Genomic DNA, 57671 nt, shown 5'->3' on the forward strand with positions numbered 1-57671 from the left:
TAGTTGATTTGAATAGTGTTTAAATTTTGTTCCCTTTAATGGCATAATAAAATCCCCCAATAGTAGACTGCCCATCCATTTTATCAGATGGGCTTTTTTTCGTGTCTACTATAAGGGGATAATATCAGCAGCGCGGAAGGTCTTTTTCTTAGTTAGCTTTCAATTTTTCTAGTTCTAATAAGAACTTATCATTTAAAACTTTAATATACGTACCCTTCATACCAAGAGAACGAGATTCGATAACGCCTGCACTTTCAAGTTTTCGAAGAGCATTAACGATAACAGAACGTGTAATACCAACGCGATCTGCAATTTTACTTGCTACAAGCAAGCCTTCGTTACCATTCAACTCTTCAAAAATATGTTCAATAGCCTCTAATTCACTATATGATAGTGAACTGATAGCCATTTGCACAACAGCTTTGCTTCTCGCCTCTTCTTCAATTTGCTCCGCTTTTTCACGTAAAATTTCCATACCAACTACTGTTGCTCCGTATTCAGCCAAAATCAAATCATCATTTAAGAACGGTTGCGTTAAACGTGCCAATACAAGTGTACCTAAACGCTCTCCACTTCCAAGAATCGGCACAACTGTTGTTAAACCTTCTTGAAACAGCTCTTTATTTTCCACTGGAAAAGCAGTGTACTCACTGTTGATATCCAAGTTTGGTGATGTTTCCGTTATATGGAATAAACTTTTTGTATATTCTTCCGGAAACTGACGCTCTGCCAACATTTTTTTCATTCTATCGTTTTCGATTTGCTGATGCACTGCATATCCTAATAATTTTCCACGGCGGCTCACTACGAATACATTCGCTTCGATTACTTTACATAATGTTTCTGCCATTTCTCTAAAGTTTACCGGTCTGCCTGCCGCTTGCTGAAGCAAAGCATTAATTTGTCTTGTTTTGTCTAGTAATTCCATTATAAAATCCTCCTACAATTTTAAACATTGCTTTTACCACTTGGAAACTTAAGTGAGCCACTTTTACAACCCTGTCAAGAATCAATATTTGATTCTATAAAATGAATTGGCTAACATCCTTGTTTCGTGCAATAGTTGATAATTTTTCCTCTACATACTGAGGAGTGATTGTGATTTTTTCCAATGTAATTTCAGATGCCTCAAAAGATAAGTCTTCGAGCAACTTTTCCATAATGGTGTGAAGTCGCCTTGCACCAATATTGTCCGTATCTTGATTAACTTGAAAGGCAATCTGTGCAATTTTGTTAATAGCTTCGTCAGAAAATTCAATTTCTATACCTTCAGTCTCTAATAATGCGCGATATTGCTTAATTAGCGCATTATCAGGCTCTACCAGTATCTTCACAAAATCTTCCACCGCAAGCTTTTTCAATTCCACCCGAATCGGAAAGCGCCCTTGCAACTCCGGAATTAAATCTGACGGTTTAGACATATGAAACGCTCCTGCTGCAACAAACAAAATATGATCCGTCTTTACCGGTCCATACTTTGTCGTAACTGTGGACCCTTCCACGATAGGTAGAATATCACGTTGCACTCCTTCTCTCGACACATCAACAGTGCCAGAGCTTTTTCCAGCGATTTTGTCGATTTCATCTATAAAGATAATACCGAGCTGCTCGGCACGATATACAGCTTCCTGTGAAACTTCATCCATATCAATCAAGCGCTGCGCCTCTTCATTGGTAAGTACTACACGAGCTTCCTTGACCGTCAGCTTGCGTCGTTTTGTTTTCTTTGGCATAAAACTGCCGAGTGCGTCCTGAAAATTCGTCCCCATTTGCTCCATGCCTGTTCCTTGAAATATATCAAACATAGACGCAGCTTGTTCTTCTACTTCGACGGTGATTTGTTCATTTTCTAATTCACCTGCAGCCAGCTTTCTCTCTACTTCTTTTCGCTTTTGTTCAATATCTTTTTCGTCATGCGCAGATGTCGCTTGCGCATCATCATTGTTTTGATAGCCTCCAAATAACATTTCCAAAGGGTTTTTAAAACCGGTTTGTTTTTGCTTACTTGGAACGAGCACTTGCACAATTCTTTGATTTGCTTGTTCTTCAGCTTTATCTTTGACACGTGCCATTTTTTCTTCTCTTACAATCCGTACAGATGTTTCCACTAAATCGCGAACCATAGATTCCACATCGCGGCCAACATACCCTACCTCTGTAAATTTAGTTGCCTCCACTTTAATAAAAGGAGCACCAACAAGTTTCGCTAGCCTGCGTGCAATTTCTGTTTTTCCGACTCCAGTTGGTCCCATCATTAAAATATTTTTGGGAGCGATTTCATCTCGGATTGATGCATCAAGCAAACTGCGGCGGTATCGATTCCGCAAAGCGACCGCTACAGCTTTTTTGGCATCTTTTTGTCCAATAATGTACTGATCAAGCTTATCAACGATTTGACGTGGAGTAAAATGTATGTTCATCTCTATACCCCCTACAGCTCTTCTACAATGATATTTCCGTTTGTATACACACAAATTTCGCTGGCAATTTCGAGACTGGCTTTGGCAATTTCTCTTGCTGTCATATGGTCGCCTGAATAGTTTTTCAATGCTCTACCTGCTGACAATGCATAATTGCCACCCGATCCGATAGCTAAAATGCCATCATCCGGTTCAATAACCTCTCCTGATCCGCTCACAAGAAGCAAGCCGTTTGCATCCATTACGATTAAAAGTGCTTCTAACTGTCGCAGCACCTTATCACTTCTCCATTTTTTCGCTAGTTCGACTGCCGCTCTTTGCAAATTCCCATTATACTCTTCTAGCTTGCCTTCAAACATTTCAAACAATGTAAAAGCATCTGCGACAGAGCCTGCAAAACCAGCGACTACCTTTCCATGAAACAGCCTTCTTACTTTCCGAGCGGTATTCTTCATGACAACGGTATTTCCCATCGTAACTTGCCCATCTCCTGCCATTGCGCACTTTCCTTTATGTTGAATGGCAAAGATTGTGGTAGCATGGAAATTTCCCATTCGAAAAACTCCTTTTCTAAGATTCTTATACTACTTTAATTACAATGCACTATCTTATATATATTGGCATGAAATGCTTTATATGTAGATTCTGATATGTTATTCACTATGCACGTGGATGATGTGACATATATACCGAACGCAATCTATCTTTTGATACGTGCGTATATATTTGAGTAGTCGACAAATGCTCATGCCCGAGCAACTCTTGAACCGTACGTAAATCCGCTCCTTCATTTAGCATATGAGTAGCGAATGTATGCCTAAGCGTATGAGGACTAATATGAACGGATGACGATGCCGACTGAATCATTCGATTTAGTATATATCGAATGCCTCGTTCGGTCAAAGGCATTCCTCTCGCATTTAAAAACACGTGCTGTGATTCATTCTTTCCCTTCTGGAGTTGCTGCCGCCCATCATTTAAGTATGTATGTAATGCATCTTGCGCAAAACTTCCGAATGGAACATAACGCTGCTTATTTCCTTTTCCATTTAAAAGGACTGTTCCAACGTTCATATCAACATCACCTAGCTGCAGTTTACAGCACTCACTGACGCGCATTCCTGTTGCATACAGCATTTCCAATAACGCTTGGTCCCGCTGTCCAGTAGGCGTTATATCAGACACATGAAACAGTTTTTGTAATTCTTCATCGTATAAAAATTGTGGAATTGAAATTTCTTTTTTAGGCAAGGATGCAAGCGCAAATGGATTTTCTACACAATATCCTTCTCGCATCATAAAACGATACAAACTCCGCAAGCTGGAAATTTTCCTTGCCACTGATCTTCTCGAAAGTTGTGCTTGATGAAGCGTTGTTAAATACAGACGAACATCTGTATAGGTAACAGTATCAATAGACGAAATACTCTCTTGCCTTATAAAGGTAAAAAACTGTTCTAAGTCATTCACATAACTCGCAATAGTATATTGTGAATAATTCTTTTCAATTTGTAAATATCTGACGAACATTTGTAACAATTTATTCACATTCATCTATTCACCCCCTTAAAAAGGCTACTAAATCATATCATAATTTAGTAGCCTTAGCAAGGCATTTGACTAAATATTTATAAAATTCCGAATTGTTTCTAACGCTCTGTTTGCATATGCTTCATAGCGTTCTTGTTTCTTCTTAATCTTTGTTTCTAACGGAGCAAACAGCCCAAAGTTTGCATTCATCGGCTGGAACGTTTTCGCATTGGTGGTCGTAATATAGTGTGCCATGCTTCCCATTGCAGTTTCCGGCGGTAAAGTGACTAATTCTTCGCCAAGCACCAGTCTAGCAGCATTAATTCCAGCAAGCAACCCAGAAGCTGCCGACTCTACGTATCCTTCTACTCCAGTCATCTGTCCTGCGAAAAATAAATCATCACGTTCTTTATATTGATAGGTTGCACGCAAAAGCTTCGGTGAATTTATAAATGTATTACGATGCATTACGCCGTATCGAACAATTTCTGCATTTTCCAATCCTGGAATAAGCTGAAGCACTTCTTTCTGCGGTCCCCACTTTAAATGAGTTTGGAAACCTACAATATTATATAGTGTACCTGCTGCATCATCTTGACGAAGCTGTACTACAGCATAAGGTCTTTTTCCGGTTTTCGGGTCTTCTAATCCTACTGGCTTCATCGGTCCAAATAATAATGTTTTCTTCCCCCGCGCTGCCATAACTTCTACTGGCATACAGCCTTCGAAAAAGATTTCCTTTTCAAACTCTTTTAATGGCACAGTTTCTGCCGCTATAAGCGCATCATAAAAGCGATCGAATTCTTCTTCAGTCATCGGGCAATTTAAGTAAGCTGCCTCTCCTTTATCGTATCGAGACTTTAAGTACGCCTTATTCATATCGATACTGTCTTTTTCAATGATAGGTGCAGCAGCATCATAAAAGTAAAAATACTCTTCTCCAGTTAAAGCCTTTAATTGCTCAGATAAAACCTTCGATGTCAATGGTCCCGTTGCAATTACAGTAGGATTGTGCGGTATTTCAGTCATCTCTTCAGTTATAACCGTAACGTTGGGATGGTTCTTTACATAATCCGTCACTTTAGCAGCAAATTCATGGCGGTCTACAGCTAATGCTCCTCCTGCAGGAACAGAGCATTCATCTGCTGCTCGAATAATAACCGAATCTAGCATGCGCATCTCTTCCTTTATCACGCCAACAGCATTTGTCAGTCCGTTAGCACGTAACGAATTGCTGCACACTAGCTCTGCAAATTTATCTGTATGATGAGCGGGCGTTTGTTTCACCGGACGCATTTCATATAAATTGACTTTCACACCGCGTTTCGCTATTTGGTAGGCTGCCTCACTTCCGGCTAAACCAGCTCCAATTACATTCACTATTTTTTCCATTCCTATCACCTTTCCAGTATAATTACAGGTATATGCTCAACTTACATTACTCCCGAAAAAAATGTGAGCTTTCCGCTCACATTTGCTGTTCCTCTTCATAATCACAGGATACACATTGGACTTGCACACCTTTTTTGAGCTTCTTCTCCACAAGCATATTTTCACACTTCGGACATTTTCTTCCGATTGGTTTATCCCAAGATAAGAAATCACATTCAGGAAATTGATCGCAACCATAAAAAATACGTTTCTTTTTATTGCTTTTACGTTCAATAATTTGTCCTTTTTCACACTTCGGACACTGTACCCCGATTTCTTTTACAATAGCCTTTGTATTACGACAATCCGGGAAGTTTGAGCAGGCCATAAACTTTCCATATCTACCCATTTTAAAGACCATCGGATGCCCGCATTCTTCACAATCCTCACCTGCCGGCTCATCCTTAATTTCCACTTCCCTCATTTCTTTCTCTGCTTTTTCCAAATGCCGTTCAAAGCCGATGTAAAATTCATCTATTATTTCTACCCATCTAGCATTTCCATCTTCAACTTTATCTAAATTGTTCTCCATATTGGCAGTAAATTCGATATTAATTATATCCGGGAAAAATTCCAATATTAATTCGATTACAATTTCTCCTAATTCTGTCGGAACAAACCTTTTATTATCAAGGGTAACATACCCTCTTTTTTGAATGGTTTCCAAAGTCGGAACATATGTAGATGGTCTGCCTATACCAAGCTCTTCTAGCGTCCTCACAAGACGCGCTTCAGTGTAACGCGGAGGCGGCTGTGTAAAATGCTGCTTCGGTGTGATATCTTTTGAATACACCGTTTCCCCTACCTCCATATCCGGCAACACCCGATCTCTTTCTTCTGTTTCATCATCTGTTGTTTCCACATACACCTTCATAAAACCAGGAAATTTTACAACTGAGCCGTTCGCACGAAATGTAACAGCATCACACTCAAGGTTTACCGCCACAGTGTCCATTACAGCAGGCGCCATTAGACTAGCGATAAAGCGTTCCCAAATAAGTTTGTAGAGACGATATTGATCACGGTTTAAATATGCTTTTAGATCGTCTGGTTTACGTAAAGCCGATGTCGGTCGAATAGCTTCATGCGCATCTTGAGCATTGTTTTTCTTTCCTTCTTTTTTCTTTTCAGAGGACACATAGCCCTTACCGAACTTCTCTTCAATATATCCATGCGCTTCTTTTTCAGCTGTTTCTGAAATTCGGGTAGAGTCCGTTCTCATATATGTAATTAAACCGACCGTTCCTTCTTTACCAATATCGATTCCTTCGTAAAGCTGCTGAGCCAGGGACATTGTTTTTTTTGCTCTCATGTTTAACTTACGAGCAGCTTCTTGTTGAAGAGAAGATGTAGTAAACGGCAAAGCAGGATTTCGCTTTCGTTCCTTTTTCTTTACAGATTGGATCTTAAAGAGGTTGCTCTCTAATTTTTTTAGAATGTCCATTACCTGTTCTTCGTTTGTTAACTCTGTTTTTTCACCATTCAATCCATAAAAAGAAGCTTCAAACCCTTCTTTGCCTTTGATAAAGTCCCCTTTAATTGTCCAAAACTCTTCCGGTTCAAAAGCTTGAATCTCACGTTCTCGTTCCATAATCAAACGAACAGCGACAGATTGCACTCGTCCGGCACTCAATCCTTTTTTCACTTTCTTCCATAATAACGGGCTGATATTGTACCCTACCAGTCTATCCAGTACACGGCGAGCTTGCTGAGCATCTACTAAATTCATATCGATCGGACGCGGCTTTTTGAAAGACTCTTTTATAGCGTCCTTTGTAATCTCGTTAAACACTACACGACAATCAGATGTTGTATCCACATTCAACGTATTTGCCAAATGCCAAGCAATCGCTTCCCCTTCACGATCCGGGTCAGCTGCAAGGTATACTTTTTTTACTTTTTTCGCAGCTGTTTTTAAGTCCTTTAAAACCGGACCTTTGCCGCGGATAGTAATATACTTTGGCGTATAGTTATTTTTCACTTCAATGCCCATCTGACTTTTTGGCAAATCACGCACGTGTCCCATGGATGCAATAACTTTATATTTTTTTCCTAAATATTTTTCTATCGTTTTCGCTTTTGAAGGCGACTCTACGATTACTAAGTAATCTGCCATTCAATTAGCCTCCTTAAGAGGTGAGATAAAGTATTCACTATTATTATTTATACATATACTATTTGTCAATCAAGAATGAATATAAAATAACATACATAGCAAGGGAGTTGTCAACAACTCTTTTAAAATATAAGGGAAAAAATAGTCTTTTAAGACTATTTTTTCAGCTCTTCTTCTATATCTCCTGCACATAATACAAGCTTTGCTCCTTGCTGAATCAACCTGTTTGTACCGACAGAAAGAAGAGAGGTAATAGGACCAGGAACCGCAAAAACTTCTCTATTTTGATCAATTGCACAGTCTGCTGTAATAAGCGAACCACTTCTTTCTTTCCCTTCTACAACCAATACACCTAAGGACAGACCGCTGATAATCCTGTTTCGTTTTGGGAAATACCACTTTTGAGAACGGTAATGAGGAGGATATTCTGTAAGAAGCAAGTGTTCATTTTTCAAAGTTTGCGCTAGATATTCGTTTTCCTTTGGGTAAATATAATCAAACCCTCCCCCAAGCACAGCAATCGTTTTTCCTTTGTATTGTATAGCAGCTTCGTGCGCTGTTGTATCAATGCCTTTCGCTAAACCGCTGACAATAATCCAATTCTGCTGCAGAAGCTCCTGCAATAGCACATGTACACTTGTATTTCCATACGCGGTAGGATTTCTTGCTCCTACAACTGCAAGCTTACGAGACTCTTTTAATAATGATCGTTCCCCTTTTCCGTATAATACAAACGGCGGATCAGCAATTTCTTTCAACAACGCTGGATAATCTTCATCAAAAATAGTAACGTAGAATACATTTTTCCTTTGCAGTTCTTGTAGTATAAAAGAAATAGAGACTGTGCGAAGGTGAGTAAATAATCGCAGCGCTTTAGAGGGGGTTAAATGCAATAAGGTTTCGAAATCTGAAGGCTGATAGGAATATAGATTCACGAGGCTTGGATCTATTTGCAAAAGACGAAGCAGTGTCTTCCAGTGATTTGCAAATAGATAGTGGACATGCAACAATCGTTCACTTGGTTTAATCATTCCGATCTCCTTTACCATAATATTAATTATGTAAACACGAAAAAGAAGGATGCCCTCAAAGAGAGCCTCCTTCTTTCATTTATATTAATGAGTTTTGCAAGTTTCAAGCAATCCCTTTTCTTTTAAAACAGAAATTAACGTTTCACCCATAACTGATGGCGTTTCTGCTACTTTAATTCCGCACTCTTCCATTGTTCTGATTTTTTCCGCAGCTGTACCTTTACCGCCAGAAATAATCGCCCCAGCATGGCCCATGCGTTTTCCAGGAGGTGCTGTTTGACCACCAATGAAGCCTACTACTGGCTTCTTCATGTTTGCTTTTACCCACTCAGCAGCCTCTTCTTCTGCTGTTCCACCGATTTCTCCAATCATAATAACAGCATGTGTTTCTTCATCTTCGTTAAACGCATTTAGCACGTCAATGAAGTTTGTACCGTTAACAGGATCTCCACCGATACCTACTGCAGTAGATTGACCGATACCTGCTTGTGTCAACTGATGAACAGCTTCGTATGTTAACGTACCAGAACGAGAAACAATACCCACATGGCCTTTCATATGAATATAACCCGGCATAATACCGATTTTACATTCTTCTGGAGTAATAACGCCAGGGCAGTTCGGTCCTACAAGGCGTGTTTTCTTACCTTCCATGTACTTTTTCACTTTTACCATGTCTAGTACAGGAATACCTTCTGTAATACATACTACTAACTCTAATTCCGCATCTACCGCTTCCATGATAGAGTCTGCAGCGAATGCAGGCGGCACGTAGATAACCGATGCGTTAGCACCTGTAGCCTTCACCGCTTCTTCTACTGTATTAAATACAGGTACACCTGCAATTTCTGTACCGCCCTTACCAGGAGATGTACCGCCAACGATTTTTGTTCCGTATTCCAGCATTTGTGTTGCATGGAATAGACCTTGTTTACCTGTAATACCTTGAACGATTACTTTTGTATCTTTATTGATAAATACGCTCATCCTTGTCCCCTACCTTCCGTTAGCCTACAAGAGAAACGATTTTTTGTGCACCGTCTGCCATGGATTCTGCAGCAGTGATATTTAAACCGGACTCATTTAAGATTTTCTTTCCAAGCTCAACGTTTGTACCTTCTAAACGAACTACAAGCGGAAGTTCTAAACCTACTTGTTTTGTCGCTTCTATTACACCATTTGCGATAACGTCACACTTCATGATGCCACCGAAGATATTTACGAAAATTCCCTTTACATTTTGGTCAGAAAGAATGATTTTGAACGCTTCCGTTACTTTTTCAGCCGTAGCACCGCCACCAACATCCAGGAAGTTTGCAGGGTCTCCGCCGTAATGTTTAATGATATCCATAGTCGCCATCGCTAGTCCCGCACCGTTAACCATGCAGCCGATGTTACCGTCTAAGGAAATGTAGTTTAAATCATATTTAGAAGCTTCGATTTCCTTTACATCTTCTTCATCAAGATCGCGAAGCGCTTGAATGTCAGAATGACGATATAGTGCATTGGAATCAAAGTTTAATTTTGCATCTAACGCCATAACTTTTCCATCACCTGTTACTACAAGCGGGTTAATTTCTGCGATAGAACAATCTTTCTCTACAAACGCAGCGTAAAGACTCATCATAAACTTAACTGCTTGTCCAACTAATTCTTTCGGAATATTGATATTAAATGCAATACGTCGCGCTTGGAACGCTTGTAAGCCAACTGCAGGATCGATATATTCTTTAAAGATTTTTTCAGGTGTGTGTTCTGCTACCTCTTCAATCTCTGTACCGCCTTCTTCAGACGCCATTAATACAACTTGAGAAGTTGCACGGTCTAGTACAAGACCTACGTAATATTCTTTTTTAATATCGCAGCCCTCTTCGATAAGTAAGCGCTTAACTTCCTTACCTTCCGGTCCTGTTTGATGGGTTACAAGCGTGCTTCCTAAGATTGTTTCTGCATATGTACGGACTTCGTCCAGACTTTTCGCAACCTTAACGCCGCCAGCTTTCCCGCGTCCGCCCGCATGGATTTGTGCCTTAACTACGCATACTTGAGTTCCTAATTCTTTTGCCGCCTCAACAGCTTCTTCTACTGTGAAAGCAACTTTTCCGTTAGGAACGCTTACACCATAGGTTCTAAGGATTTCTTTTCCTTGATACTCATGGATATTCATGACCCATCCTCCCTAATTTGACAAAAAGTAAAAACACTTCGTTTACATTGTATAAAAAGTAAGCAACCCTGTCTACAATAAAGTGTGGATGATATACAATATTCAAAAAATAAAAATGCGCTTCCCCCTTTATTCATAAGGAAAGCGCTTTATTTTTTATTTTTTTTATTATATTACTGTAGTACCTCCGTCTACTGCCAAAACTTGACCTGTTACATATTTCGATGCATCTGACGCGAAAAATACCGCTGCCCCTTTTAAATCGTCTTCTCCTCCTAAACGACCAAGAGGCACTCCATCAACAATTTGTTTCCTTGCTTTTTCAATAACGGTACTTGCCATTTTAGACGGAAAAAATCCTGGTGCCAGCGCATTGACTGTAATCCCATATCGTCCCCATTTGGCAGCCAAATCCCTCGTTAATGAAATAACTGCTCCCTTGCTCGCAGTATATCCTACTGCATCCAAAACACGCGGATCTTGACCGACCAAACCTGCCACTGAAGCAATATTTATAATCCGGCCGTATCGTTGCTCCTTCATCTCTCTTCCTGCCGCTTGTGTCATCATAAATAGTCCCGCGACATTAACTTGCATCACTTGATTGAATCGTTCAATCGGATACTCCTCTACTGGGGCTCCCCAAGAAATACCTGAGTTATTAACCAAAATATCTACTTTTCCAAATTTCTTTTTCGTTCTCTCTACTACCTGTAAAACTTCATCTTGATTTGTAATATCACAAGCGAGAGCCAATGTGTCGGCCCCGAGCTGTTCAAGGCGATGTGCCGATTCTTCACACGCTTCAAGTTTTCTAGAGCAGATGACTACGTTTGCTCCGCTTTCTGCGAGACCAATAGCAATTTGCTCGCCTAATCCTCTTCCACCTCCTGTAACGATGGCGGTTTTTCCTTCCAAACTAAACAATCGAGTTACATCCACATTTTTTCTCCCCTTTATCTTCATCAGATATCCCTTGAAAAGGGGAATATAACGAGTATTTACCTGTACTCATTATATTCGTCTCCAATTTTCCTACTAATAAAAACACAATCCTATCGCCCTTGAAATTGCGGCTTCCGTTTTTCTAGAAACGCTTGCACTCCTTCTTTAATATCCTCTGTTTGAAACACTTCTTCAAATAATTCCGCTTCTCTTTCAATAGCTTGCGAGAAAGGAAGATTCATCCCTTCATCTACCGCTTTTTTAATACGAGATAAAGCTGTAATAGAGTATGCACTAATTTTTTCTGCTAGTTCGGCTGCTGCTTGCAGCCCCTCACCAGACGGCACTACTTTATTTACAAGACCGATAGCTTCTGCGTCATAGGCTGAAATCGGTTCTCCTGTATACATCATTTCTTTCGCTTTCGCTTCTCCTATTAAACGAGGCAGGCGTTGTGTACCGCCGCCGCCTGGAAATAATCCAAGCTTAACTTCGGGAAGCCCGAGAAGAGCATGCTCTTCCACAATGCGAAGATCACAAGTTAACGCCAGTTCACATCCGCCACCGAACGCAATACCGTTAACAACAGCAATAGTTGGTTTTTGACAATCATCTATTAAATTTAAGACTTCGTGGGTATTCATAAATTGCTGTTTTAAATTTTCTTTCCCTATCCAATCTGGAAATTCCTTGATATCAGCTCCTGCCATAAAAGCCTTTTTCCCTGCTCCTGTTAAAATGATGGTTACTACACTGCTATCGGTTGATAAATCCATAAATATATCCTTCAATTCCTCTACTACTTGCTTGCACATCACGTTTAACGGCGGGTTATCAATTGTTACAGTTGCAATTTTGTTTTGCTTTTGAACAGAAACGAGTTCCATTAGTTCTTCACCCCTTCTAATTGTTTATACATATACCAGCCTTCTCCCGTTTTTCTTCCTAGTTTCCCTGCTTTTACTTTCTCTTCCAAACAAGCATTCGGTTTATCGGATGGATCGCCGGTTTCTGCATAGCGTTGCTGCTTCACATAGTAGACAACATCTATACCAGATAAATCCATCAATGCAAACGGCCCAATAGGATGGTTGAGTGCTTTTGTACAGATAAGATCGATATCCTTAACATCTGCTATTCCCTGTTCATATAAGTGTAATGCCTCATCCATGAGCGCACCTAAGATTCGATTAGCTACAAAACCGGAAATTTCCTTACGAAGCAGCACGGCAGTACGGTTGATTCGCTCACATACATCCATCGCAAGCTGAGCTGTCTCTTCAGAAGTTTGTTCACTCATGACCACCTCCACACAGTCCATCACAAGAGGCGGGAAGAAGAAGTGCACGTTACATACTTTGTCTGGACGATTTGTTGCATCAGCAATCAGAGAACTCACAATGGTAGAGCTATTTGTTGCTAAAATCGCATGTTTTGGTGCGATACGATCTAACTTAGTAAATACTTCGCGTTTCACATCCAACTTTTCTACTACAGCTTCAATTACAAAATCTGCTGCTGAAGCCGCCTCTTGCAAGCTGATTGTATAGGATAATCGACTAAATGCAGCATCTTTTTCCTCCGCTGTAATTTTCTTTTTTGCTACCCATTTATGTAAAATATCTTGCAGCTTTGTTTCTGCCTCTTTTAAGACTTGTTCATTTATATCTTGCAGCACTGTGTTATACCCGCCCAATGCACACAGCATAGCAATTTGATGCCCCATAGAGCCTGCACCTACAACACAAATAGTTTTTATCATAATCATTCCTCCTTTTATACTTGTGGCAATTCTTCACGAATTGCTCTTCGTAACACCTTTCCAACATTTGTTTTTGGCAGAGATGTTCGAAACTCTATTATTCTCGGAATTTTATACGTAGCCATTAACGGACGGCAGTATTCCACAATGTCATCTTCTGTTGCGGTCATACCTTCTTTTAACACTATTACTGCCTTTACCGTCTCGCCGCGATATGCATCTGGTACGCCTACTACAACAGCTTCCTGAATGGCAAAGTGTTCGTACAGTACCTCCTCTACATCTCTTGGATATACATTAAAACCACTTGCCAAAATCATATCTTTTTTACGATCTACAATATAGATATAGCCATCCTCATCCATTTTCGCTATATCTCCCGTGTATAACCAACCATCACGGAGTGTATTGGATGTTTCTTCCGGCATATTCCAATACCCCTTCATCACTTGCGGACCCCGAATAATCAACTCGCCACGCTCACCAAATGGCACTTGCATTGTTCCTGTTGCCAAATCGACCACTTTATATTCTGTTGATGGAATACCGATGCCGATGCTTCCCGGTTTTCGTACACCAAAAGGAGGATTGACGTGAGTGATTGGAGCGGATTCACTTAATCCATATCCTTCTAAGATTTGTGCTTTTGTTTTTCTCTCAAACTCCTTCATCACTTCTAAGGGCATCGGCGCGCTTCCGCTGTTGCAAATGCGAATGCTATCAATTCCATATTTTTCAGCATCCGGATGATTAGTAATAGCAATATACATTGTTGGCACACCTGGAAAAACGGTCGGCTGCTCCCGTTTAATTGTCTCAAGCACCTCTTCTAGCTGAAAACGAGGAAGAAGTATATTTTTTCCTCCAGTATAAATGGGAAGATTCATACCCGATGTCATACCAAATACATGGAACAAGGGAATAACTGTTAAATAGCGCTCATTGCCAAACATAATTTCTTCTTTGAAAAACTCATAGGCTTGTACAAGATTTGCCACAATATTGAAGTGTGTTAACATTACCCCTTTAGAGCGTCCAGTTGTCCCTCCAGTATACTGAAGAACAGCTATATCTTCTTTCGGGTCAATGTCAATCGGCAAAAGTAAAGCAGATTCCTGCAAACAAACTTCAAATGGCAGCGAAAGTGCCCTTGTGTCCTCTGTCGGCATAAGACACACTGTTATAATTGATTCAATATCCGTCTTATTTTGCACAGCTTGCACTCTTTCGTGCAAAATGTCGTAAACGACAATCACTTTTGAACCGGAATCCTGTAAAATATGCTCTAGTTCACGCTCCACGAGCATAGGATTGACTTGTGTTACAACAGCTCCTGCAAGCAAAATACCATAATAAGCTACTACATATTGAGGACAATTCGGAAGCATAATGGCAACTCGATCTCCTTTTTGAATACCGTTTTGCTGTAATGACGCTGCAAAACGATTTGCCATACTATACAGTTGCCTATATGTATATGTGTGGCCATAGAACGAGAGTGCTTCATGACTTTCATATTTCTCTGTCGTTTGCTCTAATACACGGTAAACTGGAATACAGGGGACCTCTATTTCTGCCTTAATTCGATCAGCATATTGCTCTAGCCATTTCATGCGTAATGTTCCTCCCTAAAATTAAAGTGAAGTTGCACCACCATCAATACATATCCCTTAATACATAAAGCAAAAACAGCTTGATTTCCGTCAATTTTCCATTCCCCATGCCTTCTACATAACTGGCAGCACACAGCATGTGTCATGACGTTTACTTTAATACTCGAACTTCTTCCTGCAGTCTGTCATGTCCCCTGCAAAGTAACAATTCCTTCTCTCACTCTCCCTTCTTAACATATATATTTTTGTGCATCCAGCATCGCTTGAGCGATTTCACGCTTGCGGATAATCGTATTGGTATAACTGAAGCGTCCGCATTCTGCTCCGATAAGCTTCAAATATTGTTGCTGAGTCTCCCCTTCACAAAGAGAATGAATAAGTTTTTTAGCTAAAATTTCCACTTCTAAATAAGCATCCTCCAAGTAAGTGATTGCAAGATGTTGTTTCAGTATATCTGCTGAATCTTTTGTAGCACGCAATACCGCTGATTCAGCTGCATATAGCTTAATAGCTATGTCTGCAAGCTTTAACAATGTTTCCTGTTCTTCTTCGAGCTTTAGCCCATGTACTTGCAATATAAGCCCAGTAAGAGCAAGAAACAATCGGCGTATGCTATTGATCATTTCTTGTTCACGAACTAAAGACTGACCAGATTGTACAAGTTCTCCTCCATGTTCCAATTCTGATACAGCCTGTTCAACAGCTTTGTGAAGTCCCAAAACTTGCGCTTTTCGAATTATAAAAGTCGGAATAATCAGACGATTTATTTCGTTTGTTCCTTCAAAAATTCGATTGATTCTAGAATCACGATACGCTCGCTCAATGGGATATTCTTGAATATATCCAGCTCCACCATGAAGTTGGACACCTTCATCTACTACAAAATCGAGTGTTTCAGATCCGAATACTTTACAAATTGCGCATTCAATCGCATATTCTGCCATTCGTTTTACAATTAAAGCATGATCATTTTCTTCATACAAATCGCCTAGTGCGTCTTCCAAAAGCCCTGCGGTACGATATTGTAAGGATTCCGATGCATAGATATTACAAGCCATCATCGCAATCTTTTCCTGTGTAGCCGTAAATGCTGCGATAGGCCGGCCAAATTGCTGACGTGCCAGCGTATAATTCATCGTCACCTTCAATGCCTGTTTCGCTCCCCCCATACAGGCAGAGCCCAGATTGAACCGACCAAGATTCAGCACATTAAATGCAATATGATGCCCTTTTCCAATTTTCCCAATCACATTTTCGATTGGCACCTCACAATCCTCCAATATAACGGGACAAGTAGAAGATCCTTTAATCCCCATTTTCCTCTCTTCCGGTCCGATTGAAAGGCCAGAAAAATCCTTTTCTACCAAAAACGCGGTAAATTTATCCCCGTCTACCTTTGCATATACGATAAAGGTATCGGAAAACGCTGCATTTGTGATGTACAGCTTTGTACCGTTTAAGATATAGTGAGTACCGGCAGCGTTTAATTTTGCAGTTGTTTTCGCTGCTAGCGCATCTGAACCGGAACTAGGCTCTGTCAGACAGTACGCCCCAATATATTCACCAGAAGCAAGCTTCGGTAGATATTTTTCTTTTTGCTCTGACGTACCAAAATACGTAATTGGAAGTGTTGCGATACATGTATGATTAGAGTGGGCAACACCGTATGCACCTGCACGGCCAACACATTCGCCTACAATACTTTTCGTAATTTTATCAAGACCCAATCCTCCATATACTTCTGGTACGCTATGGGCAAGAAGTCCAAGTTCGCCAGCTTTTTGCATAAGCTGAACAACTGTTTCAAAATTCTGCGTATCAATTTCCTCCGCATGGGGATATACATCTTTCTCCACAAACTTTTCAGCGGTTTGGAAAATAAGCTGATGCTCTTTTGTGAAATCTTCCGGTGCAAACACATCATGTGCTCCTATTACTAAAAAACTGCCCCCATTATACTTCAGCTTTGTTTGTGACATATCTTTTTTCCTCCATTCGAATTGCATTTCCATCAAATTTAGCAATGAGTGAATAGCTCCCGCACTGAGCTGCATATTTTACTTCTCGTTCATATCCCTCTCTGTACAATGCTCTTCCTACTCGTGAAGCAGAAAGCACTTGTGTGGATTCCTTGCGCTTTCCTTCATAATAGGATAGTGCCGCCAAAGCAACATCTGTAAGTTGCCATTCGTTTTGCTGCACGATATGATACAACATATAACCAGCACCATAAAAATCCTCAAGCGAGAATGTTCCATCAGAGCCAGAGCAAATAATCAGTACAGTTTCCTCTTTATGATGATCGTTAATAGCTTCAGCAACAGCTTCTCCGTTAAGGAGTGAGGCAATATACAGCTCTTTTGCTCTTGCAGCTTTCGAAATAGCGACCGTTCCATTTGTTGTCGACAATATCATCGTTTTTCCTGCTGCCTGCTCCTTCAGCTCGGTTGGATTTGGCATAAGAAAGCCTTCTATGGCCTGACCTTGATATTCACCTACAATAAGAATTTCATCCGTATGGTATTCCCTAGCCTTCAACCAAGCTTCTTCTTTATCTCGTACCGGAATCACTTGCTTCGCCCCGTATTGCAGTCCCACCGTAATTACGGAAGTAGCAATCAACACATCGAGTACCACTGCAATTTTCCCTTCTGTTTTTTCACTATCAATTTCTTCTTTTTTTACAATCACATGCAGTTTCCCCACCTATTACACCTCTTTTGTGCGGGATTGCTCGAATGCATGCTGGACAAGACCGTATACAAACTTATCCATATTTGCAAAGCGCGGATCTTGAGTTTGTCCTTTTTTATACCGGTAGAAAATTTGCTGGACAATAACCGCCAGCTTAAAATAGGCAAATGTCACATAAAAATGAATATGAGACAAATCTCGTCCGCTTTTTTTCGCATACATCTCAATAAGCGCATTTCTAGTCATAAATCCTTTTTGCACTGTTATAGGTGGCTTTCCAAGACCATATTGCAGAAACTCCGGATCATCCCTCTGTACCCAATAGCTCATTGCAGCACCTACATCAGCAAGCGGATCTCCTATCGTTGACATTTCCCAATCAAATACACCGACTACCTTCGTCAAATCATTTTTGGCAAACATCATATTGTTGCATTTAAAATCATAATGAATAATGGTCGGCTCTTGAGATTGCGGAACGTTGGAACTCAGCCATTCTGTTAGCTCCTCAACTTCCCGGATCTCATTCGTTTTCGCTCTTTCATAGCGCCGTATCCATCCGTTTACCTGTCTCTCCATAAAACCATCAGGATGACCGATTTGTTCTAATGCAGTGCCTTTGTAATTTGCCTCATGCAGCTGTACAAGTGTATCTACAAAAGATTCAGAAATAGAGTGGCAAACCTTCTCAGTCGGCGCCGTCCCTTCTGGAAAAGAGGTATCAAGAACTACTCCATGACGTCTCTCCATAATAAAAAATGGGCTGCCGATTACCTCTGAACCATCGTGAAACAAATACGGCTTAGGTGCCAGTGAAAACAGTTCATGCAATACACTCAAAAGCTTAGATTCCCGCGCCATGTCATGAGCTTTCGGAGCAATCGGACCAAGAGGCGGCCTTCTTAGTACTGCCTCCCAATCACCAATCTTCAATGCATACGTTAAATTGGAATGTCCTGCAGAAAACTGCTGAACCTTAAGTTTTCCATCCGGCAAATCATTAAGGGTCCTTCTTAAAAAATCATCCAACTCTTGTATCGGCAGTTCTTCCCCTGTTCGCACAGGAATTGTATCCAACATGTTCCTCACTCCTTTGCCACACCGTTTAAAATCATATCAATAAAAATATTCGCAAGCTCCTCTGCATTTACAGACCCGTTTGGATCAAACCACATATAGGTCCAATTACACATCCCTAATACTCCTAAAGCAACCATTTCCGAATGCAGTTCCTGCCGAAATTCTCCTTTTGCAATTCCCTTTTGTACAAGATCTTTAATTTCATCACGGAATTGATCACGTTTTTTCAAAAGTTCCGGCAAGTTTTCCTTTGTCAAATTTTGCAGCTCTCGAAAAAAGACCCGAGCGCTCGCACCATTATTCTCAATGTTTTGCAGCAGCATTGTCACGACTTGATGAAGCTTTTCACTGTATGATGTTTCTAAATCCTTCATGATGCTTGTCTGCTGTTGCAAAATCCTGTCTATGAAGCGGTGATGAATTCCTAAAAGAAGCTCTTCTTTAGAAGTAAAATGATAATAAAATGCACCTTTTGTTACCCCAACAGAGTCCACAATGTGCTGAATGGATGTTTCTGCAAATCCTTGTTTTTCAAATAGCTCAATGCTTGCTTGGATAATTTTCTGCTTCATATGTGCACCTACTTGCTCAATTTGGCGTATTCTTTTTCTTTGTGATATGGGGCGAGCTCCATTTTCGCAATAGCTGCCTTATGAACTTCATCCGGGCCGTCAGCTAAACGCAGCGTTCTGGCATTTGCCCAATGTGCCGCAAGTGGGAAATCTTCACTTACTCCAGCTCCTCCTAAAGACTGAATCGCTCGATCTAATACTTTCAGAGCGACATTAGGAGCTACGACTTTAATCATTGCAATCTCCTTACGCGCTACTTTGTTGCCGACTGTATCCATCATATATGCAGCCTTTAATGTTAAAAGCCGTGCCTGTTCAATCTCTATTCGCGCTTCTGCAATCCAGTCCTGTACTACACCTTGTTCTGCAATCATTTTGCCGAATGCGAAACGATTTACAACACGTTCACACATAATATCAAGAGCTCTCTCTGCAGCTCCAATCAAACGCATACAATGGTGGATACGTCCAGGTCCTAGGCGTCCTTGTGCAATCGCAAAACCCTTTCCCTCTTCCCAAATCATGTTTGATACCGGTACTCGTACATTGTCAAACAATACTTCAGCATGACCGTGCGGTGCATGATCATATCCAAACACTGACAGAGTACGCAGCACTTTTACACCAGGTGTATTCATCGGCACAAGAATCATAGACTGCTGCTCATGCTTTGGAGCTGATGGATTCGTTTTCCCCATAAAAATAGCAATTTCACAGCGCGGGTCTCCTGCACCTGACGTCCACCATTTCCGTCCGTTAATTACATACTCGTTACCATCCCGCACAATCGAAGATTGAACATTTGTCGCATCAGAAGAAGCAACATCCGGCTCTGTCATAGCAAAGCAAGAACGAATATCACCATCTAACAAAGGCTTCAGCCACCGTTCCTTTTGCTTTTCTGTTCCGTAACGCGCAAGCACCTCCATATTCCCTGTATCAGGAGCAGCACAATTGAATACTTCAGGAGCAATAAAGGATCGGCCCATAATCTCACAAAGCGGTGCGTACTCAAGATTCGTTAACCCAGCTCCATATTCATTTTCCGGTAAAAATAAATTCCAAAGTCCCTCTTGCTTCGCTTTCTGCTTCATTTCCTCCATAATAGGTGGAATACACCATTGGTGCTCTGCGTCACGCAGTTGCTTATCATATACCTTTTCATTCGGGTACACAACTTCCTTCATAAACTGCTCCAATTGGTTTATTAGTTGTTGTACCTTTTCACTATAGGAAAAATTCATGTTAAAACCTCCTCTTAACTAACCGGTTAGTATGTTTACGATTAAATATCTTTAATATTCGTTATCATTTTTATCTATACCTTTTTATTTCTGAAAATTCAGATATTTTATTTCGCATTTTTTGTCATTTACATTTACAAATTAAAATAATGAACAAAAAAAATGCTCAGCCCCAGCATTCTGTACTAATGGGGGCTGAACATTCCTGTTCATAACTTTAATCTTACAGTTATAAGGATATAGAAGTATTAGAGCAAAATAAACTAAAGCTTCCATCAAGGAGAAATGATTTCCAAAAAACGGTTTCAATATCAGAATTGTGTATTCTTTATTGGAGCAAATGTTTTTCGATGTTCACGTAAAACACCTTGGGTTCGAATGGCTTCTATATGCTCCTTTGTCCCATAACCCATATGCTTCTCAAACCCATACATCGGGTACATTTCTCCTAAATCTTTCATCATACGATCTCTAGTCACTTTTGCAACGACAGAAGCAGCAGAAATAGATATACTTTTCGCATCTCCTTTTATGATTGAGGTTTGAGCAATAGCTAGCGGTAGCTCCATCGCATCAATGAGGAGATGTTGAGGTTGCGGAGACAAGTCGGCAATTGCTGTGAGCATGGCTCGCTTTGTTGCTTGATATATATTAATCTCATCAATAACTTCTGCCTCGATAACTCCTATTCCAACAGCAACAGCCTCCTTTACAATCGTGTTATAATATTGTTCACGTTTCGCTTCGCTTAGCTTTTTTGAATCATTGAGGCCTGCTAAATAAAATCCTTCCGGTAAAATAACTGCTGCAGCCACGACTGGTCCAGCTAACGGTCCTCGTCCCACCTCATCTACTCCAGCAATAAACTTCACTCCTTTATCACGCAATGCCTGTTCATATTCTGACATTTGGTGAAATAACTCTCGTTCTCTTGCTTCCACCTCTTGTCTTTTGTACCACTGTGCAATCAGCTTTTGAATACCTTTTCTCTCATCTTGCAGCAATTCTATAAATACAGGGTCCATTTCACTATTAATTCCCTGCAGCAACTGTGCTGCTTCCTTCATTGTCCGTTTCGACACTACATTTCTCCTCCTAATAAAGAAAAGCTCCAGCAACTGGAGCTCCTTAATATTTTTTAATAGACGGCTAACATAGTTAGACCGTTTCTTCTAATGCAGCAACTTCATCAGGTTGTTCCAGTGTAATCCGGCCCAGCTTTCCTGCGCGTAGTTCACGAAGAACAAGCTCTGCTGTTTTGTCGTAATCCACTAGTCCGCCACCTAGAAGACAGCCTCTTCTTTTCCCAATTTCATCAAACAATTCAACAATATCCTGAGGAATTTCAGACAAATTGTATCGGTCTTTTAAGCGTTCAGGGTAGTGTTCTCCTAAAAAACGAAGTGCGTATACAGCTACTTCTTGCAAGTTCAAAATAGAATCTTTAATTGCACCGCTTGCAGCAAGACGAAGGCCAACTTGTTGGTCTTCGAATTTAGGCCATAGAATTCCCGGTGTATCAAGAAGCTCTAGCTCCTTGCCAACTTTGATCCATTGCTGTGCTGTTGTCACCCCAGGTCTATCCCCAGTTTTAGCAATATTCTTTTTAACAAGCTTATTGATTAACGTAGACTTTCCTACGTTTGGTATACCGACAATTAATGCACGGATGGCACGAGGCTTTATTCCCTTAGCTATCATCTTATCAAACTTTTCTTTTACTAGCACCTTACATGCTGCTGTAATTTCCTTCATACCCTGTCCAGCCTGTGCATTAATGGAAATTGCTTTATGTCCTTTTTCTTCAAAGTAAGCAATCCATTTTTTCGTTGCTGTATCGTCTGCCATATCCGCTTTATTTAGCACAACTAAACGTGGCTTATGACTAATGATTTCATCAATCATCGGATTTCGTGAAGAAGCTGGCAACCGAGCATCGACCAGCTCAATTACCACATCAATTAATTTTAATTTCTCCGTTACTTGGCGTCTCGCCTTTGCCATATGGCCTGGGAACCATTGTATCGTCATGCTGTCACCTTCTTTTATTGTGGTTTTTTGATCATATGTATATCTTCCATCGGCCAATATACGAAATTCGCTTTACCGATTACATCCTTAATCGATACTGCACCAATCGTACGACTGTCCTTACTGTAGCGACGATTGTCTCCTAATACAAATAGCTTTCCTTTTGGCACTGTTTTTTCTCCTGTAATTTCTTCCAGCGTAAAATCATATGTTAGCGGGCCATCTGTTGCTTCTTTCTTATATTGATCCAAATACGACTCTTTATAAGGCTTGCCATTCACATAAAGAACGTCATTTTTGTATTCAATATGATCACCTGGAAGACCTATAACGCGTTTAATATAGTCTTTCTCTTCTGTTGCTTTAAATACAATAATATCAAAGCGTTGCGGTTCACCAACTTTATAGCCAATTTTATTCACTATCATGCGATTTTGATCATGCAGCGTAGGCATCATCGATACACCATCTACTAATATTGGTGCAAATAAAAAGTAGCGAATCACTACAGCTAGTCCAATTGCTATCAATACCGCTTTAATCCATTCCCATGTTTGACTTTTTTGTTCTGCCACTTTTCGTCCCCTCCAGAAATTCGGAATGCTCTATATAAGCTATTATATCAAAAATGAAATAAAAGTGGAAAAAAGGGAGCTTGTATCCACAAGCTCCCGTCTTTTCATTATCGAATTTCTTTAATACGTGCTTTTTTACCACGAAGGTTACGTAAGTAATATAATTTAGCACGGCGAACTTTACCGCGGCGAATTACTTCAAGCTTCGCGATTCGTGGTGTGTGAACTGGGAATGTACGTTCAACACCTACACCGTAAGAAACTTTACGTACTGTAAATGTTTCGCTGATTCCACCGCCACGACGTTTAATTACAACGCCTTCAAACAACTGAATACGCTCACGAGTTCCCTCAACAACTTTTACGTGTACACGTACTGTGTCTCCAGGACGGAAAGCAGGTAAGTCAGTTTTTAATTGCTCTTTTGTAATATCTTCGATTAATTTTTGCATCGTAACTTCTCTCCTTCTGAACAGACGCTCTTACAATGATTTTATTGCAGCGGAACATCGTTTTAACGGATTTACTCTCGTAAACCACAAGTGTTATAATAGCACATTCTAAGAATCGTTGCAATAGCCTGCACGCAAGAAATTTATTTACTGTTAAGGTTTTTTACTTGTCTTCTTTGAACTCTTCCATCCACTGCTGTTCTTTCTTGTTTAATTCTCGATTTTCTAATAAATCTGGGCGGCGAGTATATGTGCGCCGCAACGATTCTTTATGGCGCCATTCCTCAATAAGTTTATGGTTCCCTGATATTAAAACATCTGGCACCTTCATATCTCGAAATACAGCCGGCCTTGTATAATGGGGATGCTCTAACAAACCTGTACTAAATGAATCTTGCAGGTGGGATTCCTCTTTCCCTAAAACATCTGGCAACAGCCTGACAACACTGTCAGTAACAACCATAGCAGCCAGCTCTCCGCCTGTCAGTACGTAATCACCTATGGAAATTTCGTCCGTTCCTAAATACTCACGAATTCTCTCATCGTATCCTTCATAATGACCACATACTAAGATGAGATGCTCTTCTTGGGATAATTCCTCTGCCTTACTTTGTGTAAACCGCTCTCCTTGCGGACACATTAAAATAACTCGCGGCTTTTTAACTGACTGAGACGTCAAGGTTTCCACCGCATGAAATATCGGCTGAGGGGCCAGTACCATGCCTGCACCGCCCCCATAAGGATAATCATCTACACTTCCATGCTTATTTTCGGAATACTCCCGAAAATTTATAACATTCAATTGTACCGCATTTTTGTCTTGCGCTTTTTTTAATATAGAGGAGCCGAATACTCCGGAAAACATTTCCGGAAATAATGTCAAAATATCAATTTTCATTATAACAGCCCTTCCATCGGAAAAATGGTGACCCTCTTTTGTTCAGTATCCACCTTTAAAACAATTTCTTCAATATAAGGAATTAGTATATCTTTTCCGTGCTTCCCTTTTACTACCCATACATCGTTCGCACCTGGAGAAAGAATTTCCGTAATAGTACCCATTTCTTGACCATCTTCTGATACTACTAAACAACCAATGATTTCATGGTAATAATACTCTCCTTCTGGAAGCTCACCAAGCTGCTCCTCAGGCACCTTTAGCAAAGTGCCCTTAAACTGTTCTACTTGGTTTACATCGTGATAGCCTTCAAACGTTAACAAATCAAAGGATTTATGAGTACGATGTGAAGCTACAACTACCTTGATTGGATCCTGGCTTTTTTCTTTCCAAAGATATAAAGTGTTCCCTACTTTGTAGCGCTCTTCAGGGAAATCCGTGCGGGAAACTACGCGAAGTTCACCCTTAATACCGTGAGTGTTCACAATCTTGCCCACATTAAACCATTTTGTCATATATGCTCACTCCTGTACTTGATATGTAATTAGCTTTTCCAATCGCAACCCTCTATAACAAAAAAGGGAGAGGAATCATCCTCGCCCTTTTTGTGTTATTGAATTTCAAGACTAATCTTTTGATTCAAACGATGTCCCGCTGCGTATACAACGGTTCGAATTGCTTTAGCAATTCGTCCTTGCTTCCCAATCACTTTTCCAACATCCTCTGGATGTACAGTTAAACGGTAAGCGATATCTCCGTTTTTTGATGTTTCGGTAACCACCACATCTTCAGGATGATCCACAAGGGCTTTGACAACAGTTTCGATTAACCCTATCATAGGATTCCTCTAACTTATTTGCCTTGTTTTGCTAAATGGAACTTCTCTAAAATACCTTGCTTAGAGAATAGGTTACGTACTGTGTCAGATGGCTTCGCGCCGTTTTGTAACCATTTTAATGCTGCTGTTTCGTCAATTTTGATTTCAGCTGGTTGAGCAACTGGATTGTAGTATCCAATTTCCTCAATGAAACGTCCGTCACGTGGAGAACGAGAATCAGCAACTACTACACGATAGAAAGGAGATTTTTTAGCTCCCATGCGTTTTAAACGAATTTTTACTGCCATTTATAAAGCACCTCCGAATTTGTTTCACACAGATAATAATATTATCAAAAAGGAACACTCTTTGTAAAGTATAATTTCTTAACAGAGCATTTCTTTTTTTTCCCTTAAAAAGGAAACTTAAAGCCTCCAAAACCGCCCTTTTTCTTACCTTTTTGCATATTAGTCATAGACTTCATCATTTTCTTCATATCTTCGAATTGTTTAAGCAGACGGTTGACCTCTTGAACAGTGGTTCCGCTACCTTTAGCAATTCGCTTGCGGCGGCTTGCATTGATCACTTCAGGATGTTCTTTCTCATCCTTTGTCATGGAACGAATAATCGCCTCGACATGACCGATTTGCTTTTCATCTACTTGGACATTTTTCAGACCCTTGATTTTGTTTGCCCCTGGAAGCATATTTAAAATCTCATCCAAAGGACCGAGCTGACGCACTTGTCCTAATTGCTCTAAAAAGTCATCAAGCGTAAATGACAATGTACGCATCTTTTGCTCAAGCTCTTTTGCTTTTTCTTCGTCAACCGCTGCTTGAGCTTTTTCAATAAGAGTCAGCACATCTCCCATACCTAAAATACGAGACGCCATACGCTCCGGATGGAACGGTTCGAGCGCATCCAGCTTTTCACCTAAACCGACAAATTTAATCGGAGTGTTGGTTACTGCTTTAATGGATAACGCAGCTCCTCCTCGAGTATCGCCATCAAGCTTCGTAAGTACAACGCCTGTCAAACCTAATTGATCATGAAAGCTTTGCGCAACGTTTACAGCATCCTGCCCTGTCATTGCATCAACAACAAGAAAAATCTCATCAGGCTTTGTAATCTCTTTTACTTGTTCCAGCTCTTCCATCAACTGTTCATCAATATGAAGGCGGCCCGCTGTATCGATGAGAACATAATCATGATGCTCTTCCTTTGCTTTTGCAATGGCTTGCTTTGCAATCTCAACTGGACTTACCTTATCCCCTAAAGAGAATACAGGCATGTTGATCTGCTTTCCAAGCGTTTCAAGCTGCTGAATTGCAGCCGGACGATAAATGTCTGCCGCTACAAGAAGCGGGTTACGATTGTACTTCTTTCGAAGTAAATTAGCCAGCTTTCCTGTAGTTGTCGTTTTACCGGCACCTTGCAGTCCTACCATCATAATGACAGTCGGCGGGCGATTAGACACAGCAATTTTGCTTTGTTCTCCGCCCATAAGCTGAGTAAGCTCCTCCTGGACCACTTTTATAATCTGTTGGCCTGGAGTCAAGCTTTTCATTACTTCTTGTCCGACTGCACGTTCAGATACACGTTTTACAAAGTCTTTTACAACTTTGAAGTTCACGTCTGCCTCAAGCAACGCAAGTCGCACTTCACGCATCATTTCTTTTACATCCGCTTCATTCACTTTCCCTTTTCCACGGATTTTTTGCATCGTCTGTTGAAGTCGGTCGGCTAATCCTTCAAATGCCATACTTGCCGTCCTCCTAATCTAATTTTTCAATTGCTTCTACAACTTGCTCCACTTCTTCACTTAAAGACTCGTTTCCGAGCAATTCTTTCAATCGGTGAACAAGCTGCTGACGCTCTTGAAACTTATTAAACAGCAACAACTTTTCTTCATATTCTTCAAGCATTGCTTCTGTTCGCTTAATATTATCATAAACGGCTTGACGACTTATTTCAAATTCTTCAGCAATTTCACCGAGGGAATAGTCGTCCAAATAATACAGCGACATATAGTTCCGTTGCTTGGGGGTTAACAGCGATTGATAAAAATCAAACAAATAATTCATTCTTGTTGTTTTTTCAAGCATGCTTTCACATCCCCTTGTTAAGTGAATTGCCTTTACAACAACAGTTTACATTGTTGGATATTAGGTGTCAAGTTTTTTTCTTTACTGATAAATTTTTCAATGTACTAACCATGCAGTTGTTCTTATTCTGCTGCTTCTTTTTCTACCATATCTGCAAATAGGCCATACACATATTGTGATGGATCAAACGGTTGCAAGTCATCCATCTTCTCACCTAATCCGACGAATTTGACTGGAACGTTGAGTTCGTTACGAATAGCCAAAACAATACCGCCTTTTGCTGTACCGTCTAATTTCGTAAGCACAATCCCTGTTACATCTGTTGCCTCTGAGAATGTTTTAGCCTGACTTAGACCATTTTGCCCTGTCGTTGCATCAATAACAAGAAGAACTTCATGAGGGGCTCCTGGAATCTCACGCTCAATGACACGCTTCACTTTTTCCAATTCCTTCATTAAGTTCACTTTATTCTGCAATCGTCCCGCTGTATCGCACAGCAGCACATCCACCTTACGAGCTTTTGCGGCTTGTACTGCATCGAACATAACAGCTGCCGGATCAGAACCAGAACCTTGCTTAATAACATCTACGCCTACACGTTCGCCCCACACTTCCAATTGCTCAATAGCACCAGCACGAAACGTGTCCCCAGCAGCCAATAAAACCGTCTTACCTTCAGTTTTCAGCTTATGTGCCAGTTTACCGATTGTGGTTGTTTTTCCTACGCCGTTTACACCGACAAATAAGATTACTGTTAAACTATTTTCTTGTATATTGATTTCGTTATCGAGCTCTTCTTCATCACCATTATAGATTTCGACTAACTTCTCTGAAATGACCGCTTGAACCTCACGAGGATCTTGAATGTTGCGGCGTTTCACTTCATCCTTCAGCTCGTCAATCAAATCCATGACGGTATTAACACCAACATCGGCTCCGATTAAAATCTCCTCTAATTCTTCAAAGAAATCTTCATCCACTTTACGATATCGATACACTAAATCATTCACTTTTTCAGAAAAAGAGCTTCTCGTTTTCTCCAATCCTTGCTTAAACTTATCTGTAACAGCTTCTGTTTGGCGTGAAATGCTTTCTTTCAGCTTCTTAAAAAAACTCATTCGCTTCTATTCCTCCTTTTCCTATAAAACAGCTTCTTTGTCATCTAAGCGTACTGATACAAGCTTAGAGACACCCGATCCTTGCATTGTGACGCCATATAGTACATCACTTTCTTCCATCGTTCCTTTTCTATGGGTAATTACAATAAACTGAGTTTCTTTGCTGAACTTCCGCAAATATTGCGCAAATCGAGCCACATTGGCTTCATCCAGCGCAGCCTCAACCTCATCAAGCACACAAAATGGAACAGGACGAACCTTTAATATCGAAAATAGAAGCGCAATCGCGGTTAACGCCCGTTCTCCACCAGATAATAACCCCAGATTCTGCAATTTTTTACCTGGTGGTTGAGCAACAATATCCACTCCTGTATTAAGTAAATCCTCTGCATCAGCTAATACTAAATCAGCGCGCCCTCCACCAAACAGGGCTTTAAACACAAATTGAAATTCAGTGCGAATCGCTTGAAAAGTAAATGCAAAACGCTTCTTCATTTCATCGTCCATTTCACTAATCACTTGGTACAATGTATCTTTTGCTTCTTGCAAATCAATGCGCTGTTCCAGTAAAAATTGATGCCTTTCCGATACACGTTCATACTCTTCAATCGCACCTAAGTTCACATTGCCAAGCTCTTCGATAGAAAGTTTAAGCAACTTCACTTTCTTGCGTGCTTCTTGTATCGGCAATACCATTGGATATTTTTCTTTTGCAGCTTCGTATGAAATTGTATACGTTTCCCTTAATTGCTGCAAACGGTTTTCAAGCTCCACATCTAAGCGGTTAATTTGTACTTCTTGATCTCGTAATACTTCTAACAAATATTTGTGCTGACGCTTCGCTTCTTTCAGCTCTATATCTGAATCTTCTAAGTTCGATTGTAATTCCAAACGCTGTTCACGGCGCAAGCTAATTAGCTCTACAGTTTGATTCCTGTCGTGAGTTTTCTTCTTAACCATTTCAGAAATTTGTTCTTCACCGCTTAGGTTTGAATTCATTTCACTTTGAAGAAGGGACAAATCCTCTTTTGCCTTTTGCAGAGCGGCTTTTGCTTGTGCTTGTTCACGTCTATAGCGGCTGACCTTTTCTTGTTGGTTAAACAGCATTTGTTGCTTTTCCGCCTCTTGTACTTTTAATTCTGTAATATCTGCTTGCAATTGTTCTTTTGAACTATGCTGTTCTGCTTTTTGTTTTGTCAACTCTGCAATTATTTGATCTAATTGCGTAATAGAAGAAGACAATTGCTGTAACTGCCCAGATAAATATTGCAGACGGTTCTTCATTTTTGTTTGATCTTGCAAAAATCCAGTCATTTCTAAGTCATAAAGGGCCAATCGCTCATTCAAGCTGCTTTCTTCTAACTCAAGCTGACGAATATCCCCTTTGGTACGTTGTTCTTCGATCCGAAGCGTCTCCATCGTTTCACGGAGTTCAGCTGACCCTTTTTCATGCCGTCCAATGTCTTTCTTTATGGAAGCAACATAGCTTTCTAGCTTCGTTGTTTTTTCTTCCATATCTTTCAGCTTCACAGCCAGAGTCTCTGCTTCCCTTTGTCGGCCCAGCAACGAAGTTTTCGCCTGCTTCATTGCTCCCCCGGTCATCGATCCACCTGGATTTACAATATCTCCTTCTAGCGTAACAATCCGGTAACGGTATTGCAGAATGCGGGCTAGTTCATTTGCCCCTTTTAAATCACGAGTCACCAGTACTGTACCTAATAAATTGGAGACAACGGTCCTATATGGTTGCTCACATTGTATTAAGTCAGAAGCAATCCCAATAAAAGCAGGATGCTGCTCCGCTGTATACAGCTGCTCAGCAGAAACTGCCTTTCCCTTTATTACACTAAGCGGCAAAAATGTAGCCCTTCCATATTGATGCTGCTTCAAAAACTTGATTGCTGCTCTTGCATGTTCTTCCGTTTTAACAACAACATGCTGCATGGCAGCACCAAGCGCAGTCTCCACAGCAACTTCATATTGCTGCGGTACAGAAATAAGCTCAGCAACAGCTCCTTCAATGCCTTGCAGCCTGTCTTCTCTAGCTTTCAAAACTTCCCGAACTCCTTGAAAAAAGCCGGTATAGTCTTCTTGCATCTCTTCAAGCATTTCCTTACGTGAGCGTACTTTCTGAACGTATTGATACGCTTGATAGAGCTTCGTTTCATTTTCTTGATATTGATTTTTAAGATCCTTCCAAGCACGCTCATGCTCTTGAAATGACATTCCTTTTTTAGATAGCTCTTCTTGGATAGTAACATGCTTGGTCAACATACGAAGCTTCTTTTGCTCTACTTCTTTACGAAGATTTACATATTTTGCGTTCTGATCATCGAGGCGCTGATTTTTAGTGACCTGCTGTTTCTCTTGCTCTTCCAGCATCATCAGCTCATTGCGGTAACCAGCTTGTTTATTTAGGAGTTCAATATAATCGCCTTTTAGATTCTCAATTTTTTCATCTAGGTTTTGGTTATGCAGAGAAAGAGCTTGCAGTGCTTCTCTTAATTTCTGACTGGTGTGCATAACTTGAGCCGTTATTTCATCTAAATGTTTGGTTTCACTCTGTATGGTTTGCTCATAATCTAAAAGCTTTTCAGATAGCTCAGCAATCTGTTGTTCAAGCTGAGTACAATGCACACCGGCATTTTTCTTCCGTTCCTTCAGAAGCTCCTTTTGTCCTTCTAACTTCTCAAGCTCTTTACTGGATAACAAAAGTACTTCCTGAAGAGATTCGATAGACTCGTCAATAGCTTGTACTTTCTCTCTTATATCCTCTATTGTCGCTTCACCTTTTTGAAGGTTGGAGGATACCGAGATCTCGAGGTCCTTATTTTCTTCAAACTGCTTTTTCAGTGTCTGCCACTTTTCGTGCAGCTCTTCGATTTCACAAACAATTACAGCAGCTTCAATTTTTTCAAGCTCTTCTTTCTTTTCCAAATAGTCCTTTGCAACGGAAGCTTGTATTTCTAACGGCTCTAATTGACTTTGCAGTTCATGGATAATATCCTCCACTCGATTCAGGTTTTCTTGTGTTTCAGCAAGCTTTGCTTCTGCTTTCTTTTTTCTCGTTTTATATTTCAAAACTCCCGCTGCCTCTTCAAAAATCCCTCGCCGTTCTTCTGCTTTGCTGCTTAGTATTTCCTCCACTTTTCCTTGACTTATGATGGAAAAGGCTTCTCTTCCCAGTCCAGAATCCATGAATAAATCTACAATATCCTTCAACCGACAGGACTGCTTATTTATAAAGAAGTCACTGTCCCCTGAGCGGTACACTCGTCTTGTTACGCTAATTTCGTTGTATTCAAGAGGTAATCGTTGGTCTTCATTATCCAATGTCAATGTTACCTCAGCTACATTTAGTGCACGTCTAGAATCGCTGCCGGCAAATATAACATCCTCCATCTTTGCACCGCGCAATGACTTCACTGACTGCTCACCAAGCACCCAACGAATTGCGTCTGTAATGTTGCTTTTTCCGCTGCCGTTCGGTCCCACAACAGAAGTAACCCCAGGTACGAAATCGATAGAGACTCTCTCGGCAAATGATTTAAATCCTACAATGTCTAACCGTTTGAGGAACATCGTTTTCCCCCTTTTCTATGCACAACGAATCCCCCTAAAATAGGGGGATTCCATTATGTTTGTTGTTCTCTCAGTTTTTTCAAAGCCTCTTCAGCAGCATACTGCTCTGCCTCTTTTTTAGACTTGCCGCTGCCAAGCCCAAGTGCCTCACCGTTAAGAGAAACGCGAGAGACAAACTCACGATTATGAGCAGGACCTCTTTCCTGCAAAATTTTATATTCGATATTACCGCTGCCGTCACGCTGAATAAGCTCTTGCAACTGACTTTTAAAATCCATCACATGAGAAAAAGCACCATTATTAATTTTAGGGTACACTACATTCATCAAAAACTCCCATACTTTCTCTAAACCTTGATCTAAGTAAAGAGCACCGATGAAAGATTCAAAAACATCGGCTAACAATGCAGGCCGTTCACGTCCGCCTGTCATCTCCTCTCCTTTCCCTAGAAGAACCAGTTCTCCGAAAGAAAGTTCATTTGCGAATTGAACCAAGGATGGTTCACATACGATTGCTGCACGCAGTTTCGTTAACTCACCTTCGCTCATCGTGGGATATTTTTGAAATAAGTATTGTGAAACAGTCAATTCTAAAACAGCATCCCCTAAAAACTCTAGTCTCTCATTATCTTCATGAGGTTTTTTACGATGCTCATTCACATACGATGAATGAGTAAAAGCTTGAATTAACAGCTTTTCATTCTTAAATGTGACGCCCACTTTTTTTTGAAACTTTCTGAACACTTCGCGATATTTGGCTTCATGTCTTTTATCACGAATTCTTTTATAATGCGGCATAGGTACCTCCCAATCTCAATCCAAAGATCCATTTTTTCCGGCACCAGTGTTAACAAAAAGACAAAGGTTTTCCGACCTATTTGCGTATATGGCGAGCAAGCCCCGCATATAACGGGACTTGCTCATTGTTTTTATAGGCTACTTTCTATGTAGTTAACAGCATCGCCAACTGTAGCAATCTTTTCTGCATCCTCATCGGAGATTTCCATTTCGAACTCATCTTCTAATTGCATTACAAGTTCTACTACGTCCAATGAATCTGCACCTAAATCTTCTTTAAAGTTAGCAGAAGGTGTTACCTCTGTTTCGTCTACACCTAGACGATCTACGATGATTTTTGTTACGCGCTCTAATACGTCTGCCATAATAGTTCACCTCCCCTCAAGTCATTATATTAAATATTGTACAAAAAAACTAGGTGAAATCAATGAAATTCATCATTTTTCCTGTTTTTTTGACATTACATGACCATACCACCATCAATATGAATTGTTTGTCCTGTGATATAACCGCTGCGATCAGAAGCTAAAAATACAGCTGTATTAGCAATATCATCAGCTTCTCCAAATTTTGCAAGAGGAATGACTTTCAGCATTTCTGCTTTTACTTCTTCAGTTAATACATCTGTCATATCCGTTACGATAAATCCAGGAGCAATGGCATTAACTGTAACATTTCGGCTTGCCAATTCTTTTGCAGATGTTTTCGTTAATCCGATAACCCCTGCTTTTGCTGCTACATAGTTTGCTTGACCCGCATTTCCAATCACACCTACAACAGAAGCAAGATTGATAATACGGCCGCTTCTTTGACGCATCATATGACGCGATACTGCTTTGGTAGTTAAAAATACACCCTTTAAGTTTGTATTAACAACTGCATCCCATTCTTCTTCTTTCATTCTCATTAACAAGTTATCTTTTGTTATCCCTGCATTGTTTACAAGTATATCGATTTGCCCAAACACTTCTACTGTTTGTTTAACCATTTGTGCTACTTCTTCACTATTTGCTACATCTGCTTTTACAGCGATCGCTTCAGAACCAAGGCTGTTAATTTCATCTACCACTTCTTTGGCTTTCAATTCATTCCCTGCAAAATTCACCACTACTTTGGCACCTTGACGAGCCATCTCTAAAGCAATTGCTCGTCCGATTCCTCGAGATGCCCCTGTGATTAAAGCTACTTTTCCTTTTAGCATATGCCTTCCCCTTTCAATTTTGAAATAGTTGCTTCTATCGTTTCTTGATCGTAAATTGCATACACTTTAGCGGAAGGAGCTATAGACTTCATCAATCCTGCCAGCACTTTTCCAGGACCGATTTCAATGAACGTATCTACTCCTAATTCTACCATTCTTTCAATGGATTCATACCATCGTACAGGTGAATACAACTGTTCAATCAACTTCTCCTTTATTACTTCACTGTCAGTTACGCAGTCTGCAGTTACATTAGCCACAACAGGTACTTGAGTTGAGTGAATGGTAATAGAATCTAAGACTTCTCTGAATTGCTCTGCTGCCGGTTTCATTAAAGACGAATGAAACGGACCGCTCACCTTCAATGGAATCGCACGTTTAGCACCTTTTTCTTTTGCCTGCTTGCAAGCATTATCTACTCCTTGCTTAGTTCCAGAAATTACAATTTGTTGACGACTGTTCATATTAGCTATTTGAACAGCATGTCCTTCCTCTGAAACTTCCTTAGTCACATCCTGAAGCAGACCTGCGTCCATTCCCAATATGGCTGCCATAGCTCCTTGTCCGGCTGGAACAGCCTCTTCCATGCATTCTCCTCGCTTACGAACAGCATATACACCTTCTTCAAAGGAAAGCGCGCCCGCTGCAACTAATGCACTATATTCACCAAGACTGTGACCAGCAACGTAATCAGGTTTAATGCCCGCCTCTTCAAATACCGCAAGAACAGCCATACTTGTTGTCAGCAATGCCGGTTGTGCATTTGTCGTTAATGTCAATTCCTCTTGCGGACCTTCAAACATGATTTGTGATAACGGTGTCTTTAAAATTTCATCTGCTTTTTTAAAGAAAGCGGCCGCCGTTTCATTTACTTCGGCAAGCTGCTTTCCCATGCCAACTGCTTGAGATCCTTGACCTGGAAATAAAAAGGCTACTTTTCCCATATTATTACACTCCCTCTTCTTCTAATATAGATTTCTCCTGCTCTACAATCTGCTGAATGGTTGATGTAACATGATTCCCCACCATCTCACGAGTTTGACGAATAGCATTGAATATTGAATTCGCATTAGATGAGCCGTGAGCTTTAATAACAGGTGCTTTTAGTCCAAACAACCCAGCCCCGCCGTACTCTGAGTAATCCATTTTCTTTTTTAATCCCTTCAACTTCGGCTTTAAGAGCGATGCTGCCAATTTACTTGTCAATGAACTTGTCAATTCTTCTTTCAACATGGAAAAGACAGACAAAGCTGTACCTTCAATTGCTTTTAATGCAACATTTCCCGTAAACCCGTCACATACAACAACATCCGCAACTCCTTGCAGTAAATCTCGCGCCTCTACGTTCCCGACAAAGTTCATAGAGGAATTCTTCAGCATATCAAATACCTGTTTTGATAAATCGTTTCCTTTACCATCTTCCGTACCTACATTCAATAGACCTACACGCGGACGAGAGATACCGCGTACTTTTTCTGCATAAATCGAACCCATAATCGCATATTGATAAATATGCAACGGTTTTGCATCTACATTTGCTCCTACATCGAGCATGATAAAACCTTTACCATCCATTGTCGGAAGCGTTGGCGCTAGAGCCGGTCGCTCTATTCCTTCTATACGACCAACAATGAACAAGCCCGCTGCCATTAAAGCACCTGTATTTCCTGCAGAAATACAGGCATCAGCTGCTCCTTCTTTTACTTGCTGCGCCATCAAAACCATGGATGCATTTTTCTTTCTCCGTACAGCACGAACCGGTTCGTCCGTACCAGCAATAACTTCGTCTGTATGTATGATAGAAATGCGTGCTTCATCTGATAAATATGGTCGGATTTTCTTATCATCTCCGATTAAAGTAATAGAGATATCCGAAAATTCTTTAACAGCCTGCATCGCTCCTAGTACAATTTCCTTTGGAGCGTGATCTCCACCCATTGCATCTATTGCGATTCTCATATGTTACCTTCCTCACTCGTTTGACTTTGTCGATACATCTCGAATGTCCCTGTAAATACGATTTCGGTTCCGACAAAACTTTTCACATCTACAACAGTCCGGCCCTTAATATTTTCTATATTTGTGACCTTAGCTTTAGCAACCACACGTTCCTTCAGTTTAGCTGGTCGTACATAGTGAATACTTGCTTTCACTGTTAGTGCTAATTCGTCATTGATAACCGCTACTGCGAGAGAATTAGCTTGTGCAAACAAGTGATGTCCGCGCGCGATGTTATTTCGTTTAAATATATGTTCTTGTTTGACATCGAAGATAGAAATCGCATGCCGGTCTAATTCAATGTCAACAATTTCTCCAACAACTTCCTCAATAGGAAGTGACTTGACATCCTCTTCTAACTGCTTTGCTGCGACGTTTTTTATGCGTTCCCGCAACTCCGGGATGGACAACTCTAGTCTGTCTAATCGTATGGTTTGTATACTAACCTGAAATTTTTCAGCCAGTTCTTCATCTGTAATAAACGGATTTTCTGTTATAGTTTCCTTTAATAACTTTTGTCTCTCTTTTTTATTTCTACGCATTTATAACGCCCCTGTTTTTATGACTAGGTACTAATAGTAGTATATGATTAAAAAAAGCAGAATGCAATAAAAAAATGCATCTGCCCTTTATCATCCCCATTAATCCAATTTTTCACCTTGAAATAGGCCTTCTTCTTCAAGGTAATGACGAAGGGGAGCATATTGTGAACTTTCCCAAAATGCCTTAGATTCAATTAATAAAGCTGCATCTGCTCTTGCAGCTTCTAACGCTCTGTAATCATGTACCATATCAGCAATTTTAAACTCCGGCAACCCGCTTTGCTTGCTCCCAAAAAAATCTCCGGGTCCGCGAAGCTCTAAGTCTTTTTCAGACAACACAAACCCATCGTTCGTTTCTGTCATAATCCTCATACGTTCTTTACCTACTTCTGATTTTGGGTCAGCAATTAAAATACAGTATGACTGCTCACTTCCTCTGCCAACACGGCCGCGAAGCTGATGAAGCTGCGATAAACCAAAGCGCTCAGCATCATAGATTACCATCATCGTTGCGTTAGGTACGTTTACACCTACTTCTACTACTGTAGTAGAAACTAATATCTGCACTTCATTTTGACTGAACCGGCGCATAACTTCTTCCTTTTCTTGAGAAGAAAGTCTTCCATGCATTAAGCCGACCTGACACTTGCCATTAAAGTGAAATGAAAGCATGCTATGTAAATCAATTGCATTTTGAACATCCAGCTTTTCAGATTCTTCAATAAGCGGACAAATAACATAGGCCTGTCTTCCCTTTTGAATTTCCTTTTCCACAAAAGTAAGCACTCGTTCAAACATTTCATGCTTAGCCCAATAGGTTTCAATTTTTTTGCGTCCTGCTGGCATCTCGTCAATAATGGACACATCCATCTCTCCAAATGCAGTAATAGCCAATGTACGAGGAATAGGGGTGGCTGTCATAAATAAAACATCTGGATTTTGCCCTTTCTCCCTAAGTACCCTGCGCTGCCCTACTCCGAATCGATGCTGTTCATCCGTAATTACAATACCGAGATTGGCAAAATTGACTTCCTCTTGAATCAGCGCATGCGTACCGACAAGAATATGTACATCACCTGCTTCTAATCTGCTTAATATTTCCCTTCTTCGAACTCCTTTTACAGAGCTGGTCAATAACTCCACATGTACATTAAATGGATTGAGCAGTTCTTGCAGTGATTGAAAGTGCTGCTCTGCCAAAATTTCAGTCGGTACCATTAACGCTCCTTGATAGCCGGATAAATGTCCTGCATACATTGCAATGGCTGCCACAACCGTTTTACCTGACCCTACATCGCCTTGCAGCAACCTGTTCATTCGATAAGGTGATACTAAATCATTTGTTATTTCAGCAACAACGCGTCGCTGCGCTCCTGTTAACGGAAACGGAAGTTTTTTTATGAAAACTTCCAACTCAGACGAGTCAAAGACTTTTGGTGTACCATGAGATTGTTCCCGCTGAATTTTTCGCAAAGCTTGCATTTTCAACTGAAACATAAAAAACTCTTCATACACCAATCGCCTACGCCCTTGCTTCACGCTCTCTTCATTTAATGGGATATGCAGCGCACGAACAGCTTCGAGACGAGGCAAGAGCCTGTATTTTTGCAGCAGCCCTTCTGGCAGCATATCTGACATTTGATCTCCGTACTGTCTAAGCGCTTGTTCAATATAACGGCGCATTGTTTTCACTGTAATTTTCCCTTTGACTGAGTATACAGACTCCATTCCTTGCTTTTTCACAAGAGAACCGAAATGAACTTCTGAAGCAGCGATAGTTTGGCGATGTTGATCCCATTTCCCAGAAACAGTGACAGTTTCGTCCATTACGACCTTATCTTTATAGTACGGTCGATTAAAGCACACAATATTTATTAAATAGCGTCCTACTAAGACACGAAATGTCAACCGTGATTTTTTCTTACCAAAATATTGCAAAGAAGGGAAGCTATGAATCTTCCCTTCAATCGTTACACGTTCTTCATGCTTCACTTCTGCTAAATCTTTCATGGAATAATCTTCATAGCGATATGGAAAATGTTCCAACAAATCCAAAACCGTTCCAATGCCCATCTCTTGAAGAAGAGCTGCTGTTTCTTCTCCTATACCCTTTACATTTGTTACTGGTATCTGTATCACTATTTATTCAGCGCCATACCAAAGATTTTCGCCTCCAGCTCACGGCCGGTTGGTGTTGCCGCCAATCCTCCTTGTGCTGTTTCTCGAAGTGCAACTGGCATTGTCTGTCCTATTTTATACATAGCATCAATCACTTCATCGCATGGGATTCTGCTTGTGACTCCCGCTAACGCCATATCTGCCGCTACCATTGCATTGGCAGCTCCCATTGCATTTCGTTTTACACATGGAACTTCTACAAGGCCTGCTACAGGGTCACATACTAATCCTAGCATATTTTTAAGGGTTATAGCCATCGCTTCAGCCGCCTGACTTGGTGTGCCGCCCGCCATTTCAACAATTGCAGCAGCGGCCATTCCGCTTGCCGAACCGACTTCTGCTTGACAGCCTCCAGCAGCTCCAGATATAGAAGCATTATTCGCCACTACAAATCCGAATGCACCTGCTGTAAATAAAAATTCAATCATTTCATCACGTGTCGGCTGCAGCCTATCTTTAACTGCAAATAAAGTTCCTGGGACCACTCCTGCCGAACCGGCTGTCGGTGTTGCACAAATTGTCCCCATCGCCGCATTCACTTCATTCGTTGCAACTGCTTTACTTACTGCATCTAAAATAAGGTTTCCTGACAGTGCCTTTCCGCTATTAATATACTTTTGCAGTAAGACAGCATCACCACCTGTTAAACCAGTAACAGATTGCACACCTTTCAACCCTCGTTCGACAGCTTGCTCCATTACTGTCAAGTTTTGATCCATTTTACTAAAAATCTCTTCACGGGTACGACCCGTTACGTTCATTTCCTGTTGAATCATAATTTCTGCTATTTTCACACCTTGGCTCTCTGCAAGCTCAACAACTTCAGCTACATTTCGAAACATCATTTGATTACCCCTTCTCTTTTATTCTACCATTCGTGTAACTTGCAAAATATTAGGCAAAGATTTCAATTCTTCCATGACGTGCTCGTCTATATTATGGTCTACCTCAATAATCATAAGTGCAGTTTGTCCTACTTCTTTACGAGACACTTCCATATGGCCTATATTAATGCGATATTTAGTTAAGATATTGGCAACTGAAGCAATCACACCATAGCGGTCATTATGAACTACCAATATGGCTGGATGCGCACCACTAAGCTTGAGCTCAAAACCATTGAGTTCAACAATTTCAATCGTCCCACCTCCGATAGAGATACCAACGACCTCAAGCTGATCCCTTTCATCTGAGATAAGCACACGTGCTGTATTTGGATGATCTGTCACAGCATCTTCTTCGATAAAATCTATTTCCATTCCAGCTTCTTTTGCCAAATTCAAAGACTCAGGAATTCGAGGATCATGCGTATCGAAATCTAACAGACCTCCGATAATGGCAACATCTGTCCCGTGTCCCTTATACGTTTGCGCAAAAGAACCATATAAAGATACTACTACTTTTTTCGGTTGTCTTCCGAATAGTGTGCGGGCTACACGTCCAATTCGTGCGGCACCGGCTGTATGTGAGCTTGAAGGTCCAATCATAATAGGACCGATGATATCGAACACAGATCTATACTTCATCAGTTTACTCCCCCTATAAACATAATCCATTGCCTGATTTATCCTACTTCACTTTAGAGTATTAAACACACAGATGCAAGAAAAAATATATTTGAAAACGCTTTCTAAATCGTACTAAAAGACGTCGCATTTGTACACTATTTTTCTGTCTTAATTATACACTGTATTTTCACGCTTTACCTTTTTTTCATTTTTTAAGCTTCCATAACATTTAAAAATCCCATTCACCTAAGTAAATGGGATTTCACATTTTATTCAATTGAGAAAATATAAGAATACAGCGGTTGATTTCCTTGATGAACTTCTACTTCAAGATCTTCAAATGCATCTTCTATGAACAACTTCAGCTGTTCAACTTCTTGATCGGATACATCTTCCCCTTGCAATACCGTTAAGATTTCATCATCTTCATCCAGCATCTGAGATAAAAGCTTTTTCGCCGTTTCTAACTTGTCACCATGTGTTGTCACAATTTTCCCCTCTGCAATACCCATGAAATCATTTTTCTTGATTTCCACTCCGTCGATTTCTGTATCACGGACTGCATAGGTTATTTGACCTGTTTTCACATGAGTCATGGCTTCCTTCATAGATCCTTCATTATCCTCCAAACTCACGCTCGGATTGAACGCTAATAAAGCTGCCATTCCTTGTGGTACTGTTTTTGACGGAACAACCACCACTTCTTGATCCAGAACGGAAGCAGCTTGCTGCGCTGCCATCACGATATTACTGTTATTTGGTAAAATAACAATCTTCTCTGCATTAGCCTCCTGCGCTGCCTTTACAATATCCTCCGTACTCGGATTCATTGTTTGGCCACCCTCAATCACTACAGTTGCACCGATGCTTTCAAACAATTTTTTAATTCCGGATCCCATAGCTACCGTGACGATACCATACTCTTGCTTTTCCTTCACTGCAGGGATCTCGGCTTGTACATGCTCTTCTTCAAACAGCAGATTACTATGCTGCTCACGCATGTTTTCAATTTTAATGTTGATTAAGCTTCCATATTGCTGGCCGTAGTTCATTGCCTCACCCGGATACTCGGCGTGAATGTGTACTTTGACGATCTCATCATCGGATACCACAAGCAAAGAATCCCCATGCACACTAATATCATTACGGAATTTCTGTTCAGAGAACGGAGTATTCTTTAGCTTTTCAGGGTCCAGCTTCACCATAAATTCGGTACAATATCCATACTCAATATCTTCTGCACTCAGCTGACTTTGTACACTTTTATGATGTTCAGCTTTTACCATTTGCGTCATAGAAGGTGTTTGCACTGCAGAAGTAATTTTTTCACCTTTTAATTCTGACAAAAAGCCCTCATAAATAACAACCAGTCCTTTGCCGCCACTGTCCACTACTCCTACTTGTTTCAATACAGGCAGCAAATCAGGAGTGCGGTTTAAAGACAGGTTCGCTTCCTTCACTACAGCTTCCATAAACGGAAGAAACTCTTCATGCTTCTTGGCAATGTTAATCGCTTGCTTTGCAGTATCTTTAGCAACGGTTAAAATAGTACCCTCAATTGGCTTCATAACTGCTTTATAAGCCATTTCCACACCGGATTCCAGCGCTTGCGCAAAATCTGCCGTTGTAATTTTCTCTTTATGCTCAACAGATTTGGAAAACCCTCTAAAAAGCTGAGATAAAATAACGCCTGAATTTCCGCGTGCACCCATTAATAGACCACGTGCCAAACTGCCCGCTACTTTTCCTACATGATTATTGAGATTGCTTCTTACCTCATTTGCGCCAGAAGTAAGCGATAAATTCATATTTGTACCAGTATCACCGTCTGGAACGGGAAAGACGTTGAGTGCGTCCACCAACTTTACGTTATTTGTTAAATTGTTGGCACCTTGAAGCACCATCTGCGCAAAACGCTTTCCATCAATTTGCTTAATTGACACAGACCTTCCTCCTTATTGCAAATCAAGGGTTAGTTACTTTAACCCCTTGAACATAGATGTTTACTGAATCCACTGCTAGTCCTACAGTTTGATCTAACGTATATTTCACCTTCGTTTGCACATTGTGCGCTACCTCTGAAATTTTTGTACCGTAGCTCACAATAATATACATATCGATATGTACGTCATCTTCCTCTTGACGAACGACTACCCCACGGGTAAAGTTTTCTTTTCGCAAGATTTCTGTCAAACCATCTTTGATTTGATTTTTAGAAGCCATTCCTACAATACCGTAACAATCCACTGCGGCACCACCCGCAATTGTAGCGATTACGTCTGTGCTGATATCAATTTGACCATATTGCGTTTTAATTTCGATTGACATTACTTTTTCCCCCTTTGGAAATAGTCAAAGTGAGCTAATGAAAACCACTTACTACTATGATATACTGTTTTCAGCAAAAATTCCATGTGCCTTCTACTGTTATGACATAGAGTGGCTGAATAAATATTTACACAAAAGCTGCACTTTAAATCGAATTATTTTTATTTATAAAGACTAAATTGCACAAAACATCCCATTTGTATTATACAACATAATGCTCTATGTTATGTCAAGTAAATTTTCTTGATTTCTTTTTTTAACACTGTTGCATTCTGAAATTACTTGTGTTAAATTATAGTAGTGTTTTTCAACATATCGAAAACAATAAATATGAAGTTTGAGTTATGTTAAGGTAGTTAGGAGGGAAATATAGATGGCTCGTGTTTGTGCAATTACTGGTCGTAAAGCTCGCTCTGGTAACTCTCGTTCTCACGCAATGAATGCTACTAAGCGTAAGTGGGGTGCTAACCTTCAAAAGGTTCGTATCGTTGTGAACGGAAAAGTGAAGCGTGTATACGTTTCTGCTAGAGCATTAAAATCTGGCAAGATTGAGCGCGTTTAATAAATAAAAGAGCCCGTACAGGCTCTTTTTTTATTTTTACCCTGCACGTAATTACATACAAAATAATACTTAGTGTATAACAATAAAAAGCACCAAATGCGGTGCTTTTTAGCTTTTTTTAAACGTATTCAGCATCGCTCGCACAATTCCACCTAAAAACTTCGGTAATTTAATCGTATAAAATCTCATACTCTCCCTCCTACTCCCTGTCAAAACTTACTGTATTTTAATTAAGCAATAGAGTAATTGTTTCTTGTTAATCAGTACTTCTTACCACCATTAATATGCCAGTTTCAAATGAAAAAGTACCTTTTTCCTCGTTCAATTCGTTACTTACGCAAAGAGTAGAGCCCCAATGAAGGGTTTTGTTTATTAAAGGATATTTGAAGCCATTTAAATTTATACCTGTTACAATATCAGTTACAGGCAAAAAAGAGAGATAGGGAAAATCCTGTTCCTGTTGCACTTCATATATCCCAGGATTTTTCAATGAAATTTTATTTTTATAGTCTATGAGGTGGATATCTATATTGCTATTCAATCCTTTAATCAGCATTTGAATATTCGCCAAGGCATGATCTAACCGTCCTCCGGTTGCTCCAAAAATACGAATCAACTTTGGACGTTCCTTAATAGCCCAGTTTAGAGCCAATTCTAAGTCCGTTTGATCTTTTTCTTTTGGAACAATATGCAGTTCACTCGTCTGCTCCTTCATCCAATTTAATTCTTCTTCTGTAACTGAATCATAATCTCCAAATGCTGCTTCAGGTACAATGCCTTGCTTCAGCAAACGAAAGACCCCCCTATCTGCTGCTGCCCATATAACATCACGTTGTTTATAAGCTTGCAAGTCTGGTATAGCTTCTGCTGGCCCGCCAGCAAGAATATGAATAATCACGTTGCTCTCCTCCATTACTAATAAACAGAAGCCGCTCTCCCTATCGCTGGAAAGTTATTCAGCATATAGAAGCTAGAGAACCTTCCTGTTTCCTGAAATTGGCTCTTTTGTATAAAAGGCAATCCGTTTCGGATTGCCTCTTCCTTATTTAATATCCGCGAATGTCGCGAATAGCTCGCGCGCGGTTTTTTTGATTATATATAGCTGATCCTGCTACAAGCACATTAGCTCCCGCTTCAATGCACAGACGAGCAGTTTCAGCATTGACGCCTCCGTCTACTTCAATTTCAACATCTAAGTTACGTTCACGCACCATTTCTGCAACCTGTTTAATTTTAGGCAACACAGCATGAATAAAGCTTTGACCACCAAATCCAGGATTTACTGTCATTAATAACACCATATCAATCTCATCCAAAACATGCTCAATCATCGAAACAGGCGTGTGAGGATTCAGCACCACTCCAGCTTTAATACCATGTGATTTAATCAGTTGGATGGTTCGATGTAAATGAGGACATGCTTCTGTATGTACTGTAATAATATCTGCCCCCATCTTGGCAAAAGTCGGAATATACTGATCTGGATTTTCAATCATCAAGTGAACATCCAACGGCAAAGAAGTTATGGGGCGAATGGCTTCTACGATGAGGGGGCCTATTGTAATATTCGGTACAAAATGACCATCCATTACATCAACATGAATGTAATCTGCTCCTCCCCTTTCAACATCCTTAATTTCTTCTCCTAATTTTGCAAAATCTGCTGAAAGAATTGATGGTGCGATTTTAATCATGGCTAGTACCTCGGCTTTCTTTCTCTTATTTCTTTCACGAACTCCACATAATGGTTATAACGGTATTCAGCAATTGTCCCTTCTTCAAGTGCGGCCTTCACCGCGCATTTTGGTTCGGATAAATGCGTACACCCTCTAAATTTACAGTATTGACTATGTTCCCGCATTTCTGGAAAGCAACCTGTCAAATCTTCTACTTCTACATCAATAAAATCTAATGAACTAAAACCAGGAGTATCCGCTACTAGACCAGATCCTACCTCAATCAGCTCCACATGCCGCGTTGTATGCTTGCCTCGGCCTAAGTGTGCAGAGATCCCGCTTGTACGCAGCTCCAAATCAGGCCTCAACATGTTTAATAACGAAGATTTCCCCACTCCCGATTGTCCAGCCACTACCGAGATACACCCTTGAAGATATGGACGCAATTGGTCTATACTTTCCGCAATAGAAGTAGATGTGAATAACACATCGTACCCTACAGCTCGGTAGTCATTCGCATACCTTTCCATTTTGCTGTATGTTTCTCCGTCAACCAAATCCATTTTACTGATGCAGATAACAGGAGTAATATGATTAAATTCTATTAATGTTAAAAAACGATCTAACAAAAGTGGATTAAACTCAGGCTCAACTGCTGAAAATACAAGAATGGCTTGGTCTACATTGGCGATTGGGGGACGAATCAACTCGTTTTTTCTATCCAGCACTTCCAATACGTAGCCTTCCGTTTTATTTTCAGCTTGAAAAACAACTTTATCCCCAACCAGCGGTGTAATTTTATTCTTACGAAATACACCTCTGCCTCGGCACTGCGTAACTCCATCTTCATGCGCTACGTAGTAAAAGCCGCTCAAAGCTTTTATGATTTTGCCTTCTGGCATACACTCACTCCTTGACTTTCCTTTACTCACTAGGATATGGAACCTCTTTTTCAACAATAGTGACTCCATCTCGCACAATTTTATACTTTGCTTTTTTCCCATATGGAATAACCAGTTCTATAGAAAGAGTTATGTTTGACGTTATGGAACGTGTTTCTACAGGCTCCGCCATAGTATGCTCCATATCCTCTTTATAAACCTCAACCGTTTGAGGGGCATTTGGTTTTTCCGGATCGGGCTCGTATGGAATAGATACATTAATTTTGACCGTTTCAGGCGGCTGTTCTTTTGGCCCCATAGAAATCGTTACAGAAAATGAATCTTCTTCCTTCAGCTTTGTTCCGGCTTTTGGGCTTTGAGAAATAACATAACCTTCTGTGATCGTATCTGAATATTCCGTTTTCCATTCTACATTTAAATTTTTATCAACGGCATATGTTTCTACACTGCTCTTCGCCCAGCCCTTAACATCCATCAAGGATATTTCCTTAGGCCCTTGACTTACCCATACTAACACTTTCTGCTCTTTTTCTATTATTTCTGTATCCGGGTCTGGTGATTGTCGTATGATTTCTCCTTCGGGCTTATCGCTCTCTTCCTCAAACTTTTCTACACTGAGATAACGATTTTTCAACTCGCCCATCACTTGATCATACTTTAAACCGATAAAATTCTCCATTTTTTTCTTTTCTTTACCAGCAGACTTATAAATGGTAATGGACGAATTTTCCTTCACTATACGTCCTGCTACCGGATCTGTTTTTATGACGATTCCTTCTTCTATCGTATCGTCATAAATCAATTTAGGCGAAGTAACGTGAAAGCCTTTATTAGCAAGAACGGTTACTGCTTTATCATAATCCAGTCCCGATACGTCAGGTATTGTAACATTTTTAGGCATAAATAGATCCGGAATGACCGTAACTGCCAATATCCCGCCTCCTGTTAATAGGAGGAAAATCGCCAACAGAATTTTCAAAAGAGAAAATCGCTTCTTTTTTTCAGGCTCATTTTTAACTGTTTCTGTACCTTTACTTTCAACTGCACGCGGCAGGACAATCGTATCTTCACTATCACGGTCAGCGAAATTTTCTTGTTTGATAATTGGAATAGCTCTTGTTGCCTCATTATCTTCAGGAATAATAAACTTTTTCTCGTTCGCTCGTTCCGGATATAGAGCTGTTTCAATATCTTGCCTCATTTCGTCCGCCGATGAATATCGATGAAACGTATCTTTAGCAGTTGCATGCAGCACAATATTTTCTACACTCTGCGGAATATCAGGATTCCATATTTTAGGGGATGGTGTATCGTTTTGTAAATGTTTCAAAGCGATAGACACCGCCGATTCACCAGAAAATGGAGGTCTTCCCGTTAACAACTCAAACATCACAATTCCGAGAGAATAGATGTCCGATTGCTTATTTGCTACTCCACCTCTTGCTTGCTCTGGCGATAAATAGTGCACAGAACCGAGAACCGAATTAGTATGAGTAATGGTTGTCGCACTGGTAGCTGTGGCAATTCCAAAATCTGTGACTTTTATTTCGCCATTGTACCCTACCAATATATTTTGCGGCTTGATATCTCGATGCACAATCTCAAAATGATGGGCGTGAGCCATAGCTGACGTCAGCTGCTCCATTATATCAAGTGCTTCTTTTACAGATAGCATTCCTTTTTGCTGTATGTATTGTTTTAATGTTTGACCATCCACATACTCCATTACTAAATAATAAATACCGTCTTCTTCGCCGACGTCATAGATATTTACGATATTGGGGTGAGACAACGTAGTAACAGATTGAGCTTCTCGATGGAAACGCTTTATAAACTCTTCATTGTTGGAATAATCCAAGCGAAGAATTTTTACGGCTACATCTCTTTCTAAAATAACGTCGCGAGCCAAATAGACATTCGCCATTCCACCGCCGCCAATCATCCTTATCAGCTTATAACGGTCATTCAAGCGCTTTCCGATCATCACGTTGTACCTCACCCTCCTTCATTAGGAGATTCACCGTAATCAATAATAATGAGAGTAATGTTATCTTCTCCGCCAAGCTCATTGGCGCGATTTACAAGTATTTCCCCCTTAGATTCAATGTCCCCTGGCGATGTTAAAACACGATTCATCTCTTCTATAGACACTTTGTTCGATAAGCCGTCAGAGCATAATAAAAGCTTATCATCTTCCTCTATCACAAGCGTTTTTATATCTAAATCTACTTGTTTTTCTGTCCCCAGCACTCGTAATAACACATTTTTACGCGGATGATACGCAGCATCTTCCTTTGAGATTTCACCATATCGCACAAGTTCATTGACAAGAGAATGATCCTCTGTCATCAGGGACAACTCTTCCTCTGACAACATATAACAACGGCTGTCTCCGATATGACCAATAGTAACGAAACTATTTGCACAAATAGCAACAACGATAGTTGTTCCCATACCCTCACATGCGGAATTCTCCCCTGCATGCTTAAATAAACGCTCATTAATTATTTCTACGCGTTCTTTAAGCCACTGCTCTGCTTTTTTGGGCGTATCAATATTATACGTTTGCTCCCAATAGCTATTAAATAGCTGCGTGGTCATCGAGCTTGCTATATCCCCTGCTCGATGACCACCCATACCATCTGCTACAACAGCGAGAATGTCTCCATCCATATTATGGAACACCCCTCCGTTGTCTTCATTACGCTGGCGTACTTTACCCTTATCTGTTAGAAAAAAGGTTTTCACGTTTTCACCTCGTCTCCTCTTGACGCTCCTTTGCACGAAGCTGACCGCATGCCGCATCTATATCATGCCCGTGCTCACGGCGGATTGTCACATTAATCCCGTGCTTCTTTAATGTTTTTTCGAATTCAAAGATTTGAGTTTTCGGTGTTCTTACATAGTTGCGTTCTGGTACATAGTTTACAGGTATTAAATTGATATGGCATTTTAACCCTTTCACTAATTGAGCTAGCTCCTCCGCATGTTCGACAGTATCGTTTTCTCCACCGAACAAACCGTATTCAAACGTTACACGACGACCGGTTTTCTCGGTATAATAGCGAATAGCTTCCATTAAATCAGGTAGCTTGTACGCACGGTTGATAGGCATAAGTTTTGTACGTAATTCAGTGTTCGGGGCATGCAAGGAGATAGCAAAATTGATTTGCATATTTTCATCTGCAAATTTATATATTTTTGGAATAATACCGCTTGTGGAAACAGTAATGTGGCGAGCGCCTATATTTAATCCTTTATCATGATTTATAATGCGTAAAAATGCCATCAAATTATCATAATTATCAAACGGCTCACCAATCCCCATAACTACTACAGAACTTACCCGCTCATGTAACTCATCTACTGCACGCTGCACCTCTAATACCTGTGCTACTATTTCACCCGCTTCTAGGTTACGTTTTAATCCCCCTAATGTAGAGGCGCAAAACGTACATCCAATGCGGCATCCTACTTGCGTAGTGACACATACAGAATTACCATAATCATGTTTCATCAATACTGTCTCAATGGAATAGCCATCATGCAGCCCAAATAAAAACTTCATTGTGCCGTCGGAGGACACCTGTTTCACAATTGTTTTTAAAGTTGTAATGTCAAAGGAATTCGACAATTTTTCACGCATTCCTTTGGATAAGTTTGTCATTTCATCAAATGTTTTAATTCTTTTAATATACAACCATTCAAAAATTTGCGTCGCACGAAATGGCTGTTCACCTTGTTCCTTCAACCACATTTGCAAATCCTGCAGCTCCAATGAGTAAATAGAGGGCTTTTTGGCAATTTCCTGTTTTTCTTCTTTTACTTTCACTTCCATTTTTATACCTTCTTTCGTAAACAAGCAATATAAAATCCATCTGTTAAAAAATAATGAGGTAAAATCTGAACTTGTCCTTCATGTACATAATTTTGGAGAGCACTTGGTAAACGTTCTTGTATACTATTATCCCATTCAAATTCAGGATGCCGTTCTAAAAAAGCTTCGACAACTTCTTCATTTTCCGTACGTTCTATTGTACATGTACTATAAACAAGTCTGCCCCCTTTTTTTAATAAAGGAGTCACTTCTTCTAATATGGCAAGCTGAATATCCGATAAACGTTTGCTGTCTTCTTTTGTTTTATTCAGCTTAATATCAGGCTTCCTTCTAATTACACCAAAACCTGAGCACGGTGCATCAACAAGAATTTTATCAAAACTTTCCGTTTCATAATGCTCTCCTGCTTTTCGAGCATCCAGTGCTTGACATTCTACATTGTTCAAATGAAGACGGCGAGTTTGTTCTTGAATAAGACGCACTTTATGCGGATGAAGATCTAACGAGACGACTTTACCTTTGCCATGCAGCAGTTCAGCAATATGACAGGTTTTTCCTCCCGGTGCAGCACAGCTGTCTAAAATCACATCATCTTCACTTGGATCCAAAACACGTGCTACCAGCATAGAGCTTTCATCTTGTATAGAAAGAAGACCTTCTCGAAATGCACTTGTATGAGCAATATTCCCTTTTTTTATCTTTATAGCATCCTCTGATAAATCACCTGGCTGCGCTTCTATTCCTTCTTGCTCAAGTGTATGCAATGCTTCTGTTACTGTCAGTTTACTTACGTTCACTCGCCCGGTTGCATCAGGAGGTAACAGGTTTACTTCACACATCTTTTTTGCTGCATCCAGCCCATATGCCTCAATCCATTCTTGTACTAGCCACAACGGGTGACTTGTTTCAATGGCAAGCCGTTTTGCTGGGTCGCTTATATCATCAAGAGAAGGAACTCCTTGTCGTTGAATGGAGCGGAGTACTCCGTTTACCATGGACGCTATCCCCTTGTGTCCTCTTTTTTTCGCTATTTCAACCGCTTCAAAAATTACAGCACGTGCAGGAATGCGATCCAAAAATTCCATCTGATATAGGGACAGACGAAGCAACGGTACCACCCAATTTTCCAGCTTTTTACTATTTTTTATAAAAGGAGCTAAATAATACTCCAATACATCCTTTCGTTGAATTGTTCCGTAAACAATTTCTGTGAGAAGACCTGTATCTTTTCCGCTCACCTTGTATTTCTCGATTAGCTGATTTAATAGCAAATTGCTGTATGCACCGCTTTTTTCTATTTGCAGCAATCCTTCTAAAGCTATTTCTCGTACTTTCATGTTAGTCTCCTAGTTTCATGCCGATTTCGACCCCTGCACCTCGCAAGAACTGAGAACCGGTCATACGTTTTTTACCGGACGGTTGTAGATCAGTGATTTTAATGGCTACAGTATTGCCTGTCCCAACGACAATACCGTCCTTTTCAACAGCAATAATTTTTCCTGGTTCATTTGGCGTCAAGAGCTCCACTTTTTCTCCCCACCAAATTTTCACTGTCTGTTCTCCAAGTGTAGTATAGGCAACCGGCCATGGATGTAAGCCGCGAATGTGATTGTATATCGCTTCTCCACCCTTTGTCCAATCAATTCTTTCTTGTTCTCGTTTTATATTATACGCAAATGTTGCTTTTTCTTCGTCTTGCGGAATCGGTGTAATGCTTCCTTCAAGTAATGCAGGAATTGTTTCTGATAACAACTGAGAACCTGCTTCACTCAATTTATCATGCAGAGTACCTACATTATCCCTCTCAGTAATAGGAACTTCCACTTGCTTTAACATATCACCAGCATCCAATTTTTCAACCATGTACATGATTGTAACACCTGTTTTTTCTTTTCCTTGAATAATGGAATAATGAATAGGCGCACCGCCTCTCAATTCAGGCAATAACGAAGCATGCACATTAATGCAGCCATATTTAGGTGCTTCTAGAAGCTCCTTTGGTAAGATTTGTCCGAATGCAGCCGTCACTACTAAATCTGGTTCAAATGCCAACACTTTTTTGTATTCTTCTTGTTCCTTAATTTTTAGCGGCTGCAACACAGGTATTTCATGCTTTTCCGCCTCTACTTTAACAGGTGGCGGAGTCATCACTCTTTTTCGTCCGACCGGTCGATCAGGTTGAGTTACAACAGCAACCACTTCATAGCCGTCCTCAATCAGCCTTCTCAACACTGGGACTGAAAAGTCAGGTGTGCCCATAAATACAACTTTTACCATAGTATCTCCTTCTTTCTACTCTAACTCTTCAGGCTCATAGTATTTTGTAACTTTTGATGTAAACAATACACCGTGCAAGTGGTCAATTTCATGTTGAATCGCTCGAGCTAAAAATCCTCTTGCTTCTAAAACAAATACCTTCCCCCGACGATTTTGTGCTCGAACCTTCACATAATTTGCCCGCTTCACTTCACCATAAAGGTCCGGAAAGCTTAAGCAGCCTTCTGGACCAATTTGTTCTCCTCTTTGCTCTAAGATAACAGGATTTATTAAATCGATTCTGCCGTGCTCATCATCCACATCAACAATAGCAACTTGTTTGCTAATACCGACTTGAGGCGCAGCCAGCCCGACTCCGTCCGCAATTAACATCGTGTCATACATATCCTGTAAAAGTTTCACCAATTTTTTATCAAAATGCAACACTCTCTCACAAGGTGTTTCTAGTACTTCATTCGGATACTTCACAATTTCTAATACAGCCATTCTTTCCTCCACTACATTAACATTGTTGGATTGAAATCAATTGCGATTTGCAATTCATTCTTAATCATGTCAGTTTGATAATGTTCATTTATTGTACGCAATATATATTTTAATTGCGGTTCCTGCTTGTATTTTATCATGCATTGATATCTATATCTATTTTTTATCCGCGGTATTGGGGATGTCACTGGACCAAGAATAATCGTTTGCTGTGAGCATTTTTGACGAAGGAAGGATACAATCTTTTCCGTGACATGCACTGCTTTCAGTAATTCCGGATGTGAAACCGTCACTAGCGCTAAATAATAATACGGCGGATATTGATATAGTTTTCTTATATGCATCTCTCTTTCAAAAAATAAATCATACTGCTGATGGCGTGCCAACTCTACGCTGTAATGCTCGGGAGTATACGTTTGAATCACTACTTCTCCCGGTAGTTTATGTCTGCCAGCACGCCCGCTAACTTGTGTCAGGAGCTGATACGTTTTTTCACTCGCTCGAAAATCCGGCAAATGCAGCATCGTATCTGCTGTTAACACTCCTACAAGCGTGACGTTTGGGAAATCAAGTCCTTTCGCAATCATTTGTGTTCCCAGTAATATATCAGCTTTTCCTTCTCCGAATTTTGTAAGCAGCTTTTCATGAGAACCTTTACGGCTCGTTGTGTCTACATCCATGCGAATAACCCGTGCACTGCCAAACAACTTCATCAATTCTTCTTCGACTTTTTGCGTTCCTGTACCAAAGAAACGAATATACGAGCTATTACAAGCAGAGCACTCTTTTGGCAACGGCTCTTCATGATTACAGTAATGGCATTTCAGCTTATGCTGATTGCGGTGATAGGTAAGAGAAATATCACAATTTGGACACTGCATAACAAATCCGCAATCACGACACATGACAAACGTAGAATGCCCTCTTCGATTTAAGAAAAGCACTGACTGCTCTCCTTTTTGAAGACGGTCTTCTATCTTCTCATATAGTACCCGAGAAAACATAGAACGATTACCACTCCGAAGCTCATCTCGCATATCTACAATCTCCACTGTCGGAAGAGCTTGTTCGTTCATCCTCTTTGTCATGCTCAGCAGATGATATACGCCTTTACTTGCACGTGCGAAAGTTTCCAACGTCGGAGTAGCACTGCCAAGTACAACAGGACAATTATGAAACTGAGCTCGATGAATAGCTACATCCCTTGCATGATAACGAGGATTATCTTCCTGCTTATAGCTTGACTCATGTTCTTCATCAATAATGACAATACCTAAATTTTCAAATGGTGCGAAAATTGCAGAACGTGCTCCAACAACAACACTGACTTCTTTACGCATGATTTTCCGCCACTCATCATATTTTTCCCCCACAGAGAGTGAACTGTGAAGAACAGCAACCTGAGAACCAAATCGGCCTTTAAAACGTTCAACCATCTGTGGGGTCAATGAAATTTCTGGCACCAACACAATAGCTTCCTTGCCTGTTTTTAATACCTCTTGAATCGATTGGAGATACACTTCTGTTTTTCCGCTTCCTGTCACTCCATACATTAAAAACACTTCATGCCGATTTTCTTGAATGGAGGATAGAATCGGACCTATCGCCAGTTCTTGTTCAACGGTTAACCGCAGAGGTTTGGTTTGCGAAAAGCGGCCATCTTCATAAGGATCTCGATACACTTCTTCATACTTTTCTTCTAGATATCCTTTTTTAATTAATGACTTTACAGGTCCTTCCGTAATTTGAAGAGTATCCGTTATTTCTTTCAACGTAACTTTTCCATAATTCTCTAAAAAGAAAAACAAAATATCTTGTTGTTTTGTACTTTTTTGCTTATGTGCTGCTTCTTCAATTTGTTCGAACGGGACACTCGGAAAAACCACTCGTTGCTTCTTTTTTTGAACTTTATCTTTCACTTCGTACACTACTTCTACTGCTTGATTGGCAATCGCTTTTTTGATAGAACGATAAACATGAGGGTTTTGCTCTACTTCTTTCCAATCAAGGCTGTCTTTTTTAAAAAATAAATGTTGAATCTCTTCTGGTAAGCCGTTCCTGTTTTGAATTTGCAATTGCTTATTGTATGTGGCTTTGATTGCAGTAGGGAGCATTGCTTGAAAAGCAGAAATAGTGAAACATAATGTTTCTTGTGTGAGCCAAAATCCTAGCTGCAGTAATTCTTCATTTAAAGCAGGCGTTACGTCCAAAAGCTCCTCTATTTCCTTCAACTTGTCAGCTGGTACTTCTCCGTCTTCTTTAATTGCAATAATAAAGCCCTGCAATTTCCGGGACCCAAACGGTACTACTACTCGAATTCCCGGTTGGACAAGATCTTCCCACCTTTCTGGAATAAGATAATCAAACGGGCGATCCGTCTGTCTTGCTGGAATGTCTACAATGACGCTTGCTACCTTCATACCCTGTCCTCTGTTAAAAGAGTGTGTATTTCGATTAGCAGAGCTTGAGCCACATCTTTTTTCGACATAATCGGAAGGGAAAGTTCGTCTCCGTTGCGTTTGTATATCGTAACGATATTTGTATCTCCTCCAAACCCAGCTCCTTCTACTGACACATTATTAGCTACAATCAAATCGAGATTTTTCGCTTCTAGCTTTCTTTTTGCGTACTCTGCTACATGTTCTGTTTCTGCCGCAAATCCAACCAGAAGCTGATGCTTTTTTTTCTCTCCTAATGTTTTTAAAATATCTGTTGTCCTCTCTAGTTCCAATACTAGATCGCCTGTTTTTTTCTTCATTTTTTCTGCATGCACAAATTTCGGCCGATAATCAGCAACTGCCGCCGTTTTGATGACAGCATCTACAGAATTATAGTATTCTATGACAGCCTCATACATATCCTGGGCTGATTGAACACTGATCAGTTTTACGTTGCCGGGTGGTTGTATGTTTGTTGGTCCTGATACAAGAATAACATCGGCACCAAGTCTTGCTGCCTCCTCCGCGATAGCATATCCCATCTTTCCAGTAGAACGATTGGTCATGAAACGAATTGGATCAATTTTTTCTCGGGTAGGGCCAGCTGTAACAAGTATACGTTTTCCTTTTAACAGCTTTGGATTTTCATATTCCTCTCGGAGTATTTCGACAATAGTTTCTGGTTCTTCCAACCGACCCTTTGCTACATATCCACATGCTAAAAACCCTTCTCCCGGTTCAATAAAGCGATAACCAAAGCTATGTAATACCTTCATATTCTTCTGTACTGCCGGGTGTTCATACATATGTACATTCATAGCAGGAGCAATCCACACAGGCGCAGTTGCTGCTAATAATGTGGTAGTAATCATATCGTCAGCGATACCGTTGGCAAGCTTCCCAATGACATTGGCTGTAGCAGGAGCCACTAAAATAATATCTGCCCAGTCAGCCAAATCAATATGAGAAATAACAGCCGGTTCTTTTTCATCAAACGTATCCGTATACACAGCATTACGAGATAAAGCTTGAAAGGTAAGAGGGGTAACAAATTTCGCAGCAGACTCACTCATCATCACCTTTACATTCGCACCCGCTTGTATCAATTTACTTGTCAATGCTGCTGCCTTGAATACTGCTATTCCACCTGTCACACATAACAATATGTTTTTCTTCATCAGTATTCGCACAAGATATCCTGAATTAGAAGCATGATCCCCATGTTCTTAATCAGGGAGGAATGGTCGTTTCCCTCCTGTGCTCCTCCTCTCTGGTCATTGAGTTCTTAGTGAACAACCAAGCAAGCTGTCACACATGAATAAAAGATTATATTGCATGGCATATATTATCCCGCGATTTTCTTTCCATTCAAATAGTACCATATTTTCGTCTGTATTAACGTAGCTTTTCCCGCTCATTGATGTTTCGTTTCATGCTTTCAGACTCTTTAAAAAAATAACAACCTACTCGTAAATAGGTTGTTCTCTGAATACATATTATTTTCGTCCTGTATATTCTTGTGGTTGATAACGTAAGAAACCTTCTTCAATTTCCTCCAACGCTCTGCCCACAAATTTGTGAGAAACAGGTTGCTGTATATGAGAATTTTCATTCTCTTGCAATTCACGAGCGCGTTTAGACGCCACTGTTACAAGGGTGTACTTAGAATCAATTTTTGTCATTAAAGAATCAATAGATGGATATAACATTATTCTACCTCCGTCATTTGCTTATAATATTTTGATACGCGATCGCGGCGACAATGCTCCGCTACTACGATAGCTTTAATCCGTTCGCAAGCAAGCTGTACTTCGTCATTCTCTACCACGTAGTCATAAGCATCCATCATATCGATTTCTTCTTTTGCTACAACTAAGCGGTTTTCAATAACATCATCTGCCTCAGTGCCGCGCCCGACAATTCGACTTTTGAGTTCTGATAAACTAGGAGGTGCTAAGAATATAAATACCCCTTCAGGAAAAGCTTCCTTTACTTGTAGAGCCCCTTGCACTTCAATTTCCAGAAACACATCTTTTCCACTCTGAAGAGTTTCTTCAACGTAATCGACTGGAGTTCCGTAATAGTTACCTACAAACTCTGCCCATTCCAGCAGTTTCTTATTTTGAATCATGTTTTCAAACTCTTCTCTTTCATGGAAAAAATAGTCTACTCCATGAACTTCTCCTTCACGCGGCTTGCGTGTTGTCACAGAAATGGAATATTGCAGCTTTATATCTTGTTGATCGAATAAAGACTTCCTAACAGTCCCTTTCCCTACACCAGAAGGTCCGGAAAGAACGATGAGCAATCCTCTTTCACTTCTCATATATATGTAAACCCTACCCTTCGTCAGTTGAATCTTCCTTATTGCTTCCATTTAACCGTTGAGCAATTGTTTCTGGTTGAATTGGACTTAAAACAACATGTCCATCATCCATAATTATAACTGCCCTTGTTTTTCTGCCATACGTTGCATCAAGCAATATATTTTGATCACGTGCGTCTTGCACTACACGTTTAATCGGAGCCGATTCCGGACTTACAATCGCAATAATACGATGAGCCGATACAATATTCCCGTAACCAATATTTAGCAACCGCATGCTCATTCCCCGTACCTCCTAGTAAGTCTAACCGAATTGACTGTACAATATAACCTATCGCACTTTTAACAACTATTCAATATTTTGAACTTGTTCTCGAATTTTTTCAAGATTATTTTTCATTTCTACCACATATTTTGAAATCGTTAAATCA

At 40.4% G+C, this 57671-nt stretch carries 58 protein-coding genes (1 of these 58 running past the window's edge); 1 reads left to right on the plus strand and 57 read right to left on the minus strand.

Annotation, left to right across the window (positions count from 1 at the left end):
- Window positions 1-148 precede the first annotated feature (148 nt).
- The 41 genes from codY to J7Q84_RS10880 form a co-directional block, all read right to left on the minus strand.
- Complete coding sequence (gene codY, locus J7Q84_RS10680) at window positions 149-928, minus strand: GTP-sensing pleiotropic transcriptional regulator CodY (protein ID WP_209094547.1); 780 nt, start codon at window positions 926-928, stop codon at window positions 149-151.
- Between the two features lie 94 nt (window positions 929-1022).
- Window positions 1023-2420, minus strand: coding sequence for an HslU--HslV peptidase ATPase subunit (gene hslU, locus J7Q84_RS10685; protein WP_209094548.1), 1398 nt, complete (start codon window positions 2418-2420; stop codon window positions 1023-1025).
- Between the two features lie 11 nt (window positions 2421-2431).
- Complete coding sequence (hslV, locus tag J7Q84_RS10690; RefSeq protein ID WP_209094549.1) at window positions 2432-2974, minus strand: ATP-dependent protease subunit HslV; 543 nt, start codon at window positions 2972-2974, stop codon at window positions 2432-2434.
- Window positions 2975-3080: 106 nt separating this feature from the next.
- Complete coding sequence (xerC, locus tag J7Q84_RS10695; RefSeq protein WP_209094550.1) at window positions 3081-3974, minus strand: tyrosine recombinase XerC; 894 nt, start codon at window positions 3972-3974, stop codon at window positions 3081-3083.
- 66 nt (window positions 3975-4040) lie between these two features.
- A complete protein-coding gene (gene trmFO / locus J7Q84_RS10700) occupies window positions 4041-5342 on the minus strand; it encodes an FADH(2)-oxidizing methylenetetrahydrofolate--tRNA-(uracil(54)-C(5))-methyltransferase TrmFO (RefSeq protein WP_209094551.1) in 1302 nt (433 codons plus the stop codon).
- 76 nt (window positions 5343-5418) lie between these two features.
- Window positions 5419-7497, minus strand: coding sequence for a type I DNA topoisomerase (gene topA / locus J7Q84_RS10705; RefSeq protein ID WP_209094552.1), 2079 nt, complete (start codon window positions 7495-7497; stop codon window positions 5419-5421).
- A 155-nt stretch (window positions 7498-7652) separates the two neighbouring features.
- Window positions 7653-8528 (minus strand): DNA-processing protein DprA, encoded by an 876-nt coding sequence (dprA, locus tag J7Q84_RS10710; RefSeq protein WP_209094553.1) that lies wholly within the window; start codon window positions 8526-8528, stop codon window positions 7653-7655.
- 84 nt (window positions 8529-8612) lie between these two features.
- Window positions 8613-9515: a succinate--CoA ligase subunit alpha gene (gene sucD / locus J7Q84_RS10715; RefSeq protein WP_209094554.1), complete on the minus strand. Its 903-nt coding sequence runs from the start codon at window positions 9513-9515 to the stop codon at window positions 8613-8615.
- 19 nt (window positions 9516-9534) lie between these two features.
- Entirely contained in the window at window positions 9535-10695 is a 1161-nt protein-coding gene (gene sucC / locus J7Q84_RS10720) for an ADP-forming succinate--CoA ligase subunit beta (protein WP_209094555.1), read from the minus strand.
- Between the two features lie 168 nt (window positions 10696-10863).
- Window positions 10864-11637, minus strand: a complete 774-nt coding sequence (locus J7Q84_RS10725; RefSeq protein WP_209094556.1) for an SDR family oxidoreductase — start codon at window positions 11635-11637, stop codon at window positions 10864-10866.
- A gap of 113 nt (window positions 11638-11750) precedes the next feature.
- Window positions 11751-12527, minus strand: coding sequence for an enoyl-CoA hydratase (locus J7Q84_RS10730; RefSeq protein WP_209094557.1), 777 nt, complete (start codon window positions 12525-12527; stop codon window positions 11751-11753).
- Window positions 12527-13408 carry a 3-hydroxyacyl-CoA dehydrogenase family protein gene (locus J7Q84_RS10735; protein WP_209094558.1) on the minus strand — a complete coding sequence of 294 codons (882 nt, stop codon included), beginning with the start codon at window positions 13406-13408 and terminating at the stop codon, window positions 12527-12529. The genes J7Q84_RS10730 and J7Q84_RS10735 overlap by 1 nt, the downstream gene beginning before the upstream one ends.
- A gap of 8 nt (window positions 13409-13416) precedes the next feature.
- Complete coding sequence (locus J7Q84_RS10740) at window positions 13417-15015, minus strand: long-chain-fatty-acid--CoA ligase (protein WP_209094559.1); 1599 nt, start codon at window positions 15013-15015, stop codon at window positions 13417-13419.
- A 230-nt stretch (window positions 15016-15245) separates the two neighbouring features.
- Complete coding sequence (locus J7Q84_RS10745) at window positions 15246-16994, minus strand: acyl-CoA dehydrogenase family protein (RefSeq protein ID WP_209094560.1); 1749 nt, start codon at window positions 16992-16994, stop codon at window positions 15246-15248.
- Window positions 16969-17721, minus strand: a complete 753-nt coding sequence (locus tag J7Q84_RS10750; protein WP_209094561.1) for a 2-phosphosulfolactate phosphatase — start codon at window positions 17719-17721, stop codon at window positions 16969-16971. Before J7Q84_RS10750 ends, J7Q84_RS10745 begins: the two co-directional genes overlap by 26 nt.
- A 3-nt stretch (window positions 17722-17724) precedes the next feature.
- Window positions 17725-18789 carry a phosphotransferase family protein gene (locus J7Q84_RS10755; RefSeq protein WP_209094562.1) on the minus strand — a complete coding sequence of 355 codons (1065 nt, stop codon included), beginning with the start codon at window positions 18787-18789 and terminating at the stop codon, window positions 17725-17727.
- Window positions 18790-18794: 5 nt separating this feature from the next.
- Window positions 18795-19361 (minus strand): TetR/AcrR family transcriptional regulator, encoded by a 567-nt coding sequence (locus J7Q84_RS10760; RefSeq protein WP_209094563.1) that lies wholly within the window; start codon window positions 19359-19361, stop codon window positions 18795-18797.
- An 8-nt stretch (window positions 19362-19369) separates the two neighbouring features.
- Entirely contained in the window at window positions 19370-20605 is a 1236-nt protein-coding gene (locus J7Q84_RS10765) for an acyl-CoA dehydrogenase (RefSeq protein ID WP_209094564.1), read from the minus strand.
- A gap of 311 nt (window positions 20606-20916) precedes the next feature.
- On the minus strand, window positions 20917-21687 hold the full coding sequence (locus tag J7Q84_RS10770) for a ribonuclease HII (protein ID WP_209094565.1): 771 nt from the start codon (window positions 21685-21687) through the stop codon (window positions 20917-20919).
- 76 nt (window positions 21688-21763) lie between these two features.
- Entirely contained in the window at window positions 21764-22636 is an 873-nt protein-coding gene (gene ylqF, locus J7Q84_RS10775; protein WP_209094566.1) for a ribosome biogenesis GTPase YlqF, read from the minus strand.
- A gap of 14 nt (window positions 22637-22650) precedes the next feature.
- Window positions 22651-23211 (minus strand): signal peptidase I, encoded by a 561-nt coding sequence (gene lepB / locus J7Q84_RS10780; protein ID WP_209094567.1) that lies wholly within the window; start codon window positions 23209-23211, stop codon window positions 22651-22653.
- Window positions 23212-23318: 107 nt separating this feature from the next.
- Window positions 23319-23663, minus strand: a complete 345-nt coding sequence (gene rplS, locus J7Q84_RS10785; protein ID WP_209094568.1) for a 50S ribosomal protein L19 — start codon at window positions 23661-23663, stop codon at window positions 23319-23321.
- Window positions 23664-23826: 163 nt separating this feature from the next.
- Window positions 23827-24561 (minus strand): tRNA (guanosine(37)-N1)-methyltransferase TrmD, encoded by a 735-nt coding sequence (gene trmD, locus J7Q84_RS10790; protein WP_209094569.1) that lies wholly within the window; start codon window positions 24559-24561, stop codon window positions 23827-23829.
- Entirely contained in the window at window positions 24561-25076 is a 516-nt protein-coding gene (gene rimM, locus J7Q84_RS10795; protein ID WP_209094570.1) for a ribosome maturation factor RimM, read from the minus strand. Before rimM ends, trmD begins: the two co-directional genes overlap by 1 nt.
- Window positions 25077-25171: 95 nt before the next feature.
- Window positions 25172-25399 (minus strand): KH domain-containing protein, encoded by a 228-nt coding sequence (locus J7Q84_RS10800; protein ID WP_209094571.1) that lies wholly within the window; start codon window positions 25397-25399, stop codon window positions 25172-25174.
- A 14-nt stretch (window positions 25400-25413) separates the two neighbouring features.
- Window positions 25414-25686 carry a 30S ribosomal protein S16 gene (rpsP, locus tag J7Q84_RS10805; RefSeq protein ID WP_209094572.1) on the minus strand — a complete coding sequence of 91 codons (273 nt, stop codon included), beginning with the start codon at window positions 25684-25686 and terminating at the stop codon, window positions 25414-25416.
- Window positions 25687-25790: 104 nt separating this feature from the next.
- Entirely contained in the window at window positions 25791-27140 is a 1350-nt protein-coding gene (gene ffh, locus J7Q84_RS10810; protein WP_209094573.1) for a signal recognition particle protein, read from the minus strand.
- A 13-nt stretch (window positions 27141-27153) separates the two neighbouring features.
- Window positions 27154-27483 (minus strand): putative DNA-binding protein, encoded by a 330-nt coding sequence (locus tag J7Q84_RS10815; RefSeq protein ID WP_209094574.1) that lies wholly within the window; start codon window positions 27481-27483, stop codon window positions 27154-27156.
- A 122-nt stretch (window positions 27484-27605) separates the two neighbouring features.
- Complete coding sequence (ftsY, locus tag J7Q84_RS10820) at window positions 27606-28601, minus strand: signal recognition particle-docking protein FtsY (protein WP_209094575.1); 996 nt, start codon at window positions 28599-28601, stop codon at window positions 27606-27608.
- A 21-nt stretch (window positions 28602-28622) separates the two neighbouring features.
- The gene (gene smc / locus J7Q84_RS10825) at window positions 28623-32183 is read right to left on the minus strand and encodes a chromosome segregation protein SMC (protein WP_209094576.1); all 3561 of its coding nucleotides are present in this window, start codon (window positions 32181-32183) and stop codon (window positions 28623-28625) included.
- A gap of 53 nt (window positions 32184-32236) precedes the next feature.
- Entirely contained in the window at window positions 32237-32980 is a 744-nt protein-coding gene (rnc, locus tag J7Q84_RS10830; RefSeq protein ID WP_209094577.1) for a ribonuclease III, read from the minus strand.
- A gap of 131 nt (window positions 32981-33111) precedes the next feature.
- Window positions 33112-33345, minus strand: a complete 234-nt coding sequence (gene acpP / locus J7Q84_RS10835; RefSeq protein ID WP_209094578.1) for an acyl carrier protein — start codon at window positions 33343-33345, stop codon at window positions 33112-33114.
- Window positions 33346-33440: 95 nt separating this feature from the next.
- Window positions 33441-34181: a 3-oxoacyl-[acyl-carrier-protein] reductase gene (gene fabG, locus J7Q84_RS10840; RefSeq protein WP_209094579.1), complete on the minus strand. Its 741-nt coding sequence runs from the start codon at window positions 34179-34181 to the stop codon at window positions 33441-33443.
- A complete protein-coding gene (gene fabD, locus J7Q84_RS10845) occupies window positions 34175-35125 on the minus strand; it encodes an ACP S-malonyltransferase (protein WP_209094580.1) in 951 nt (316 codons plus the stop codon). Before fabD ends, fabG begins: the two co-directional genes overlap by 7 nt.
- Window positions 35126-35129: 4 nt before the next feature.
- Window positions 35130-36140, minus strand: a complete 1011-nt coding sequence (plsX, locus tag J7Q84_RS10850; protein ID WP_209094581.1) for a phosphate acyltransferase PlsX — start codon at window positions 36138-36140, stop codon at window positions 35130-35132.
- Window positions 36137-36721 (minus strand): transcription factor FapR, encoded by a 585-nt coding sequence (gene fapR / locus J7Q84_RS10855; RefSeq protein ID WP_209094582.1) that lies wholly within the window; start codon window positions 36719-36721, stop codon window positions 36137-36139. Before fapR ends, plsX begins: the two co-directional genes overlap by 4 nt.
- Window positions 36722-36820: 99 nt before the next feature.
- Entirely contained in the window at window positions 36821-38860 is a 2040-nt protein-coding gene (gene recG, locus J7Q84_RS10860; RefSeq protein ID WP_348519847.1) for an ATP-dependent DNA helicase RecG, read from the minus strand.
- Window positions 38860-39741: an L-serine ammonia-lyase, iron-sulfur-dependent, subunit alpha gene (sdaAA, locus tag J7Q84_RS10865; protein WP_209094778.1), complete on the minus strand. Its 882-nt coding sequence runs from the start codon at window positions 39739-39741 to the stop codon at window positions 38860-38862. The genes recG and sdaAA overlap by 1 nt, the downstream gene beginning before the upstream one ends.
- A 21-nt stretch (window positions 39742-39762) precedes the next feature.
- The gene (sdaAB, locus tag J7Q84_RS10870) at window positions 39763-40425 is read right to left on the minus strand and encodes an L-serine ammonia-lyase, iron-sulfur-dependent subunit beta (protein WP_209094583.1); all 663 of its coding nucleotides are present in this window, start codon (window positions 40423-40425) and stop codon (window positions 39763-39765) included.
- A 251-nt stretch (window positions 40426-40676) separates the two neighbouring features.
- Window positions 40677-42350, minus strand: coding sequence for a DAK2 domain-containing protein (locus J7Q84_RS10875; RefSeq protein ID WP_209094584.1), 1674 nt, complete (start codon window positions 42348-42350; stop codon window positions 40677-40679).
- Between the two features lie 22 nt (window positions 42351-42372).
- Complete coding sequence (locus tag J7Q84_RS10880) at window positions 42373-42735, minus strand: Asp23/Gls24 family envelope stress response protein (RefSeq protein WP_209094585.1); 363 nt, start codon at window positions 42733-42735, stop codon at window positions 42373-42375.
- A 373-nt stretch (window positions 42736-43108) separates the two neighbouring features.
- On the opposite strand from J7Q84_RS10880, the gene rpmB reads away from it, so the two are divergent.
- Window positions 43109-43297: a 50S ribosomal protein L28 gene (gene rpmB / locus J7Q84_RS10885; RefSeq protein WP_129726809.1), complete on the plus strand. Its 189-nt coding sequence runs from the start codon at window positions 43109-43111 to the stop codon at window positions 43295-43297.
- A 108-nt stretch (window positions 43298-43405) separates the two neighbouring features.
- Here the strand turns inward: rpmB and spoVM are convergent, their stop codons facing one another.
- The 16 genes from spoVM to J7Q84_RS10965 form a co-directional block, all read right to left on the minus strand.
- Window positions 43406-43486 (minus strand): stage V sporulation protein SpoVM, encoded by an 81-nt coding sequence (spoVM, locus tag J7Q84_RS10890; RefSeq protein WP_209094779.1) that lies wholly within the window; start codon window positions 43484-43486, stop codon window positions 43406-43408.
- Between the two features lie 67 nt (window positions 43487-43553).
- Entirely contained in the window at window positions 43554-44210 is a 657-nt protein-coding gene (locus tag J7Q84_RS10895; protein WP_209094586.1) for a thiamine diphosphokinase, read from the minus strand.
- 133 nt (window positions 44211-44343) lie between these two features.
- Window positions 44344-44991 carry a ribulose-phosphate 3-epimerase gene (gene rpe / locus J7Q84_RS10900; RefSeq protein ID WP_209094587.1) on the minus strand — a complete coding sequence of 216 codons (648 nt, stop codon included), beginning with the start codon at window positions 44989-44991 and terminating at the stop codon, window positions 44344-44346.
- A 2-nt stretch (window positions 44992-44993) separates the two neighbouring features.
- A complete protein-coding gene (gene rsgA, locus J7Q84_RS10905) occupies window positions 44994-45875 on the minus strand; it encodes a ribosome small subunit-dependent GTPase A (RefSeq protein ID WP_209094588.1) in 882 nt (293 codons plus the stop codon).
- Window positions 45876-45897: 22 nt separating this feature from the next.
- Window positions 45898-47862: a Stk1 family PASTA domain-containing Ser/Thr kinase gene (pknB, locus tag J7Q84_RS10910; RefSeq protein WP_209094589.1), complete on the minus strand. Its 1965-nt coding sequence runs from the start codon at window positions 47860-47862 to the stop codon at window positions 45898-45900.
- An 8-nt stretch (window positions 47863-47870) separates the two neighbouring features.
- Window positions 47871-48623, minus strand: coding sequence for a Stp1/IreP family PP2C-type Ser/Thr phosphatase (locus J7Q84_RS10915; protein WP_209094590.1), 753 nt, complete (start codon window positions 48621-48623; stop codon window positions 47871-47873).
- A gap of 4 nt (window positions 48624-48627) precedes the next feature.
- Window positions 48628-49713, minus strand: coding sequence for a dual-specificity RNA methyltransferase RlmN (gene rlmN / locus J7Q84_RS10920; RefSeq protein ID WP_209094591.1), 1086 nt, complete (start codon window positions 49711-49713; stop codon window positions 48628-48630).
- A 2-nt stretch (window positions 49714-49715) separates the two neighbouring features.
- Entirely contained in the window at window positions 49716-51050 is a 1335-nt protein-coding gene (rsmB, locus tag J7Q84_RS10925; RefSeq protein WP_209094592.1) for a 16S rRNA (cytosine(967)-C(5))-methyltransferase RsmB, read from the minus strand.
- 1 nt (window position 51051) lies between these two features.
- Window positions 51052-51990 carry a methionyl-tRNA formyltransferase gene (gene fmt, locus J7Q84_RS10930; protein ID WP_209094593.1) on the minus strand — a complete coding sequence of 313 codons (939 nt, stop codon included), beginning with the start codon at window positions 51988-51990 and terminating at the stop codon, window positions 51052-51054.
- A gap of 15 nt (window positions 51991-52005) precedes the next feature.
- Window positions 52006-52476, minus strand: a complete 471-nt coding sequence (gene def, locus J7Q84_RS10935; protein WP_209094594.1) for a peptide deformylase — start codon at window positions 52474-52476, stop codon at window positions 52006-52008.
- 11 nt (window positions 52477-52487) lie between these two features.
- Window positions 52488-54896 (minus strand): primosomal protein N', encoded by a 2409-nt coding sequence (gene priA, locus J7Q84_RS10940; RefSeq protein ID WP_209094595.1) that lies wholly within the window; start codon window positions 54894-54896, stop codon window positions 52488-52490.
- Complete coding sequence (gene coaBC / locus J7Q84_RS10945; RefSeq protein ID WP_209094780.1) at window positions 54893-56098, minus strand: bifunctional phosphopantothenoylcysteine decarboxylase/phosphopantothenate--cysteine ligase CoaBC; 1206 nt, start codon at window positions 56096-56098, stop codon at window positions 54893-54895. Before coaBC ends, priA begins: the two co-directional genes overlap by 4 nt.
- A 312-nt stretch (window positions 56099-56410) precedes the next feature.
- Entirely contained in the window at window positions 56411-56623 is a 213-nt protein-coding gene (rpoZ, locus tag J7Q84_RS10950; RefSeq protein WP_209094596.1) for a DNA-directed RNA polymerase subunit omega, read from the minus strand.
- Window positions 56623-57240 carry a guanylate kinase gene (gene gmk / locus J7Q84_RS10955; RefSeq protein ID WP_209094597.1) on the minus strand — a complete coding sequence of 206 codons (618 nt, stop codon included), beginning with the start codon at window positions 57238-57240 and terminating at the stop codon, window positions 56623-56625. The genes rpoZ and gmk overlap by 1 nt, the downstream gene beginning before the upstream one ends.
- A 13-nt stretch (window positions 57241-57253) precedes the next feature.
- A complete protein-coding gene (remA, locus tag J7Q84_RS10960; RefSeq protein WP_209094598.1) occupies window positions 57254-57523 on the minus strand; it encodes an extracellular matrix/biofilm regulator RemA in 270 nt (89 codons plus the stop codon).
- Window positions 57524-57589: 66 nt separating this feature from the next.
- Window positions 57590-57671: the 3' portion of a YicC/YloC family endoribonuclease gene (locus J7Q84_RS10965; RefSeq protein WP_209094599.1), read on the minus strand. 794 nt of this gene lie beyond the right edge of the window; 82 of the gene's 876 nt are visible here — the last part of the coding sequence; its start codon lies off the right edge, out of view — the gene reads right to left on this strand; the stop codon is at window positions 57590-57592.

The sequence above is a fragment of the Bacillus sp. 165 genome (genome assembly GCF_017742235.1).
Taxonomy (GTDB): Bacteria; Bacillota; Bacilli; order Bacillales; family Bacillaceae_G; genus JAGHKQ01.

Bases quoted from the DNA above. Each gene is read 5' to 3' on its own strand.
- codY (WP_209094547.1), bottom strand. From the start codon at position 928: ATGGAATTACTAGACAAAACAAGACAAATTAATGCTTTGCTTCAGCAA.
- hslU (WP_209094548.1), bottom strand. From the start codon at position 2,420: ATGAACATACATTTTACTCCACGTCAAATCGTTGATAAGCTTGATCAG.
- hslV (WP_209094549.1), bottom strand. From the start codon at position 2,974: ATGGGAAATTTCCATGCTACCACAATCTTTGCCATTCAACATAAAGGA.
- xerC (WP_209094550.1), bottom strand. From the start codon at position 3,974: ATGAATGTGAATAAATTGTTACAAATGTTCGTCAGATATTTACAAATT.
- trmFO (WP_209094551.1), bottom strand. From the start codon at position 5,342: ATGGAAAAAATAGTGAATGTAATTGGAGCTGGTTTAGCCGGAAGTGAG.
- topA (WP_209094552.1), bottom strand. From the start codon at position 7,497: ATGGCAGATTACTTAGTAATCGTAGAGTCGCCTTCAAAAGCGAAAACG.
- dprA (WP_209094553.1), bottom strand. From the start codon at position 8,528: ATGATTAAACCAAGTGAACGATTGTTGCATGTCCACTATCTATTTGCA.
- sucD (WP_209094554.1), bottom strand. From the start codon at position 9,515: ATGAGCGTATTTATCAATAAAGATACAAAAGTAATCGTTCAAGGTATT.
- sucC (WP_209094555.1), bottom strand. From the start codon at position 10,695: ATGAATATCCATGAGTATCAAGGAAAAGAAATCCTTAGAACCTATGGT.
- J7Q84_RS10730 (WP_209094557.1), bottom strand. From the start codon at position 12,527: ATGGAACTCGTTTCTGTTCAAAAGCAAAACAAAATTGCAACTGTAACA.
- J7Q84_RS10735 (WP_209094558.1), bottom strand. From the start codon at position 13,408: ATGATTATGATAAAAACTATTTGTGTTGTAGGTGCAGGCTCTATGGGG.
- J7Q84_RS10740 (WP_209094559.1), bottom strand. From the start codon at position 15,015: ATGAAATGGCTAGAGCAATATGCTGATCGAATTAAGGCAGAAATAGAG.
- J7Q84_RS10745 (WP_209094560.1), bottom strand. From the start codon at position 16,994: ATGTCACAAACAAAGCTGAAGTATAATGGGGGCAGTTTTTTAGTAATA.
- J7Q84_RS10755 (WP_209094562.1), bottom strand. From the start codon at position 18,789: ATGTTGGATACAATTCCTGTGCGAACAGGGGAAGAACTGCCGATACAA.
- J7Q84_RS10760 (WP_209094563.1), bottom strand. From the start codon at position 19,361: ATGAAGCAGAAAATTATCCAAGCAAGCATTGAGCTATTTGAAAAACAA.
- J7Q84_RS10765 (WP_209094564.1), bottom strand. From the start codon at position 20,605: ATGAATTTTTCCTATAGTGAAAAGGTACAACAACTAATAAACCAATTG.
- ylqF (WP_209094566.1), bottom strand. From the start codon at position 22,636: ATGACGATACAATGGTTCCCAGGCCATATGGCAAAGGCGAGACGCCAA.
- rplS (WP_209094568.1), bottom strand. From the start codon at position 23,663: ATGCAAAAATTAATCGAAGATATTACAAAAGAGCAATTAAAAACTGAC.
- trmD (WP_209094569.1), bottom strand. From the start codon at position 24,561: ATGAAAATTGATATTTTGACATTATTTCCGGAAATGTTTTCCGGAGTA.
- rimM (WP_209094570.1), bottom strand. From the start codon at position 25,076: ATGACAAAATGGTTTAATGTGGGCAAGATTGTGAACACTCACGGTATT.
- J7Q84_RS10800 (WP_209094571.1), bottom strand. From the start codon at position 25,399: ATGATAGGGTTAATCGAAACTGTTGTCAAAGCCCTTGTGGATCATCCT.
- rpsP (WP_209094572.1), bottom strand. From the start codon at position 25,686: ATGGCAGTAAAAATTCGTTTAAAACGCATGGGAGCTAAAAAATCTCCT.
- ffh (WP_209094573.1), bottom strand. From the start codon at position 27,140: ATGGCATTTGAAGGATTAGCCGACCGACTTCAACAGACGATGCAAAAA.
- J7Q84_RS10815 (WP_209094574.1), bottom strand. From the start codon at position 27,483: ATGCTTGAAAAAACAACAAGAATGAATTATTTGTTTGATTTTTATCAA.
- ftsY (WP_209094575.1), bottom strand. From the start codon at position 28,601: ATGAGTTTTTTTAAGAAGCTGAAAGAAAGCATTTCACGCCAAACAGAA.
- smc (WP_209094576.1), bottom strand. From the start codon at position 32,183: ATGTTCCTCAAACGGTTAGACATTGTAGGATTTAAATCATTTGCCGAG.
- rnc (WP_209094577.1), bottom strand. From the start codon at position 32,980: ATGCCGCATTATAAAAGAATTCGTGATAAAAGACATGAAGCCAAATAT.
- acpP (WP_209094578.1), bottom strand. From the start codon at position 33,345: ATGGCAGACGTATTAGAGCGCGTAACAAAAATCATCGTAGATCGTCTA.
- fabG (WP_209094579.1), bottom strand. From the start codon at position 34,181: ATGCTAAAAGGAAAAGTAGCTTTAATCACAGGGGCATCTCGAGGAATC.
- fabD (WP_209094580.1), bottom strand. From the start codon at position 35,125: ATGGGAAAAGTAGCCTTTTTATTTCCAGGTCAAGGATCTCAAGCAGTT.
- plsX (WP_209094581.1), bottom strand. From the start codon at position 36,140: ATGAGAATCGCAATAGATGCAATGGGTGGAGATCACGCTCCAAAGGAA.
- fapR (WP_209094582.1), bottom strand. From the start codon at position 36,721: ATGCGTAGAAATAAAAAAGAGAGACAAAAGTTATTAAAGGAAACTATA.
- sdaAA (WP_209094778.1), bottom strand. From the start codon at position 39,741: ATGTTTCGAAATGTAGCTGAAGTTGTTGAGCTTGCAGAGAGCCAAGGT.
- sdaAB (WP_209094583.1), bottom strand. From the start codon at position 40,425: ATGAAGTATAGATCTGTGTTCGATATCATCGGTCCTATTATGATTGGA.
- J7Q84_RS10880 (WP_209094585.1), bottom strand. From the start codon at position 42,735: ATGTCAATCGAAATTAAAACGCAATATGGTCAAATTGATATCAGCACA.
- rpmB (WP_129726809.1), top strand. From the start codon at position 43,109: ATGGCTCGTGTTTGTGCAATTACTGGTCGTAAAGCTCGCTCTGGTAAC.
- spoVM (WP_209094779.1), bottom strand. From the start codon at position 43,486: ATGAGATTTTATACGATTAAATTACCGAAGTTTTTAGGTGGAATTGTG.
- J7Q84_RS10895 (WP_209094586.1), bottom strand. From the start codon at position 44,210: ATGGAGGAGAGCAACGTGATTATTCATATTCTTGCTGGCGGGCCAGCA.
- rpe (WP_209094587.1), bottom strand. From the start codon at position 44,991: ATGATTAAAATCGCACCATCAATTCTTTCAGCAGATTTTGCAAAATTA.
- rsgA (WP_209094588.1), bottom strand. From the start codon at position 45,875: ATGCCAGAAGGCAAAATCATAAAAGCTTTGAGCGGCTTTTACTACGTA.
- rlmN (WP_209094591.1), bottom strand. From the start codon at position 49,713: ATGGAAGTGAAAGTAAAAGAAGAAAAACAGGAAATTGCCAAAAAGCCC.
- rsmB (WP_209094592.1), bottom strand. From the start codon at position 51,050: ATGAAAGTACGAGAAATAGCTTTAGAAGGATTGCTGCAAATAGAAAAA.
- fmt (WP_209094593.1), bottom strand. From the start codon at position 51,990: ATGGTAAAAGTTGTATTTATGGGCACACCTGACTTTTCAGTCCCAGTG.
- def (WP_209094594.1), bottom strand. From the start codon at position 52,476: ATGGCTGTATTAGAAATTGTGAAGTATCCGAATGAAGTACTAGAAACA.
- priA (WP_209094595.1), bottom strand. From the start codon at position 54,896: ATGAAGGTAGCAAGCGTCATTGTAGACATTCCAGCAAGACAGACGGAT.
- rpoZ (WP_209094596.1), bottom strand. From the start codon at position 56,623: ATGTTATATCCATCTATTGATTCTTTAATGACAAAAATTGATTCTAAG.
- gmk (WP_209094597.1), bottom strand. From the start codon at position 57,240: ATGAGAAGTGAAAGAGGATTGCTCATCGTTCTTTCCGGACCTTCTGGT.
- remA (WP_209094598.1), bottom strand. From the start codon at position 57,523: ATGAGCATGCGGTTGCTAAATATTGGTTACGGGAATATTGTATCGGCT.